The following is a 56,512-nucleotide window of genomic DNA, read 5'->3' as shown; positions in this document are numbered from 1 at the left end:
AGTTTCGGGTGAAGTACGGCCTCTCGATCAGTTCCGCATGCGAGATCTTCGGCCTGCAGCGAGCCAAATGGACGGCACTTCAGAAAAACCCGTCCGCGGTGCTGGCTGACAATACCGTTTGCATTTTGTTGGATTTCTACGATCGCAATCCGTCCACAATACCCATCCGGCGCGTCATCAACATCCGGCAGCACATGGTCGATCTGGGATACGACCCGGACAATCCGACGGACAAGGCATTGTTCGCCACCACGCATGGGCGCGAGAAGGCGGCCTCGTATCGCTGGGATGGCGGGCAAGGCGGGATCAGCAAACCTGTCGAGCGGCTCATCGAAGCCACCGATCGCTTGCCGACCGAATCCGGTAAGAAAAAGCGCCAGGTGCTCGAGACGATCGCACGCGACGTAGCGGCGAGGCAGGGTATTCGTGACCCGCTAGCGCGGGGTTCGTGGCGTAAGGACGACTGACGGGGAGCGAATGATAAAGGCTAAGCGTCCAGGCATCGACGTGAGTGTCGTGGTGTTCCATAAGCCGGGAAATCTGCCGGCGGCGCTGAACGTCTCCGAAATTACCGTTCCGCTTGCTCGGCGCGTGCCCGGCTATGTCACGGGGCTCTCCGGGCACCAGCGGATGGAAAGCATGATGTACGCGCGGCAATATGCCGATGCGAAGCGGCTCGAGATGATCGTCGTCGATCTGCTCGTCGGCTTCGAGTTGCCGCTCTATCCGAAGGTGCTGCCCCCCGAGCTCGTGAAGGACCACGACGTGCTCAACCTCTTTCGCGCGTCGAAAGAGCTGATTGCATGGATTGCCGAATATTGGCAGCAATGGGTCGTCGACGACGAAGGGCAACGGGCCAAGACACGCTACGAGTGGAGCCGCCCGGCCGATTTCGTGGCGCGGCGGCCCGATTTGCTGCCGCGCTTGCTCGAGCTCGAGCCGTTCCAGCACATTCATCTCGTCACGCATCCCGTCATCACCGGCTATCACGACAAGCCGCTGACAGCGACGTCCTTCCGCGCCGGGTATCCCTTGATCGAGCGCGCTTCCGCGCGTTTTCATCCCGACATCGAAATCATCATCTAAAGGCCGCATCGGTGCGGCAATCGCCCCGGCATCGTCTCGATGCACGGGGCTGCTCGCCCTCATGGCGCCGATGCGCCAGCGATCGTGTCCCTTGCAGGTGCAAACGCCCCCTTGCCTTCGCTTTGTGAATTGCGTATGATACGTGTGATACGTAATTAAATGCGGCATGCCGTGAGCGGCTTTCCGGCGGCATAAGACAGGTCGAGGCGCGTATGGAAAACACATTGCAAGCTGCAGGCGCGGTACAGAACGAGCGGCGCGAGACGAACGGGGTCGAGTTGACCGCAGCCGGGCGATTGCTCTTCGCCGCGGTGATCGCCGCAACGATATTCGGCGGCTGGGCGGCCTATCAACGTTACGACAGTGCCAAGGCGCCTGTCGTGCCGATGCGGCAAAGCGTCGCGCATCCGGCGCCTGTTTTCGCAGCGGATGCGGCGAGCGGTGCGGGTGGGGCCGGCACATCGCGTGTGGCCGGCACGGCAGGCGAATCCGTCGAATCGAAGCTCACGCATTTGATCGAGACACTGCAGCAAGAGCGTGCAGTGCATGGCGCACAAGCGGCCGCTTGGCGATCGGTAGCCGATACGAGCCGGCTGCAAATTGCCGCACTCGCGTCCCAACTGCAAGCGGTGGAATCGAAGATCACTGCCATGGAAAAGGTCGCGCCTGCTGCGGCTGCGGCACACGTGCCGCACGAAGCCGTTGCCGACGTGGCATCGAGCGCGCGAGCCGTGCATTCGGCGCTCGACGTGGCAAAGAGCACGGCGCAGGTCGACGTGGGGTCGTTGCCGGTCGAGGCCGTATCGGCGCAATCGTTGAATCTGACCGGCCTCGGCAACGGTGTCATTCAGCTCGGCACGCAAAAGCTCGCGGTCGGCCAGGCGCTGACCCCTGGCGAAACCATCGTCGCCGTCGATCCGGTCAGCCGTTCGATCGTCACGAATCGGCGCATTCTCAATGTCGCGAACTGAGGTCCCGATGAACGAACCCGGCTTTCTCGTGCGCGTAGCGCTCGGTATCGGTTTGGCGAAACGTACCGTGCCAGCAGCCCGAATGCAGTCCGTGAACGATGCGGCGGTGGATACGGCGATGTCGGCGCAAGCCAAACGAGCCCAACCCGTCTCGGCACCTCCGGCGCAACAGGTGCCTCCAACGCAGCAATCAGCGCCGGTGCCGCCAGCCCCGCGTTCGCAACCGACGATACCGGCTCGCAACGAGCACAGCGCTGCGCCGCGGCCCGTGCACGCGGGGGCCAATGCCGCGCCGAAGCCCTCCCAGTCGTTGCCCGACGGATTGCCGACGCGCGCGAAAGCGACCGATATCGGCACTGTCATGCCTGCGGCAGCGCAATTGACGGGCGATTTACTGATCGAAGAGAGCATCGTCTTGCAATGCGTGGTGCGGGGCAACGTGACGCAAACGGGCGATCACCAGGTGGTGCTCAGCGCGACGGGCGGCATACACGGCACGCTTCGGGCGCGCACGGCGGTCATTGGCGGCACCGTTGAAGGCGACGTCTACGCCGATCGCGTCGTGTTGCTCGAAACCGGCGCTGTTCACGGCAACATCGAGTATTCGACGATCGCAATCAAGGAAGGGGCGACGATCAATGGTGTGTTGGTGCGCGTCGTGCCGAACGTGGTCGGCGGCGATGACGACGCCAACGGACAGGCGGCGCGCGGTGAGATGCCGGGCTTGCGCGCAGTCGGGGCGCCCCTTGATCCGCACGAGCGTGCAGCTTGACGATGGACGCTCGCCGCACGTTGCGATATTGGAGCGCGTTGGCGGTGTGGAGCGGGCTGTGTGCGCTCGCGTCGCAATGGCATTTTGCGCACGTGCTGTTCATTTGCGAGCACGTCGAGGCGTTCTATCACGGCATGGCCGATGACGCTACCGTTGTGCGTGTCATGCATACGCTCGTGGCCGTCGTCTGGACCGCAGGCGCCGCGGCCCTGACGGTTTGTCGGCAGGTATTCGGTCCTGCGCGCTGCGTTGCTCGGAGATGAAACGTTTGCGTCTCGGGTGCCGAGAGATTTTTTTCATCGTTTTGATCGCATTGACCATTGCCGCGCGCCTGGTCGACGCGTGGCCGGCTTCCTCACGCGATATCGCGGGCGTGAGAGCGCTGGCCGCGTCCAACGGAGCGGCGCGATCGTTCGTAGCGGAGAGCCTGTCGGCGGACGACAGTCCCAGCAGGAAAGCGGTCAGGCGATGGCGAGCCTGGGTCGCCGCGATCGAAGCGGCCGATGCGCGCGCGGGATCGAATGCGTCGGGCGTGACGGCCCGCGGCGCGGCGCAGGGCACGGAGATCGGCGCGGAACACAGATAGAGGCTTACACATGGCATTGGACGACAACATCGACGCGGTCCGGGATCTGCACGATTCGGGCAGCCACGCGGCTCGCTTGTTGGGGTACTTGAGCATCGGAGTGCTGCCGAGCCGGGAAAACATTACGCAAGCGCAGCAGTGGCTCACTCGGGCCGCGGACAGAGTGGCGCCCGTGCTGAATGACGCGCAGGCCGATCGCGCAACGCAGCGCTTCCAACCGGGGCCGAAGGGCTAGCCGGTATTTCGCGCGAGAGTCAATTTATGGAGGGATGCTTCATGAGCATGCGCACGTTCGGCAGTCTGATGTCGATCGCGGCGGTCATCGCGACAACGGCCGAGCCGGTGATGGCTCAATGCGCGATGCAAAGCCAAATGCAGGCCGCGCAGCAGGCCGAGCAGGCACGGCGTTTGGCCGCCATCGACGCGAACATGCAGACGCTTGCGCTGCTGAACCAGCTCGAAACGGCGTGCATGCAAGGCTTTCAGATGATCCCGACAGAACATCTTCCGGATGGCGAGGTCGTGTTCGGCCTGCTCACCAGCATCGAGCAGAAGGCCTGCCAGGGGCTGGCGAATCAAGCTCGCTCGACGGCGCAATCGGCGATGGCTGCGGCGCAGGCGAAGGTTCAACAGCAGATCGACAGCATTACCGCGAGCGTCGGCAAAGCGGCGGGGGGCAGCGGCATGCTGGCCCAACAGGCCGCGGCTGTGTCGACCAGCAGCGGTTGGGGCTCAGCGGTCGTGAACGCCATGTCGAGGATATTCAAATGAGACGGAGATTCGCAGCGCCGGCTGCATTGTGTCTTGCGTTTGGGCTTTCCGCGAGCACGAACGCGTATGCGATATGTGACGGATGCGTGGTGGCCGCGGTGACGACGGCGCAGATCGCGCTCGTCGCTGCCATCGGGTCGCTCGGCTCAGCGTTGGAATACGAGCTAAATTCCATCGACAGCGATATAGAGGCGATCGGGGGGAAGAATTCTGCAACGAGCACGATGGCGTCGAACACCCAGCGTGAAATGACGGCGCAAACGCAGCAGCAGGGCGAAATCGATTCGACGCTTCAGGAGACGGAGTTGCCGCTCGATCCCTGCGCGACTTCGACGAGCAACTATGCGATGCAGGCTGTGCACAGCGTCAATACGACGGCGTCGAGCTATCGGCCGGGAGGCGGGGCGCCGGTATCGAGCACGCCGTTGCAAAAGGCGCTGAACAGCTACACGCCATCGGTGGAGGCATCGCGCCGTGCGTCCACGGCGATTCACGAAGCATCGTATTGCAATGCGAACGAGGTTGCGCTCGGATATCCGGGATGCTCGCCGTCGTCGATGCCTGACGGCGATGCGAGTGCCGATTCGCTCTATAGCGGCGCGGGAATGCCGGGCAAGGATGTCGACTTGACGTTTACGCCGCAAGAGATCGAGGCGGCGCGCGCATACGAGCGCATGTCGATCGATCCCGAGCCGCCGCAATACATTACGCGTGCCGAAGCCGGAACGGAGGTTGGCAAGCTTTACATCGCAATGCAAAAGGCCTACATGGCGAACGTGACATCGGCGCAAAACACGCTGAACACGATGATCGCGTCGCGCGCGCCGTTCCCCGGCAGTGCGCAGTTGATCAGCGACATCAACGCCTCTTCGGATTCTGCGCAGCGGTACTTCAATGCGAATGCGTCGCCCGTCGCGAAGAGCACGGGGACGATGAGCCTCGCTGAGCTCGAGGATTTCGAAGCTGGGCGCCGTTGGCGCAATCCGTATTGGCAGATTGAGATGGGTGCGGTCGCTGATCCCACGAAGCTGGCCCGCGAGCAGCTTTACACCACTGCGTTCATGGCCGATATGGCGTACCAGAGTTTTCAGCGATCGCAGCACATGGAAGTGTTGCTCAGTCAGATCCTTGCTGTGATGGAACGCACGGGCGAGCGGCCGATGCTCGAGGCGCAGCTTCAGCGCGTGCATGCGACGAATGCTCGGTGAGGGCGAAGACGTGCGGAAACGGAGATGTCTCCCGTGCGGCACGCAGCGGTGGGGGTGCCTCGAGTAGGCCAGGCTGGAGGGTAGCGGATGGACGCCATTGTTGGGTACATGATCGCGCTGACGCTATCGATGATGGCGGTGGCGGGCTTCACGACGTGGGCACGGCAAGGGATTGCGAACGTGCAGACGGCCGCCACGGCCAGCCAAATGTTGGTATTCGATCGCGCCGCGCAGCAGTATGTGCAAGACAATGCCGGCCAGTTGTTGCCGGGCTTGTCCACCAATAACGCGTACACGGTTCCGAGCGGTCAATTAACGCCTTATCTGCCTAAGGGCTTTGCGCTCAAGAACCCGTTCGGGCAAACCTGGCAATTGCAAGTGCTCAAGACCGCCGGCGGGCAACTGCAAGCGCTCGTCACATCGCAAATGGGCAAGCCCATCTCCGACACGAAGCAGCTCGTGCAGATCGCCGCGCAAGCCGGTGCGCAGGGTGGTTTTGTTCCCTTCGCCAATCAAGGCGGCGATGCGGCGATGAATTCGACCAGTGCGATGGGTGCTTACGGTGGCTGGACGGTGCCGCTTGCAAGCTACGGTAACCCCGGCAGCGGTCACCTGGCCTCGCTGATCGCTTTCACCAACTCGCAAGCGAACAATGACTATTTGTATCGCGTGGCAGTGGCGAATCAGCCCCAGTTGAACCAGATGCAGACTGCGCTCGACATGGGGGCGAACAACGTCAATAACGCCGATAACGTTACTGCCACGGGCGTGAGCATTCAAAACCCGAACGGCAACTCGACGCTCGTGCTTGGTCAGCAGGCATCGATCGCTGCCAATGATGCGGCCCAACAGATTTACCTGCACGCGAACAACGGCGCTGTCGTAGCGAACGCGGCAGGCGATGCCTACGAGGGACTCACATCGGGGTGGGTAAACGTGCAAAACGGGAATCACTTTCCGACCATTACGCTCGGCAATTCGTCGATTGCCAACGATGACGCGCATCAGCAGCTAACCCTGCACGCGGGCGGTCAGACCGTCGTGACGAACAACGCAGGGACCGCTTATGCGCCGTTCGTCGCAGGCAGTGTCGCCAGTGCCGGCGACATGAGAAGCGGCGGGAACGTGTATGTCACCGGAAACATCTACGACTCCGGCACGGTGAGCGGGGGATATTTGCAACCGAATGCGATCGCCGCCGCGGGGGCGGCCTGCGGCACCAACGGTCAAATTGCCAATTCGGGGAGTGGTCCGCTGTTTTGCGACTCGGGGGTGTGGACCACAATCGGCGGCAGCACGACTTTCTATGAAGCTGGAACGTTCAATGGCGAACTGGCGGGCCAGTGCATCGGACCCAATCCGATCACGGGAGGGTGCTCATGTCCCGCTGGAACGAAGTGGTCTCAGTTATCAGGGCAGACATTTCACTATCAGCCGTGGGACGGCACAGTGATCGCGTGCATCCCGTAGGGCCGATGCGAACGGATATCCGTCGCAGGCTCGGCTGCAATATAGGAATGCTTAGGCTTTCAAGCCGACTTTTGTTATAGGTTGTGCATGCGGGAGGGGCGATGATCCAGCGGTCGCTGATGATACCCTGAGCCGTCCTAAGAACTTCTCCAGAACTGGACGTTGCGAAGTCGAAGCATAATCAGCCGTGTCCTTCGGACTCCGAAAAGGCTGTCAGGCGATGTGCTAACATCATTCGCGGGCGAGTTGGCTCGTCAGGTTTGGCTGTACGAAAAGGTAAAATACGGCTAGTAATTCGTTTGGTTTTAAAATACGGGGGCAAGTTGGAGACCATAAATTTTTGTGCTAGGAGGGTGTACCGATTTCGGAATCCTCCTTCCGGCGAGCAACAGCTGGTGAGGCAGTTCTTTAATAAGAAAAACGGTTTCTTTGTTGACGTTGGGGCGAATCACCCGACTCAAGAATCGCAGACCTGGCACCTTGAGCAGCTAGGATGGAACGGTCTTTTGATCGAGCCTCTCGACGAATATTGCGAGCTGCTGAGGAAGGAGCGCCGCGCGCGCACAATTCAAGTAGCCTGCTCTAACCCGCAAAATCATGGTCAACAACTGAGAATGACCGTCGCTGCCGGGCATTCGACGCTTAACGCTAACCCTATTGCTCTGGGCACTCATAGCAAACAGTTCGAGACAGTCGAGTGCCGTACGCTCGACTCCGTTCTGCAGGACAACGATGTGCAAACGATTGACATGATGTCAATTGACATCGAAGGGCACGAGATGGAGATGTTCGCCGGCTTTTCGCTGATGCGCTGGAAGCCCCGCCTCGTGTTGTTGGAGGACCACGTTACGACTCATGAGAAGCACCGGTATATGGTATCGAGCGGCTATCAGCTTATCTTCAGGACTGGGCTGAATAGTTGGTATGTGCCGATCGAAGAAAGGTTTTCTTTGAGCAGTATTGCACGCTTCCAGAAATTCAGAAAATATTGGCTTGGATTGCCGGGGCGAAAAATAAAATATCGCCGGTAAGCTGAAGCGGTCTCGTGCTGGAAGCATGGTTGGTCCAGCACGTAATTCACCGCGGTATTGCTACGCCAAGCCGATATGTGGCGGATGATCGACTCCTCGTATCCGGGCGCAATTACTCCGGGCGAGCGCCGCAAGCTCGGCGACGGTCACTGGCTTTAACACCTATCGTTGTATTCGAAGGCTTCGAGGGCGGTACGCGATGCCATGACGCGGTGCGCACCGATTGACTAGATTTGTTAGTTTCCGTATCATATATATGACACGGAAGTTTGCCGTGCTCTTGGCATTCTGGAATGCGCGCGCGCGCGCGCGCTCGCTCGCTCGCTCGCTTGCTTGCGAATTGTCCGCCCGGCTACAAAGTGACGGGCGTTGGCTATATTCAAGGCAGCTACTGCCCAGCCGTCGGCAACAACTACGGAGTAGCTGGCGCGGTTCCCTACGACACTAGCGTTGCCGTGTGGCCCACGGACTACTACAGCTACACGTTCATAGCCCAAGCGAAGTGCTCGCAGGCGAGCTAGTGCGCCGCCTCGTCAATCCTGGGTATGGCCGACGATGGTCTCCTCCTATCAAGTTGTGATCGCCCTGTCGGTCTTGCTGCTGCGATGATGAGAATGGGCGCCTCAGCAACTGTGCCTCATCCGCGGCTTGTTGCGCGGTGCTTGGGGTGCACGCGGTTTGCATTGAGGCTAGCCTGCTAGAGTAGCGCGCGGCGAGGACCGCCAACTGCGAGGTCAATTGACATTGTTTTATGAACACGTTTCATATTGACGATACGAAATTTTTGACCGAAGATCCTGCTGTCGTATCGGGCAGTGGCTGCGGTCGTCGGCCACACTAACACCGGCTGTGGCCGGTATTCACCCTCGTTTCGCCGAACGGCGACGCAATCGGCGGTTTGCCGTTCGGCATCCTCCGGGATGCGGTACGAGGGTTAGGTTGCTCTGCAGACAGTAACCCGTGTTCATGGGAACGAGATGGACGACAGACAATCAGGCAGATGCAGGGACGGGCATCGCTCCGTGGAGCTCATCGACAAACTGACTCTTGAAGATCAAGGGCAGGCACTGAAGACGCTGTATGTCGTCAACGGCGTAATCGTCTACAGCGGGCTGGTCCAGCGCCTGTTTTGGGAGCAGCGCTCGCTCGTTGCCGAATCGTTTGTCGAAGGCGTGACGATAACGGTCAATGGAATGAATGATCAGCGCTACTCATTTCGAGTCGAGACGGTTACGCGCATCACGCGTGCGCTGCGATACGCCGCGTGGCTCGAGCAGGTGGATCAACTGGCGCTAGTTCAGTGGAACGAGCGCGACTATACGAAGCGGTCCGGTGCTCATACGCCCGGCGATTCGTGGATCGAGCCATACCTCGAAGGGCTGTCGCCGCTGGAGGCTTGGGAAATCGAAAAGCAGGCTGCGTCGGTATGGAGCGATGCAGTTCCTTTGGCCTCGAACACCGTGAATGGAATTCACCGCGCGCGAATTTCCCCGAACCGTGTTATGCGATAAACTCGCGCGATTTCCACCTATTGCAGATTACAAGACCGGGGGCCGAAGTGAAGTTGCGCGAAATGGGCGTTTTGCTTGCGATGACAGGGGTATTGTGGATGACGAATGCGAATGCGGCGGATGCGGGAAAGCCACCAGTGCCGAAGCTGGAGCGGACCATTTCGCTGGGCCATGCGCCGTTGCTGGGACTGGAAGTGTTGGCGGGGAAGTTCGCGCCGATCGTCAAGAAGATGAGCTTCAGTCCTGACGGGCGTTATCTGGGGCTGGTTGAAACGACGAGCGAGAGTGCAACCGATATCGTCGTTTGGGACATTGAGGCCAATAAAGAACAAGCGCGGATTCACTGCGATTCAGACTACGCGGATTTTGAGTGGGAGAAATTGCTGTGGCTGCAAGGCGGGAAAGTCGTGACGTTCGGCGCGGGGCCGCAATGGGATGCGATGTCGGGGAAAGCACTTCCCGATAATCCTGCAGTAGGCGGCCTGGAGCGGTTGAATAAGGACGGCACGAAGATGCTGACGGTCTCGGGAACGATCGGCAACCCTTCCACTATCCACGTCTATGACACGAAAACATGGGCCGAGCAGAAAATCGACCTTGAAGGCCTTCAAGTGGGTTCGGCGGTATGGACTGCCGATGACAAGATCATGGCGACGGTCAGTGAGACGGCCGATTCACGCGGAAAGGTGGCGAACGGACACGACGTAAAGCCTTACGATGCAGCCATCCGATTGATCGATCCGTCGGGAAAGACGCCAACGCGCGACGTATGGTTTACTGGGAAGCGGACGGGCGACCCGCAATTTCCGTTGCAGATTGCAATTCCTGTTGACTCCGACATGGAGCCGAACTTCGTTAAAAACCAGGTCGTTCTTGGCTCAGGGCTTGCAATTGACGGCGCGACACTCACTATTCGCCCGTTTTTTGGTGAGGAGTCTGGGGGAATTGCTGTCAGTTCCGACGGACGATGGTTGTTCTCGAAGGGGATGACATCTGTCGATCCATCGCTAAAACCCGTGCTGAATATGGTGGTAGACGCTGCATCAGGCAAACCGGTATCGCAGTTTAGCGGCGGCATGAACCATTTAGGCGGTATTGCCGCTAGTCCTGATGGAGAGTGGTTGGCGATCGGCGATGAGAGTTCCGTTTTGTTATATAGCCTCAAATAATAGACCAATGTGCGGTAACCAGAACGGGGAACTTAACCTATGGGGCAGTCAACGCCTTCGGCGACAGTTGAAGACCTGATCACTGCTGATGTCGCAGCCTACGGGGACGTCGGGGCCCCCAGATTAGGTGGTCATTGGCGACAGATACCACTCGGGAAGTTTGTGGACCCGGGATTTGCAAAGACAATGATTCGCTTTGGATACTCGGCGCAGGTCTATGTCGATGCAAACACTGGTGAAGTGATCATCGCGAACCGCGGCACGCAAAACTTGGCCAATGTTAAGACCGATGTTGGGGTTGCCCTTGGTCAGGTGGCGAACGCCCAGCCTATTGCGGATGAGTTTGCGAAGCGAGCGCTGGTAGTAGCGAAGCGGGTCTTGTCGGATGCCGGTGTCAAAATGACTGCGCTGTACACCACCGGGCATTCACTCGGTGGTGCGGAAGCCGAGGGGCAAGCTCAGATGTTCAGCGTGCAGAAGGGACCTGAAGCGATTCCAGTTGACGTGCACATCACCAACTTCTCGATCGACGCACCGGGCATCGGTGAGCGGGCACACAAGGGCGATCAGAGCCGTTACACGAGCTACAACCTCTCGGCGCGTGGCGATGTCGTTCACAAAGCGGGCGGTGACCAGTTGGAGGGCACGGTTCAGGTCGCGCTGCCGATCGGTCCTCGAATCGCGCAGACCGAAGGGATGATGATCGCCGGTGCCGCTACGGCAGTGGAGTTGCCTTTTGTCGGTTTGCCGATGCTGGCGTACGGTGCCGACCAAGCTTTGGAGGCCCACCGCAGCACCTTGATTCTCGATCAGGTGAGGGGCACGGCACTCGGGGATACGAAGGTGATGGAGCTAGGAACCTCGGGCAGCGAGATTCTCGCAGCGTTCAAAACCAAGTCTGCGAGGGTAGAGCCTGTCACTGCGCAAATACAACCCAATACGAACGCTGCGAACGATGCACACGCGGCGACGACCGGCGACGATCACTACGACATCTGGGGCCTAGGCGAGAAGGGGAATATCGATCCGGCTGCATTGAAAGTCGACGCAAACGTCATCTATGCCGAGAAGTGGCTCGATGCGAACGGGTATCAATCGAAGGCGCGCCTGCAGTATAGGAACGGCTAGTGTCAGACCAATTTCGATATGAATGTGCGAGTGATCGTCGCGCATTCGGCCGAGCGAAACCTAATTAATCAGCGAGGGTGTAGTGCAGCGAATTAAGGTGATTGTTGGGTTGAGATGCGTAGTTCTAGCAGCAACGATGCTATTGGGCGCATGCGGGATAGGGCCGAAGGCGCCTTTCTACTCGTTCGAATTTGATGCGCGCGAGGATAGCCCGGAGGTCGAGGTGCTTGACTACCAGTACGGTGATTCCGCCATACCTGGAACTCGCCCATCTGCGGAAGCAATACGTCTTCATCAGGTTGGCCAAGGTACTAAGACATATGCTCCGATGCCACCTGCTGATTTCCTGTACGTCAAGTGGCGCATGCGCCAAACGGGACAAGAGTTTGAGGACCGGGTGGATCTTCGCAGACGCCTGCCACAGGCTCTCGAGGGTAGCCGGGTTCACTTCGTCATCGACGGTAAGCAACTCTTCGTTTACGTGATTTCCCGCGAGAGGACGACGGGGCGATGCCCGGCAGATCCGCAAGCCGTGCTTAAAAAGATCCGACCCCAGCAACGGATATTCCTTGATTACTGCTCTCATATGGTGACGCAGATCTATCCGAGCGAAGGGACGCAACGGTCAGTGCGGAGTGACGAATGAGTGAGGTTAAGGTGTTGTCGCTGCAGGAAATCGCACAAGTGCGAGAACAGGCTTCGGCGATAGCGGCGAGCGCAGAAGGAGCTGAAGGTGCGAAAACGCGATTTGTGTTTTTTGCTGCGTTCGATGGCACGAGGAACGACCGATTCAATGTTCCTCTCTCGGGAAATCCGCAAGATACCAACGTTGCGGAGCTGTATGACCCAGTCGAGCGTGCGACGCACGACGATTCGAATCTGAGCACGGTGTATTACGCGGGGCCCGGAACTACGGGCAGTTTGCCTGAGTCCGCCTGGCTTGGTGCGCAGGTCACCCGTCAGGTCGTAGCGACCGCTGAGCGCGCGTACGCTGAGTTTTGCCAAGAGGCGACCACATGGCTCAACGTTCACCCCGGCGGCTCCGTCACCGCGATGATGACAAGCTTCAGCCGCGGCGGGGCGTCGGCCGCAATCTTTTCTCAACTACTGTGGGAGCGCGGCCTAATCGATCCGAACAACGGCAAGATATTGATTGCTCCAGGAAAGGTCGGCGTTACGGCCGGCTTGATCTATGACCCCGTCGACACCGGTGTCGACGGCAATCTCGCTTTTGCCCCGAACGTGCGGAACATTACGGTCGTGCGTTCGCTCGATGAACGCCGCACGCAATTCAGAGGCGCGGAATATACGGGGCAGCCGGGTGTGACGGTTTTTCCTTTCACCGGAAACCATTGCGATGTCGGTGGCGGCTACGACAACGGCCTGGGTGCGCTATCACTAGAAGCCGGGACGGCATTCTTTCGGAAATCGGGTTTGCCCATCGCGGACGTTGCCGAGGCACGTCGGTTCGATCCGACGCAGCCGGTAGTCATTCACACGGAAGGTGTCGACGATTATGGTCACCGGAAGTGGTCGGAAGACAACCTATTCGGCTATGGCATCGCACGGTCGAGCGAGCACGTGGTCACCGCAAGCATGAAGCGTGAGCGAAACGCCGACGGTGAGACGACGCACTTCACGGATTTCAACGGGACACGCGTCGATTTGACTACTCGCCCGGACGGCGGATACACGGAACGCATGACCATGCGCGGTGGTCAGGTGACAGAAACGTCTAGTGAGAGGGCAACTGCGTCGCCATCCAGCGATAATGCTGCCGTCAAGCACTCGTCCTCACCTGAGGCAGTCAGCGAATTCGATATTTACGGAATCGACGCGCAGGGCAACATCCATCCGTCGCTGTTCAACGATGCGCAAGGCAAGAGCGAGCGGTACATCGAGCAGTGGTGCGACGAACGAGGTTATTGCGCGCCGACTGCCGCTACATTCAAGCATGGGGGGTGACGTCTGCGCACGGCGCACGGCGCACGGCGAGCGTCGTGCTAGCGCGGCACTTGTTCGCAGATTCCGTGTCGAGCGTTGGTTCATCATGGCTGCCACACTCCCAAGTCCATTGACTTTGCATCGTTAAGAACGTATCGTATGTTCGATACGGAATTAAAGCGTGTCAAACGCTGATGCCGTATCAGGTGACGGCCGCAGTCATCGACCCCATCGATGCTGGTTGCCGTTCGTAGTGATCCTCGTCGTGCCGAATGGCATGCAAGGGGTCGATGTACGCATAGATGCAGGGGCAGCACAGGCAGAGTTCGCCTGGGCAGTGTGCATCGGCGGAGTTGGCTAGAGCACGCAGGTCGAGAGGGCGGTAGCGGATGGACGCCATTGTTGGATATGCGATAGCGCTGGTGCTATCGATGATGGGGGTAGCTGGATTTGCCGCGTGGGCAAAGATCGGCGTTTCGAACGTGAAGACGGCGGCCACGGCCAGTCAGTTGGTCATCTTCGATCAAGCGGCGCAGCAGTACGTGCGAGCCCATGCTGCGCCGCTCGCATTGCAGGCCACGCAAAACGTGCCGGTGACCCTCCATGCGTCGGATCTGATCGACTACCTTCCAGCGGGTTTTTCCGGCATCAATCCGTTTGGCCAGACGTGGCAGGTTCAGGTGCTGTTGCTCCCAGGCCAGCAATTGCAACCGCTAGTCACATCGCAAAACGGTGCGCCGATTTCCGATGCGAAGCAACTGGTGCAGATTGCGGCTCAGGCCGGTGCCGAAGGCGGGTTCGTGCCGTATGCGAACCAGGCAGGCGATGCCGCGATGAACCCAGGCGATGCGATGGGCGCGTACGGCGGGTGGAAGTTGCCGCTAATGAATTATACGAATCCCGGAAGCGGGCACCTTGCTTCGCTGCTGACCGTCGTGAATGCGCCGTCCTTGAACAACGAATACCTCTATCGAGTCGCGATACCGGGCCAGCCCGGTGTGAATCAGATGGAGACGGCGATCGATATGAACGGCAACGACATCGACAACGCCGGCAATGTGGGTGCCCAGGGTGTGAGCGTTCAAAGCGCTAGCGGCACGTCGACGGTCAAGATCGGCGCGGGATCGGCTTCTTACGCGAATGCCACGCAACAGCTGACGCTGGCGGCGAATGGGGGGGCGAAAATCGCGGATGCAACGGGAGCACCGGCGCCGCTCACGGCGGGGGACATTTCAGCAGGCAATATCAACGGAAGCTATCTGCTGGCCAGCGGTGCAGCAATTGCCGGGGCCCCGTGTAACACCGCCGGGCAGATTGCGAATTCCGGAAGCGGCCCTCTGTTTTGCCAAGCTGGTGTGTGGTCGATAGAGGGAAGCGCTGTGGGTTTCGGTGGCGACTTCACCTACTATTCTGCTTACGGCGAATGCGCTACAGCAAATATTGCGACAGGGTATTGCTCTTGCCCCTCGGGATACACCGCATTCGCCCAGGTTGCGTTCGGGGTAAGTAGCGAGAGCCCCGGAGGTGCTGTTTTATACGCCTGCGAACGCTATCCGAACTAGACTGCAAATCCGATGTGTCGATAGCGCCACCGGACGCGGGCGACTCGAGTTCGTTACGACACTAGTGTTGCCCTTCGCCGGCAGCCCTTCCATTCAAGAGCGCGGAATGACGCAGGCCGGCTGAGAATGTTGCAGTGGCCCCGTGCTCGTTCGCCGATATTACATCAGGCATTTCTAAGTCATTGCGCACAAATTGCGTGCGCGATGCAGGTTCCACCGTTGCCCTCATTGCAGTAGTATCCATTCCCCGATGGCGAGCACATGCGAGGCGCGATTTCGCGCCCGTCTCCCCCACGATTCAGGTCGCAACTGCCGCCAGTCAGCGCATAGCCCGCTGGACATAAGACTTTGGCGATGTGCTGTAGCAGCGTGTCCATGGCACTTCCTCAAGGGTTGACCTGGACCCATTCCAGCATGTCGCCGGCAGGAATCGTCGCGGGAACGACCGCCGCTTGACCCGTGGCGATCATGACAGCTTGCCCGGCCGCGGGCACCCGATACCACGCAAGGCTCCCATAGGTGTCGTTCATCAGTTGCGCAGCTTCGCCGGGCTTCGATGCGGCATAGGCATAGACGTTTCGTGCGCCCGATGGCCCGGGCGTCGTCATGCAAGAAGCGCCTTGAGGCGCTACGGCTCCGGCAGGCAAGATCACGGCTATGTTTTGGCTGATCACGGGCGATGCCGTCGCCGCATCGAGGCACGCTGCAGCGTACGTCTGCATACGCTGGGAAGTCACCGTTGCCACGTTCATCATTTGCCCCGGTCTTCCCGCGCCGGTGACGGCTTGTGCGAGCTGGTCCATCTGCATGCCAAGGCCGATGAAGAACAGGACGACCATGATTGGAAGCACGAGAAAACCCATCTAAATCCTTCCTGCCTCGACGGTGGCACTGACGATCCTGCGCTGGCGGTCGATTTCTGAAGACAGCTGAGAAAAATCGCCTTTGCGCAGCGTCGCGCGAATGGCAGTCTCGTTGGTTGCGCCCGCAATGACGAGCGGGGTCACGGTCAGTATGCGGCGCTCGGTGCCACCATAGCTGGCCATCCGCATGCTTTGATGAATGACGGCGCACAGCGCGTCGGCCAAGAAGCTCACATCGAGGCCCGACTCGCGCACCATGTTTTTCATACGCTCGAGCGCCGTTTGCACGTCGTTCGCGTGCAGCGTCGAAGATACGAGGTGTCCACTCGTGCCCGCCAGTACCGCCTGTGCGGCCGCTTCGCGCGTGCGAATCTCGCCTAGCATGATGAGGTTGGGGGCTGCGCGCAGCAGGCGATGGATCGTCGTGCCGAACTCTGCGTCGCTATGCACTTCGGTTTGATAGCAGGTGCCGACGATCGGCCCGGCTCCATGGCGCCCTTGAAGCACGATTTCGACCGGGTTCTCGACCGTGCAGGCCGTGCCGCCGAACTTGCGCAGCCGTTCGATCATCCACGAGGCCTGGCTCATCGATTTGCCGTCACCCGTCGCGCCGGTCCATAGAACGAGCCCGCCCTTGCCGAAGTGCTCGGAGAGCATCGCGTCCAGTAGGCGCGGTGGGTAGCCGAGCTTGTCGTAGTCGATCGGTCGATCAAGCAGGCGACGGCAGATATAGACGTCGCCCTCGAGCGTTTCGATGCGCTGCACGCGCAAGCCGATGCCGTCCCACTCCGCGCGAAAATCGAGGCCGGTTCGATGTTCCTGCAGCCGGCGCCGAAGCTCGAGCGTTTCCTCGAGCGTGCGTTCGCCGAGCGTGCGCCGTTCCCGATCGCTTGGGCTCGTCTTGAACCAAGCCCCGTCCGGCTCCAAGTACAGATCGGAAAAGGGCAGCGCTTTCAGCGACAGGCCTCGCATCGACTGCACGTCAGCCATGACGCACTCTCCAATGGCGACGATGTGCGAAACCGAGTATCGGCCGCCGGCTGCGCGTACGTGCGGAAGCCATCATTGGAACGTCAGCACGATGCTCAAGCCATTCGTGCAAGCCTGCGCGGCGGACACGGCGTCCGGCTGCACCGCCTGAGTGAACGGCGCGCCACCGCCGACTTGCAGCGAGACATAGTCCTTCAGGCTCGTCACGACGCTCGCGCATTGCTCCACTGTCTCCGATCCGCCGCCGCCGAAGGTGATCGTGCCTTCGGTGCTACTGGCTGCATTGCCGAGCTGAACGGCGTTGCCCCATGCGTCGGTGACGCCTGCCGCGCGCACCATGTCCGAGGGAATGACGCCGGCGCTGACGAGTGCGTTGGCGTTGCCCGTGATGAAGTTCGTATAGCCGTTGCTGTTCTGCGAGAACTGCGAACGTGCATTCGTCACGATCTGCGTGACGTCGGTCGTGATCGTACTGCTCTTATTGGCGGCGAAGGCTTTGTAACCGGCCAAACCCACGCCGGCCAGCGCCAGCAGACCCAGCACGATTGCGACGACACGACCTAAAATCCCATCCATCAGTAGCTCCTATTAGTCAAGAAATGCACGCGCCGATCACATCGTTCCCATCGATGAAGCGAGGATCGAAGAAATGGCGTTGGTGCCGAGTTGCAACACGAAAAATGCGGCGAACATGAGCGCTGAGAACAAGGCCGAAATCACGACGCCCTGAAACATCAAGCGCCGCTCGAGGGTCTCGGCATACTGTCGCGCGACGACTTCTATTTTTTCCGGGAAATCGGGGAAGCCGACATAAGCGCCGATTTCGTCGATGAGATCGAGCGAGGGAAACTCGTAGCCGGAGCGCCGCATTGCCGCGTCCATCTTCAAGCCGTTCTTCAGGCCGCCGTGAATCGGCCGCAGACGCGACGCTTGCCAGGCCGACGATGTGAAGATCTGCCCGGCCAGCGCCTCCGTATCGGGCACGCCCGCGCGCAGCAGCGCCGCGAACGAAAGCAGCCAAGCGAAGCCCACGATCTCGCGGTAGACCGAAAACGCAATGACGTATTTGTCGAAGAAGGCACGCCCGGGAAGCGTTTGCTGCCCCGTCCAGCGGGGTAGGGCCCACCAGGTGAGCGCACCAGCGATCACGATCAGCGCCAGCACGACAGGACCCGTCCAACCCGTTGCTGCCTGTCCCATGACGTATAGTGCGTAAGCCCAGCCGGTCCATTTCGACACGGGCACGGCCGCCGAGAACTGCGGCACGATATAGGCACCGATGACGAACAGCACCGCATACAGCGAGAACAAGTACATGGTCGGAGCGAAGAAGCTCGCCTGCAGCTTGCGCCGCATTCGAGCCGTTCGTTCACGGACGTCGAGCACGAGCCGCATCGCATTGGGGAGTTGGCCGGTCTTCTCGCCGGACGCGAGCACGCTGCGCTCGAGGTCCGTGAGGTTGTGCTGCATCGCGCGCATCAGGGTCTCGCCGTCGATCACTTTGCGCCATACGCGATGCGCGGCTTCAGCGGCCTGTTTGCGGCCGCGCCGGCGCAGGCGATCACGGAAATCCTCGAGAATCTCCGTGAGCGTCCGGCCATTGTCCATCTGACTGGCCGCCTGTTCGTAAAGCCTTTTACGCAGACTCCACGACAACCCCGTGCTCATAGTGCCTCCATCTTCGATTCGAGTTTGTGGACGTTGCGATGAACGTCGAGCGGATCGACCCGCCCAGCAAATACGAGGTCGATCGCGTTGGCGAGCATCGACTTGTCGGATCCTTCTTTGCGGCGATGATTGCGCCGAGCGACGAGCAGGCCGTGCGTCAGGAAATCCGTCATGAATGCCTCGTCGGTGACGACGATTTCAGCGACGGCCTGCCGGCCGCGAATCTTGTCGCCGCCGCAGGTTTTGCACCCCGCGCCGCGCACGCGAACCTGCGATAGATCTCCCCACGTACGCAGCGCGTCGACCATGTAGGCCGGCAACGCATCAGGCGCATCAGCGAGCGGGACGCTGCAGTCGGAGCACAGAACCGGCACGACGCGCTGCGCCACCATGCCGACGATCAACTCGTGATCGCATATCTGCGCGCGCGACAAGCGTTCGCGATCGAGCATCTCGAGCCGCGGGATCGACTTGTAGGCGTCGGTCACATGCAGTGTCGTCCAGACGAAGTGGCCGGTCATCGCAGCTTGCAGTGCGGCCACCGCTTCGTCGGCCGCACGAATTTCACCGAGCAAGATGATGTCCGGATCCATCCGCAGCGTCATGCGAACCATGTCGCGGAAGTCCTCTCCGTTCGCGGCCAGCGAGATGGCCCACGGCTGCGGATATTCGGGCGGATCTTCGATCGTGATTTGGCGCGCCTCCGGGAAGATTTGCGCTTGATACTTCATGAGCTTGAAGAGCGTCGTCGTCTTGCCGCTGCCGGTCGGGCCCGTCACGATGACGATACCCATCGGCAGGCGCACGAGTCGTTCGCACAATTCGAGTTGTAGTGGTGTCAGCCCTTCGACTTCAAACACGCCCTCGGGCCGTGACGGCACGCGCACATCGATGGGCCGCGCAGCGGCCGGCATGACAGATCTGTCGCGGCCGTACTGCAAGCGTGCGACCATGAAGCTGCATCCGGCTTCGAGCGGATACATCGGGCCGCGAATGATCCGAACGCTGGACAGGCCCGTATCCGGCAGCGCATCGCCGTGGATCTGCGCGTCTTGGAACGTGCGCGGGTTGTAAGTGGACTGCTTGACCGTCGCAAGCCCCGTGTAGATCGCTCGCACAAGCGCTTCGCCTTCTTCACGGCGCATCGTGAAGTTCTTCGCGACCTTGTAGTCGCCTTTGAGGCGAAGCTGCACCTCGGCGTACTTCTCGCGCACGAGCACACACATGTCGCTCGCGCCCATCGCGGCGCTGTCGACGAAAATGCGGCGGGCGAGGCTCAGCGTCATCAGATCCGCTTCGTCTTGCGCGCCCCGGCCCGATTGCGCTTGGCGCAGCGCTTCGAGGTCCTGCGCCGATACCTTATGCACCTTCGGTACCACGCCCTTGCGCGATAAGTCGCCGAGCCAGGTCAAGAACGGTGGTGTGCCGGAATGGCGCGCATCGACGTGGATCTCGAGCGATTGCGCATCGAGAATTTGCTGGACCTGCTCCGGCGTCAGTAGCCCCGCACGGATCGCCAGATCGCCGAGCCGGCCGCCGGCTTTTTCCTGCACGTTGAGCAGGCGTGTAAGCTGACTTTGCGAGAGCAGGCCGAGATCGATTGCGACGCGGCCGAATCGGCGCCCCATCGTCGCGCGATAGACGACGTGCGGCTGCAGGCCGATCGGCGGCAACGGCAACGGGGCCGGCTCATCGAAGGTCTGCAACGTCAGTGCCGCGCGAGCGTCCGCGGACGAGTCCGCGACGAACGTGGGCTTACGGAAGCGTTCGGAGATACGCATCAAGATCGTCCTCCTTGCGAGGGCAGGGCGCCCGTTCCGGGCGCGGGATCCAGAACCGTCTGCGGGGGCAAACGGTCGAGCACGTAAAGCGCCATCGATAGCGCCCAGCGGTGCGAGGCCGCGGTCCAGGCGAGCGCCTCGACACGTAGGCCGGGCACCCCATCGAATGCGGGTGCAAGGCCCATCCATGGAGGCATGCGTCCTGAGATTGAAGCGGAGATGCGTTGCCAAGGGTCGGGCGGCGGCTGCGACCCGTTCTCGCCCGGTAGTTTCGGCTTCGGAGCCATGGCCGGATCGATGGTCAGATCGAGGCCGTATCGCTGCGCGAGCGTCCACAGTGCACTGCGCGCGGTGGGTTGCAGTGCGGCGCTCGGGGACGGTGCGCTGAATTGGACCACCCGTTGCAGGTCTTCGGCGGCGCTACGTGCATCCGGTGAGAGCTTGCCCGGCGCGTTTGCGGCGAGCCCGCCGACGCGTGCCCATCCACGATGAATGTCGATACCGCGCGGTTGGACCCGGCACTCCCAAGTCGCAAGCATCCACCCGTCGCGTGCTAGCGGCTCTTCGTTCCATGCATCGCGGCAAGCATCGAATACGGACGACGGCATCGCCGTTTGCGTCCAAGGCAAGATGTGGGCTTGCGCGGTATCGCGCGCGTGCAGTGCGGCAGCGATCGCGCGTTGCCTTTTCAGTTCGGCTTCACGTTCCTTCTCGACCTGTTTCTCGTGATAGAGCCAAGCCCCGGCTGCCGAGGCGCCCACGACGAGCAGGATGGACGAAGCGACTGCGATGTTGACCCAAGGACGACGCTGAAGATCGCGCAGCACGAGATGCTTGGGCGTCGATAGCGCCATCTCGGCGAGATCGTCGAGCGTGCCCTCGGCTTCTTCCCAATCGCCGAGCGTCAAATGCTGCTCGCGCACGCGCAACAGCTCGTCGAGCTTGCCGATCTGATCGCCTTCTGGGATGACTTCCTGCCCATCGCGAACGGCGATGTACCAATAACGGTCCTCGCCGAGCTTGTACAGACCCATCCAAGGCTGCGGACGCTGATCGGCAACGATGGTTGCGAGCGCCTTCACCTTCGAGGGCGAGCTTACGCCCACGATCGGTTCGCAGAAGCCGACTTGGACGGAGCCGGCGATCGTCTTGCGGACGAGGCCCCAGCGGCCCTTTTCCATCGATAAGGCCCGCAGCTCGGCCGCCCTCGGGATTTTGTCTTCGTGCCGCCACGAAAGGCCGGCCGCGAACGTGCCCTTGACGCCGGGAAGCGTGATCAGTTCGGCCACCTCAGACCCTCAGAACGACGACGTGCTTGCCGTGTGCGAGCGTCACGCTCGATTCGGTGATGCTTGTGACTTTCCAGCCGCCTTCGATCGTGTCCCCGGGGCGAACCGAAACGGTGTGCCCGTCGATCGTCAGCACGGCCCGATACCGTCCATCGAAACCGCTGATCGACACGGCCTCCATTCCCGGTTTGGCCGTGGGCGAGCCCGTCGCGCCCGCCGAGTTGCCCTGTGCTGCGGGTCCTTGCGTCGGGGTGCCGCCCCATGGCGTCATCGGCGACGGCATGCCTTGCGCAAGTCCCGAAGGCGCCGTGCCCCCGTTCTCGATCTGCGCTTTGAGTTTCGCGATTTCGGCTTTCGCCTCGAGGATCGGAATTTGCGCCTGCAAATTCGCGAGCTCTTCCGCCGGTGAAGCGTCGCTCGCAGCAGTTTGGGCTTGGCTGGCGCTCGGCGCCTGCATCTGGGTTTGTGCTCGTCTCACCGCTTGCGCGTGCGCGGTCAGTGGTGCGAGCGGGGCGGCGACCGATGCAAAGGCGATCGCCAGTGAAGTCAGGGAGGATTTTGTCGACATGGAATTCTCCGTTACAGCAGTCGGGCGGAGATGACGACGGCAATGATGCTGTCAGCCTTTTGTGCATCGACACCGCCGCCCAGAAGCGGCATATACGGACTGCCGACGCCGTTGTTCGTAGAGGCGGTTTGCTGCTGGCGCATGCCGGTCAGCACGAGCGTTTCGCCCGGTTTCAGGCTGACGCTCTGCTCGAAGCGGGTCACCTGCATGGTCGGCAGTTGCACGCTCGATTGCCCGGAGCCCGAGCCCGACGTAAAGGTTTGCAAGCTGAGCAAATCGGACAGCGTCATGTCGAAATCGATGAGGATGCGCCCGTTGATCACCTTCGGCAGGAAGCTACTCGTGAAGCCCGGCACGAGCGTGGCGGTTTGCATTGTCGTCGACGAGCCGACGCTGGCCGTTTGCGTGCTCTGCGTCGATGAGACGTAGCTTTGCTGTTTGGCCGCTTGCAGCGCGAGCAGCTTGCCGTTTTGCGTGATGCCTGAGCGCGAGATCAACTGCGAGACGTTGCCGAGCGTCGAGAGCGCCTGCACTGCCGCTGTCGTGCCGCTCAACGTGCCGCTCAGGATGTTGGCGCCAAACGTCATCGGCGAGGAACTGCTCATGACGGTGGGCGGCGTTGCCCCGGTGACCTTGACGCCTGTGTGGCCGCCGACCGATTGATAAGCGAGCGTGAGATTCAAACCGTAGTTTTCTTCGCGCGACAGTTGAACTTGGTAGACGTGAACGTCGATGGCCACTTGCTTGCCGAACATCGCATCGAGGCTCTTGACCCACGACTCCACTCGATCGCACTGCGGCGGGGTGCCCGTCACGGTCAGCACGCCGAGATTCTTGTCTGCGACGACTTGCGCACCTGGCCCAGCCACGGCCTCGGCGGTTTTCTCCATTTGCTCCCACGGGCTGACGTGCACGCCGAGCGTGATCGTTTGCCCGCCCGTGCCCGACGAACTGCCGCCCGCGGCGCCTGTTTGCGCCGCGCTCGAGGGAGGTGTGCCCGCGCCTTGCGATCCTTGCGACGACGGACCGTTGGAATCCCCTGTCGAAATGGAGCCGTTCATGCTCGCCACGTCCGCGATGCTCGGCAGCGTGAAGCTGCGGGTCTCGGTCTTGAAGAACGTGACCATGCCGTCGCGGTAGCGCGACCATACTGCGTAGCGCGCATCGACGACGTCGAGAAAGCCTCGGAACGTGCCCGTGTAGCGCGGCGCCGGACGCGCGACGTCGGCCGCGCTTAGCCCTTCCCGCGCGCTGGCGCCGCCAGGGGGTGGCAACTCAGGAAGCCTGGGGCCGCCGGGCAGGCTCGCGGCGGGCGAGGGCAGTGTGCGCAGCGGGGAGGCCGGCAGCATCGATGAGCTGCCGGATGTGCTGCCGGACGAGAGATTCGAGGCCGACTCGACCGACGGATCCACGACGGCCTGCACGCCGACGTTATCGGCGATCCATGCCGCGATATCGCGCAGTGTCGTCGAATCGTTGCTCTTGAAGACGACCTGTTTGTCGTACACCTCGGGCTGCGGCTTGCTCGCCCGTATTTTCTCCCCCAGCAGCCATGCTCCCTCGTGCACCTGCACGACGGGCCGAGTGGGCACGACCGTGTCGAACTGGCTGTGCGCTTCGCGATCCAGCGCAACCTGTGTATCGTGAACTTCTTGGAGGCCGCACCCGGCGAGGGTAATGAACATCATGACCGCCGCGGCCGTGCGCGTGAGTGGACGGGTCAATTGCATCATTCGTGTGCTCCTGCCTTATCGACGACGACCGCATTGTTGCCTTTCCAGATATCGGCGCGCACGTCAGCGCCGTCGTCGGCCAGTTGAGTGAAAACCTGCTGGACGGCGTCTTGAAAGTTGCCTGAGAACGCGTAGTCGTGCGGCACGACCCAGTCGTCCGGGGTGTTCCATGTGATCGACCAACCCGCGCGCTTGGCCCAGTCCTGCAACTGCGTTTCGAGCGATTGGCCGCCGACTAGCGCGAACGTCGAACCGGCTGCCTGCACGGTCGCGGCCGCAGGTGCTGCCGCGACCTGCGGGGGCGGCGTCGCGGAGGGGGGCGGCAAGACCAAGTGGCGCAACGAGACGACATGGCGGTCCCAATCGATCGTGACGCCGACGCCCGGCACCGGTGCGATCGCATCGGCGAGCACGGTGTCCCATGGCAAGCCGCCGCTCCAAGTGGCGAGTTGGTTACGATCGACATCGCCGAAATCGATCGTGAACGTATGCGGCACGATGACGGGCAACATGTCGGCCAAGGCGACGTCACGTCCGCCACCGCGCGGGGTTTCGATGCCGGAGGGGCGAAAACCGACTTGCGCGAGCTTGTGCATCGCGCTGATCGGCGCAGGCTCGGTGAGCGGCCGAGCGACAACCGAGGCGGAAACGGCGGCTGCCGCGGCCACGGATGCTGTGGCGGGTGCGCTCGGCGAAGGCGACTCGTTGACGAATCCGGCTTGCGCTGAGACTGCCCATGTCAGAGCGCCCGTGAGCATCGTCAGGGCGGCGACGCGGTTGATGCGAGGCATCGTGCACTTCCTCATTCGTGAAATCTCCGGTGATGCCACCACGCGCGTCCGTGAATCACCGAGCCGCGCAGCGCGTGGCGAATCGCGCGCAACAGGACGGGCAGCGTGTACCCCTTGCGTTCCATCAAATAGAAGCCGACGATCGCGAGACCCGCGACGCCGAAGGTCCACGCGCGCGGGTAGTACAGAGCGATCAGGATCGGGAAATAGCCGCGGGCGTCGATGCCCATGATGCGCGGCGTGAGAGACGCATCGCGCCAGATCGAGCGACGTACCTTCAATCGTTGGACTCCCCGGCATAGCGGCGGTACGATTTTGCGTCGATCAACTTTCGATCGAGCAAATCGCGCAGCCCCGTGTTCATGTCCTGCTTTTTCTCCGCAACGATCTTGCGCAAAAACGCGCCCCATTGCGTATAGGGCATGTCGCTCATCTCACGCTTGATGCCGCTGTCGAAGTAAAGGTATTCGCGCACGGCCACGCGATTGCCATCGAGCGTCGGCACGAGGATCTGCACGACGATCAAACGCAGTGCGCCGAGAATCTTCGAGGCGATCGCCGAATGCTGGTCGCCGGGAAATACCTGAATCGCGCGGCTGATCGTCTCCGGAACGCTTTCGGTGTGCATCGTCCCGTACGCGCCATGGCCCGTGAGCGCGGCTTCCACCATGGCGCCGATCGTTTCGGCGTCGCGCGCTTCGCCGATGCCGATCAGCGTCGGCTTGCAGCGCATGGCGTTTCGCAGGCCCCGCGCGAAGGTCGGAATGTGCCTACCGATCTGCATCTGTCGGATCTTCGGGCCTTTGTTCCTCACCTTGGTGAAGAGGAATTCGATCGGGTCTTCGTACAGCAGAATTTTCACGTCCCCGTTCGTTTCCGATACGTCGGCGTAGAACGACGACATCAACGTCGTTTTGCCCGAGCCGGTCGGTCCGCAAATGAGCACCAGGCCGCGCGGCTGAAAGAGGTTTTCCCGGATGCCGGACGGCAGCCCCAGCGCATCGAGCGCCGGCGGCGTTTCCGGGATCGTCCGCATCGTGATCGACAACCCGTCTTCCGCGTCGCCGATCTGTGCTCCGGCGATGTTGACGCGGTAGCGGGCGGTATCGCGCTCGATGACGAATCGATAGGGACGGTCGGCATCGCTCCCCCCCTTGATGACGCCGATCAACTCACTGCCGAACGAGACGGCGAGTAGCGTCTTGATTTCACCGTCCTTGATGGTGCGCTCGGTAAGCGCGACTTGGCGGCCTTTGATTTCGCCCCAGACGACATCTCCAGTCTGGAAGACGATGTCCGACGAGCCGACCTCGCCGCAATAGGCCAGAAACGCCTGCAGATCGCTTACGCCGAAGTTGGCTTCGAGCTTGAACGGCTCCGGCATGGTCATCATTGCCAACCCTCCCGCGCCGCGAAACCGGGCCAGCCGGCGGATAGAGCCGCGGCCCTAACGACGCCGCTGACATACCCGTTCTTGAAGCCTTGGCTGTAGTTGCCGGTGTTGTAGGCGGATAGTGCGGCCAATAAAGCCGCTTGCGCGCTCGGCTGCGTCTTGGTCGCCTGCAAGTAATTGCGCGTCAATACCGTGCCGCCGGCGTAGACGTTCGTGCACGGGTCGAACACTCGCTCGACCGTCAGCCCCAGGCTTTCCATCGTCTTCGAATTGATTTGCATCAAGCCCATGTCAATGTTCGCGCCGGTCGCGATCAATCGCTTGGATTCCGCGACGGCTTCTTCATATGAGTTTGCTTTCCGGTAACGCTGGCTGCCGTTCACATTGATCGCCCACGGGTGGCCTTGCGATTCCTGGTGGATGACCGCCAGCATCGTGTTGGCCGACACGAACGGAGCGCACGCCATGACCAGCGTCATCAGATCCATCAAAGGCTCCGTTGGCTCGCCGAAAAGCGATCCCGTGCCATGTCCGTGAGCCGGCAGAAATCCGTGAGATCTTGTGCGGGCAAAGCGCCTGACAGCAGGTATCCCTGCCACGCGTCGCATCCCAGCTCGTTCAGTTTGGCGAGTTGCTCGTTCGTTTCGACGCCTTCCGCAAGCGTCGTCAAATTGAATTCGCGAGCGATCGCGATGATTGCGCGCACGATGCGCGTATCGAACTCGCTGACCGTCGAGCCGATGAACGAGCGGTCGATCTTGAGCGTATCCACGGGAAAGTTCTTCAGATAATTCAGCGATGACCAGCCGGTGCCGAAATCGTCGAGTGCCACGCGCACGCCGAGTTCGCGTAGCGAGCACAAGATCCGAACGGCTTTTTCGGTGTCGGTCACAAGGAAGCTCTCGGTCAGTTCCAGCTCGAGTAACTCGGGCGGAAAGCCGCTTTCGTCGAGAACCGCTTTTACGCGCTCGGCCAATGCGTCACCGAACTGCCGGCCCGACAGATTCACTGCAATGCGAAGATCGAGGCCCGTCTCCCGCCAGCGGCGGCCTTGCCGAACGGCTTCGCAAAGCACCCAATCGCCGATGGGCGCAATGAGGTTGGTTTCCTCCGCGACATGGATGAAGGACGAAGGCGGGATGATGCCGCGTGTCGGATGAAACCAGCGAATGAGCGCTTCGGCGCCTACGATGCGGCCCGAATGAACGCAGAATTGCGGCTGATAGTGCAAAACGAAGTGCCCATTGCGCAGCGCATCTCGCAGTTCGGCCTCGACCGTTGCTCGCGCTCTCGCTTTTTCGTTCATCCGTGCGTCATAGAAGCGCAGCGTGTTGCGGCCCTCGCCCTTGCCCGCGTACATCGCCGTGTCGGCGTTATGCAGCAACTCGTCGACGCTTTGGCCGTCGTTGGGCCATACGGCCACGCCGACGCTCGCGCTGATCTGAAACACGTTTTCCCCGACTTCGATTGGCCGTGCGCAGGCATCGAGAATGCGTTCGGCAACGATCGACGTGTCCTCCGTGCTACGCAAATTCGGCAGTAGCACGACGAACTCGTCGCCACCCAGCCTTGCCACGGTGTCGCTATCTCGCAGGCATCCGCGCAAGCGCTTCGCCGCTTCGACGAGCACCGCATCGCCGGCTGCGTGGCCGTAGGTATCGTTGATCTTCTTGAATCGATCGAGATCGACGAACAGGACCCCAAGAAACGCTTGATCCAGGCGGCTGGCCAACCGAATGGCCTGGTCTATGCGATCGCGCAGCAACTCGCGGTTCGGTAAGCCGGTCAGGGGATCGAATTGCGCGACCTGCCATTGGCCTGCTGCCGCCTTTGCATCATGGTCGAGCGGGCGAATCACGAATGCGGCGCCTTCGGCGACCGGCGAGCGCATCACCACCGCTGTCGTGCCGCCCTCTGGCCGCTGTGGGTCTCGCAACTGCTCTTTCAGCGTGCTACCCCATGAGAGCGTGCCCCCGAATGCGAATTGAGCCTGCGCGTCGTCGGTGGCTAGAAACGTGTCGAATCTTTTGCGCTCTTCATCATCCGACAGCAGATCGTGCATGCGGCATTCGCCGAGATGCATGGGAGAAAAGAGGCGCACCGCGGCATCGTTCGCATAGGAGATCGCCTGTTGGCCGGAGCGGACGAACAACACGGGCGAAGGAAGTTTTGAAAGGATTTCGCGGTACATACGTGGCCCCCTAATACAGCACGTCAATCATGACGACGCCGTCTCGGCCGGACGACGGCATCACACAGGTTCCGATTTGAGTCGGCGTCACATAGCAACCGTAGACGGAGATCCCTCCACCGGATCCGTAGCCGAATGGAGTCAGCGCGCCCTGATATGCACCGCTTGCGAGTGGAGTGGAAGGATTTGCCGAAAAGCTCTGATTGCCGAAGTTGCCCAATCCGTAATCGCTGAGTCCGCAAGCGCCGGGACCACCGGCCCGAACATAGGGTCCCGCCGCAATCCGGTTGGGAGTGGGATACGTATAAATTCCGGAAAACTCCCATGCGCCCCCTTGCGGCCCAGGAACCGGAACGCCTCCCGAAAGATTGTCAGCGCCCCAACTAGTCGCTCCGCTTCCGCCATCGCATTCGAGCAGAACGCCGACGCTTGGGGAGATCAGTTGGCTTGGCGTGCCCGGATACCCGCCGAGACCGTCATCCCCGAATGGCGCCGCGTAGACGAAGTAGGGCGTGCCCGGCACAGGGGTAGTCGTCAAAAATGGTTGATAGGCAGTCCCGCCTTTGCCGACCACGACCGTTAGCGTTTCACCGGCGGTCAGGTTGACTGGCGCGGAAAACACGAATCCGCCACTTGCTCCAGTCATGTACTGACTGGCGAAGCGCCAGCCGAGACCTGATCCCCCGCCTCCGGCCATGGTGACCAGAGCGCTCTTCACGCCCTGCGGCACGGTCCAAGTCCCCGAACTGGTGAAGACGTAGCGGTAGGCACTGGGCATGTCCGTGGCTTTGCCCCAAACGGTTCCGTTGCAGCCCAGCAATTTGCCTTGGGAGTTGGAGGCGATGAGCCCGACCGTTTGGCACGGCTGACCTTCTGCCGCGGTGCCGGTGACCTGAAGCGTTGCCGTGATGTCGGCGTCCGAGTGGATCGTCCCCGCATTGTTGATGTTGTGCTTCATGCCGGCGGTGTCTTGCATGTTGATGTCTCCGGTCCTCGGCAGGCTGCCGTCCCGGCGATCGAACACGAAAAGACCCGATGCGTCGTAGCCGTTCCTGATCGAAATGAGGCCGGCCACGCCACCGGGATTCGTTCCGGTTTGCGTGCCGTTTTGCGTGACGAAAATGCTCGGATTGCCGCCGAACGACGCTGGCATGGACACGCCGGCGTTGCCTGGGCTCGCGGTGGTGGCGGCGATCGTTGCGCGGCGAACGTCGACGGCGTTGGTGCTCGGATCGATCAGCGGGCCGGTGCTCGTGACCTGAAACGGTAGATTGCACGTTGGAATCGTGCATCCGCTGGAGGTGTCGACGGTAATTTGAATATTGAAGCCGATCGCTTGCCCGTTGTACACGACAGGGCTCACGTTCCTGCTCGCCAGAAAACCGAGTCCATTCAAGTCGGCCGTCGTTGGCGTCAACACGCGTGCTGCAGGAAGCGTATAGCCGTTGCGCGTGATGTTCTGGCCTTCCTGGATCTCGGCGAAGAACGTCGTCGTGTACGTCTTCGCGGCGTCGTTGATTGCCCCGAGCGTTGCTCCGACCAGCCGTGCTCTGTCGTCACGGCTTTGGTTCACCGTCGTCCGCCAGTACTGCTGTCCCACATAGGCCAACACGACGCTGAGCAGCGTTACGAAGATCGCCATTTGCGACAGCAAAAACCCGCTTTGCTTTCGCTTGATCGAAGATTGCACGGCTCGGTGTTCTCTTTTCATGGTCCTCGTCGCCTACAGGTTCTTCAACTGCATGCTTTCCACTTCCTGCATGAGCGAAGAGAACTCGCCCTGCTTGATGTGCGCGACCACCTTGTTCTCGCGCGCAAGCGCCGACGCAACGAGCTTTCCTTCGAGATCGAAGCGTTGATGCACGGCAAGCTGAAAGCTCGCGGCGATGAGGTCGTTCGCGTTTTCCTCTCCAGCGGCACGCGCCAAGGCGGACAGGCGTTGCAGGCCGGCTGGGATCGTCTTGGAGTGCATCGTTACGAGCACCAGATGCCCGTCGACGGCCACGCGAAGCAGTTGTGCGGCCGTCGCGCTGTCGCGCACCTCACCGTAGCCGAGCATCGACGAATCCTTCGCCGGAAAGCAGCGCAGCGCGGCATGAATCGCGTTTTCGTAGCCGCCGACTTCGTCGGCGTCGATTTGCTCGCAGTAGCCGTGGCCGTGCTCGCCTTCCAGCAGATCTTCCGGCGGGTCTTCGATGGTCAAACAGTACCCGCCGTGCAAGCGAAGCCGGGCCGCGATGGTGGCGGAAAAGGTCGTCGTTTTCCCCGCACCCGTCAGTCCGCAGATGACGACCAGTCCGCCGGCCTCGCGCATCTTCGAACCGAGCAACAGTGCCTTGATCCAATGCGGCAACCCGAGGACGTCGATGTCCGGACAGGCGTCACGCATGCGGCGCAGCGCGTAGCGGCCTTCCCGCATGCGCTGAATGCGCCAGCGGCTCGCATCGTCCAATTTCACTTTTTTTCGGCCGGGATTGGCGGTGATCGCATCGACGAGCTGCGCCATCAACGGTTGATGCTCCGGCCCAGCAGGCTTTTGGCCGGGGAAGACGATTGGCCTACTCAGGCCATCGATCGACAGGTGGACGTCGGTAATGAGCGGCATTGTCATCGGTGATTACGCTCGTCCGAAGGTGAACACGATCACATTGGTCGAAGTCGAGCTGCACTGCGTGCCCACAGCCGTCAAATCGACGTTGTTGGGCCCCGCCTTGACTTGGGTGCCGTTGATCGAGGCCGTCAAGAAAAGATCGTTCATGAAGCTGCTTCCGATCTTTACGCACTCCTTCGTGGGGATGTTGTTCAGCGTAGCTTGCCCCTGTGTGTTGCCCGCCGCCGGAGCGAATGCGATCGTCCCCCACTGCGTCACCAAATTCCCATCGGGCACACCGCCGGCCATTTCGACGAAGCTGTCGTTGAGCCAGCCGTTTTGCGCAACCTGCGCGGTGGTCAAATTGGCGAACGAGGTTTGGTTTTGGTAGGCCGTTTGGATCGAAGGGATGGCCTCGTTGAAAGCGTCGATGATCTTGCTTGCCCGAATGCTGGCGAGAACACGAGGCACGACCACCATGGCAGCGGCGGCGATCAATGCAATGATGCCAAGCACGATCGCGAGCTCGGTCAGCGAGAAACCGCGTTGTCGGGCGCTTCCCGTGCGCTTCGGCCTCGCGGCCGTCTTGCGTGTATCGAGCTCGGCGTCGCTCGCGTCTATCGGTTGAAACTTCGTCGTCATCGAATGTTCTCCTAAGTTAGCGAATGGACTGGATATAGGTTTCCATCGCATCGTTGAATTCAAAGCTTGCGAGCACGATCACGCCTAACACCATTGCGACGATGCCCATTGCAAGAAAGCCGCCGAGAATGGCGCGTCGCTCCGCCGCTTCGACGGCTTTGTCGCCGTGATCGAATGCAATCATGCGTAGCGCCTTGAAGAAATCGGTTCGCTCGGAGTAGTCCTCGATTCGATCCATGATTCGGTATGAGAACAACCCCGTGTCCAATGCGCGTGCCGGACTGTCGGGCGTCAGCGCGAGGCGCTTGAGCATCAACGTGATGTGCCATGAAAGCCATGGGCTTGCGAACTGCCGCATGCGTTCGAGCGCTTCCTTCATGCCGTGATTGTTCGATTGCAGAAGAATGGCCAGCGAGACGAGGAAGTTGTTTGCCTCGTTTTCTCGGTATGAATTCCATGGTAGGAGCGGAACCTGGTCGAACTTGGTTCGTACGCGGCCACGCCAGTTCGGCCGGCTCCAAAGTACCAACCAGATCGAAAAAATCAGGCCGAACCCAAATAGCACCCCGTGTTGGACGATTGCGTTCGAGAGGTCGTACATCTGTCGACTCACGACCGGCCACCGTTCCAGCGGAAGCGATTGCAGGTTCTGCGGCGCGATGACGAGCGCATACGCGAGAAAAAAGCCGATGATGGCAATCACCGCCATCCCCGGTGAGATCAGCGACATGAAGTAGGTGGCTTTGATCTTGCCGGTCAGCCGGATGGCCCGCCCGAGGTAGACCATCGCTTCATCCAAGCGGCCATCTTCCTCGGCCGCCGTCAATACCATGACTTCGTAGGCGGGCACGGTGTGCTGAAGCGCATGCCCGAACGACATCCGCCGCATCTTCCTGAGCCAATGCTCATACAGCGGAGCCCAGCCGGTCTTGCGCCGGCGCGAGCGCGCGGCCATCTTGCGCAGGCGTTCGTTCGTCGCTGCCCCGTCGCGCAGGGCCGATGCGAAGTCCTCGTAGAATTCTTGACGACTCGAATCGAACGTATTGAACAGGAGCCGGCTCAGCTTGAACGCTAGATTCATAGCGAAACCTCCACGAGTTCATAGGTCTCGAACGGCTCGAACTCGTGCTCGACATCGCGCGGATCGATGCGCCCGCAGGCGATCTTGTACAAGGCATGCTCAAAGGCCGTTTTCCCCGTCATGTCCGGATCATCGAACGCCGTGCGCCGGCTCCCGCGCCAGTAAAGCTCGGCCTTTTCATCGAAGCCGTCGGCAATGTGTTGACGAATCACCTTGTCAGGAACCACGATTTCCGCCACCACCGTGGAGCCGACGATGCCGCGCCCGTTGCAGTGCGGGCAGCCCGTTTCGTTGACGCAGTAGATCGTGCCGAGATTCAAGCCGAATTTGCGTTCGAGAAGATGCTGCTTGTCCTTGGGTAGAACGTCACGGGACGGCTGTTTGCAGTGGTCGCAAAGCACGGGTAGCAGGCGCTGAAAGATGAGCGCTGCAATGAATTGCCGATCGGCAAGCACATGCCGGTCGAGACCCAGGCGATATAGGCGCAGTGCCGCGCCGATCGCCGACGCCGTGTGCAGCGTCGTATAGATCTTGTGGCCGGTCAGCACGAAGTCGGCCAGCATTTGCGCGGTGGTTTTATCTCTTGTTTCGCCCACCATCACGTCATTGGGATCGCCCCGCAGAATGTCCCGTAGCACGCCGATGGCATCGGTGTCGCTGCCGTCGTCCTCGTCATGGTCGCTGCGCTGGCGTGAAATTTGGCTGACACCGAAAATCTTGTACTCGACGGGGTCCTCGACCGAATAGCGCTTTTTCAGCAACCGCTTCGGGTCGAATTCCATCATGGTTTTCAGCGTCGTCGATTTTCCGGATCCCGTCGGGCCCGTGATCGCGATCAAACCGATCGAACGGCCAACGGCCAACTCGAGCTGCTTGACTTGCGATGCCTCGTATCCTCGCTCGGCGAACGTCGGAGTCTGCTGCCCAGGCGTTTCCACCTGCAGCACCCGAATGACGACGTCCCATCCGTCGGCGACGCGAATGAACTTGTAGCGAAGCTTATAGCTGGTCGCGTTGTGCGTGATGCGGATCATGCAGCTCAGCGATTTCGCTTCCAATGCGAAGGAGCCTTGGCTTCGCGAACGGCCTTCGGCCATTTCCGTGAACATGAAGCCGGCGATTTGCTCGCAGGTTACGACGTCGAAGCCGCGATACTGATAAAGGCGGCTGTGAATGCGGAACAGCACCATCCCGCTGCGCTCGCGGCAGCAGATGTGAATGTCGGTGGTTTTCTCCGCGATGGCGTCGCGAATCATTTCGTCCACGAGCGGCCGAACGTCGCTCGCTTTATTGTCGGCGCCGTCCTTGGTGATGGCGTTGTTGACCTGCGCGATCAATGCCACATCCGCCAAGCGCTCTTGCGCGAGCTTGTAGCCGGCGCTCAGCACTCGACGACGCAACTCCAGGTGGAGCCGCTGGCCGACTGCGCTTTCGGAGACCAAGATGATGGCCTCCCGGCCCCCGAGATCCACGGCCGCCACTGCCGACAGATCATTGCCGGTGATGCCGTGTGTCTTCGTCATCGGCGCGCGGAAGGCCGGTAGGTCCTCACGTGTTTTGACACGTCCGGATTGGCGCAATTGTCCAACCAGCTTCGCAATCTGTCGCCTCGCGTCTCCGGCCGGCGCAGGCGTTCCTTCATGGCCGTTCAGAAAGCCAAAGCCTTTGGTGAACATGCTTGGCTCCCTGAGTCAGCGCATGGCTGCCGGTACGGCGATCGGCGGCGGCACCATCGGCGCGGACGGTATCGTCACGGGGGACGTCGCGGTCTGACTGCTTCCGCTGCCTTGCCAATCGAGCGTCACGGTCTTTCGCTGCGTGACCCGGTTGCCGCTCATGCGGACCAAGACGATTTCATACGGTTGGATGCTCTCGAGCTTCCAGCCGTCGATCTTGGAGATATACGGCTCCTGCATCGATACGGGGACGCTGCGGCCCTTGTAGTTGACTTCCGCCACTTCCTTGCCCACCAACCCCCAGATGGCTTCGACGACCGGTTCCTTGTCGTTCACGTCCTGCTTCACGCCCGGCAGGGGCGTTGCGATCGTAGGAGCGGCAGGGCCGGCCGCTTGAGCTTGGTTTGCGCGAATCTTGGCATCCATTTCGGATTCGAGGAGTTCTTGCTGCTTCGCCAGCAGCTTGCCGAACGTATCCACGGACGTATCGGCCGGCATTGCATCGCCAGCACGCGCTAGCACTGGGACCAGCAGCAACGAGACAACGACATCACGGATTCGCATACGCTTCCCCTTTCAACTCAAACGTGATTTTTTCGCCCAGCTTGAAGGACACGCTGCGCACGCCTGCATCGGCCGGCAGGCGCATTGCCAGGTCTTTGAGCAGCACGGCGGTGCCGCTGGCACTGAAGCCGGTTTTCACGGGCACCCATTGATCGTCGATGCCTGCCGCTTTTGCGGCTACCCTTTCCCAGCCGCCTTGAAGCGTGACCGTCAAGCCAAGAGGTCGCGAAATCTGGGCGAGATTGCCCAACTCCAGTTGAACCTTTTCCCGAGGCGTAAGCGTCTTCGCGACGCGCGGCGCGATCGGCGGCAGATGCACCGATATGCTTTGAACGACTTTTTGAACGTCTCCGTCGAGCGAGGGCGCCGGCCACGCGGCAGGCTTGACCTTCAGATAGCCGCCCCATGTTGCGAACGCTTGTGCCTTGTATGTCAACGTGCAACGGCTCCCCTCGCACTCGAGCTCCGACAGCCGCCATCCCGAAACCAACGTAGGGACGTCACGCAACGCGTCGACGTACGCTGGCACTGCGTCGCGTGCGGGCGCGGCGGCATTGATGGCTGTGCCGACCTGGTTCGCCAATTGAGCTTTTCGCTTCGCGATCTCGCGCCGATGCGCTTGTGCCTCGCGTCGCCGCGCATCGTCGTCGGATTTATCCTGGTAGTACACGTAGCCGCCGGCTAACGAGGCGAATAACGCAATCGCCAAGATTCCGGCGACCGGAATGGACGAATGCCGCTCGAACGACGCCTTCGAGAAGTCTCGCTTTTTGATCGAGTGACCGAGAATCTCCAGCGAGAACGGTCTGACGTCGAGGCCATACGGCAGCGGGTCGAACAGTTCCGGTTTGTCGGTATAGATCGGAGCCTTGCTCGGATCGGGCAACGACGTCAAAAAGTCGCGCACGTGACCCATCAAGTCGATCGCATCCGCGACGCGATCCATTCTGTTCACGGGCATGCCGTCCGCCACCGCGAACACCCACAACTGTCCTTTCCCCAGTTCGATGAGAGTCAAGTACGTGTCTTCCGAGACCGCCGCGCGAACCAACACCGCAGCAGCGACGGGCCGCCTTTTGACTTCTCCCTTGGAGACGAAGGCGACGTACTCGCCGTCTTTCCCCTTCGCGCTCCAGATGAATTGCCACGCTGCGTTGACACCGCGGCCGAGCTGTTTCACTTCCGTGCTCTTGCCGTCCAGGCCCGGCAACTCCAGCCAGTCGAGGCCGGCCACCGCTTCGCCGAATCCGGGAATCGGAACGGGGATCGCCGCAGACATCAGTTCACTCCTTCGACGATCTGCGGCGTAAGCAACACCAGCACCGCACGGCGCGTCGTGGCCGTGGAAATGCCACCGCCCAGCAGCGGTGTCAGCGTTGCATCGAAGGACTTGTCCGTCGCCTGCTGCTGAGAGTCGTCGAGGCCAGCGAGCACGGCGGTCTCGCCATTTACGATGCTTGCGTAGATCTGATACTGATTGGCCGTCGATTGCGGGTATTGCAGCTTGACGCCGTTCGATTCGATCGTGACCGTATTGCCTCGCATCGAGGCATCCATCGAAAATTGAACGATCACCGAGCCGTTCGGCTGAATCGACGCGCGCATGTTCAAGAACGTGCCCGTCGTGAGCTGGCCGGGCTCGACGCCGGGGACGGCCGTCGTGGAGTTCAACGTGCTCGCAGCGGGCGACGATCGCGCCGGGTAGATGAAATTTTCGGTGTTTGCGATCGACAGCGGGCGATTGTTCAACATGGTGTAGGTCTCGTCCTTGCGGATGTTGACCTTGCCCACTGTCGACAGGGCTTGCAGGAAGGTTTGCGTGGTGGAGTTGCCGCCGTTGCGAATAATGCCTAGTTGCCCGAATCCCGTGGACCCGCCGGGCAAGCCCGCCGGCGCGAAGAAATTCACGTTCCATTTCGCCGCGGCTTGATTGATCACCCAGGACCAATCGACGCCCATGTCGTTGTTCGTCGTCGCGGTGACGTCCACGATCTGCATGCGCATGCGCACCTGGCGCCCAACCGATTTATTCTCGGCTTCGACCAATTCCCGAATCTGCTCTTGGACCTCGCGCGTGTCGGTCACGGTGATGACGCCCGACGACGAAATCGAATATTTGCCGATCCCGTTCGGCGTCAGGGCGGCTTCGATCGCGGTCTTTAGACCTTTTACGACATCGATGGAAGCGCTCAACTTCGCCGAAACGTCCGACGACGACGACTCGCTGCCGGGCTGCGACATGGAGCCCGTCGTGCCGCCGCCGCTGTTGCCGCCTGACGTGTCGCCCGTCGACGCGGTTTTTGCGATCGTTGCGGTCACATCGTTGGTGTCCGTGATGGAGGCGATTTGGTACGTGCGTGTCACCAAACGCGAGATCAGGATCGCACCGTCCTTGTAGTCCCAGCCTACGCCGAACTTACCTGAAACTTGGTCCAGCAGTTCGGTCAAGGTGCCGCCGAACGGCGTGGTCTGGTCGATGATGAAAGACCTCGCCGGCGGTACAGAGGGGTAGCCGCCGCTCATCATCGACATGCTCGGCGCATAGGACCCGATGGGCCCCGATTGCGGAGGCATGGCCACGCCAGACGGCAGCCGCACGCCGTTCGCCGCGGCCATCCCACCGGCCGCAGCTTGCGTCATGCCGGCGCCTCCCATGCCCCCCATCATCATGCCCATGCGCTGAGCAGAGAAAACCTCTATCGGAATCAAGGCATCGGCGCTGACCCGCACCGGCATGCCGACGATCTTGCTGATGCGGTCGGCGATGACCGTCAGCGTTGGCTGATCAGGAAACGCGAAGCGAATCGGCTCGCTGAATACGGCAGGTAGTTCGGCGTCGCGCGACACCTTGACCGTTTTTTTACCCAGCCAAACGCCATTGACCTCTCTTACGACGGCTGCCTTTTGCTGATCGTCGTGACGCAGCAACGACATGCGATCGCTAACGGCTTGATTGCCCTGTGCGACCGCGCTCCGGATTTCGTTGCGCTCCATGACGGTACCGCAGCCCGCGAGCGACGCGATCATCACGAGTACGAGGCTTCGCTGTAGATTCGAGATCATTCTTCGTATTCCTTGGGTTATTGCGCGCGCTGGCCGGTCTCGGTGACTCGAAGGACGCGATTGCCCGTGTACATGATTCCGCTCAGGTTGACGTCGGCTGCGGATAAAGACGAAAAGAGGGCTTTGACGGCATGGCGAAAGTCGCCGTCGAACGACGCGCTTACCGTCACCGGGACATCGACGGAGGCATCCCAGACCAATTGCCAACCCGCTTGAGCGGCCCATTTCGACAAGGCATGCCTCAGCGTGCCGTCGGAGGGCGACACGATCCAGCTCGGATCGGCGCGCGGGACGCTCACCGGGGGCGAGGCAGGGTCGAGGGGTGGTTTCGCCGCGGGCGCTGCGTCGCGTGCGGCGGCGCGAGACAGCGCAACCGTGCGAGCATTCCAATCGAACGTCAGGTGCACGTCCGGCAATGGCGCGAGCGCATTGGTCAGGACCGTGTCCCACGGCAAACCGCCGTTCCATGAGACAGGCAACGCCGGATCGACATTGCCTGTGTCCACACGAAAATCGTGCGGCACGACCACTGGCAGCATGTCGGACAGGGCGACGTTGCGGCCTTGGCCTCGCGGGATATAGAGGTCGTTCGGGCTGAAGCCGATCTCGGAGACTTTCTTTCCTTTGGACACGGGGGGCGTTGCCGCCAAGGGCTTGACTTCGACGTCGGGCGTGGAGACGGTGGCCGCGGCGGGGGCCGGTGGTGCCTCATTGATGAAGCCAGCCTGCGCCGTGGAGGCGCAGGCGAGGCAGATGATCGCCACCGCGAGTGTCGCGACGCCCCGAGTCTTGTACATCTCGCACCCTTTCATACGTGGAGTTTCCTCATCATTTCTTGATGCCCGTCGCATCTGACGCTTCCGAAGCCGCCGCCGCCACGCTCGCCTGCCACTTGGAAGGATCGGTGACGAAACCGCCGTGATCGGTGACGCGATAAAGCGTGTCGCCCACGTCGATATGGTTGCGATCGCCAGAAACAACGCGCGGGGCAACAGCGACTTCCGGCTCGGACACCATGCCGCGGTTGAGTAGTTCCGAGTAACGCAACATGCCCGTGTAGTCGCGGTTCAAGCGGGCCATGTTCGTTTCGAGGATTTGGTCCGCGAGCGCGCGCCCTTGCTGATAGCCAAGCTCGACTTGTTGCTTCCAATAGGCGCGTTCGGCCGCGGTTTTAGGCAACATCGAAGAAAACGGCAGCGCGTCGACCTGGGCTTTGATGCGCAGGCCCACATAGAGATAGTCACGCCATGACGGCGCGATCGAGGCGAAGCGTGCGGGCACGACGATTTTGTACATGGCGTCGGCACGGCGCACTTGATCGCTCGATGCTTCCACCGCATCACGTGCCTCGGTGATGACGGGCGGCAGCACGCCGTTACGCGTGATCAGCGCACCGAAGCGGTACATCGTGTCGAGCCGCGCCGCGCGTGTATCGAGCGCGGTGATGATTTCGGCCGAGCGATCCGCGAGGCCCTTGTGACTTCCGAGCGGCAATGCGGCTTCCCGCAGCACGTTGGCACGGGCCGGCGTGATGGCGGCTGCCGCGGGCGCACTGTCGGCCGACAAGTTCGCGATGTCATGGACGGACATATGCGACGTGTCGGGAGCAATGTCGTCCGCCATTGCCGATGCGCAGGCGATACCGAGTACGCACAAAGCGAACGCGCAGGAGAGGACGGACGAGCGCAGCTTATATCGCACGGTAGCGCAACTCGAGGGAATCGCTTTTCAGGACGACGTCGGCGCGAGCGCCCAGTTGGGTCCCGATGTTTTCGAGCACCGATACGAAATCGGTGTTCGTCGCGTCGATGGCGATTGGGGCGGCGATCGGTTTGCCCGAGACACTGAATTTCAAGCCTTTCGCCTCGGCGATTTTGCGTAGCACTTCCGGCGCATCCCCGTACCAACGAACCGTGATGAAGTCGCCCGAGACGAGCACGACGCCGCTGCGCGGCGCGACCGCGGAGATGCCGCCTGCGCGCGAGATATCGCCAAGCAACGTGTCGATCCGATGCGCCGACTCGTTCAATTGTGTGTCGAGCATGCGCCCTGTCGGATCGACCGGCTCGGCCTGGGTCGCACAGCCCGCGAGAACGCAGGCCAGCACTGAAACCGCAACGCGTACCAATTGCATTTGGGTGCTCTGTCTGTCAAAAAATGCACGAGTGACCGGGTGTGCCCATAATTCCGTATAGAGGCTATCATACGGAAACAATGCCGCGCAAGTATAGTTCGTATAGATACATTTATACGAAATGCTGACACCCACTCGGAAGGTGGTCGGCAATCCTTTCATTCCTTTCATGATGCCAAGGCGGAACACACGCGTGGCGTAACAAAGTGCAACGCTCCTTGACTGTCCGAAATTGCTTGACAGGCAAAAAATTTGCACAGCATAATTGCGTACCGTTATAACGATATAGAAATGGTGACCGGGGAAATGAGCGTAGAATCGAGACCGCTTACGCTGCTGAAGGCGTATCGAATCGTCCACAATCTGGACACGAACAAGATCTGCGAGCAGGCGAAAATATCGCGCTCGTATTTGACGAGGGTGGAACAAGGCGCGACTCCAAGCGCCGAGATCGCCGCGAGGCTCGTCGAAGTCTTGACCAACGTGGATTGCGTGCGCGCGTCGCAGCCGTCGAATACGCGCAATCAACTCGAGACGTTCGAGAGCGCGCGCCGCCTCCTCGATCGCGTGAAGGCCCTGCATGTCGAGTTCGCTCGAGAAGGCTTGCGGGAAATCCATCTGCTGTATCCGAAGCGCTTTCAGTTGGGGGAGGACGAGCATGCCGTCGCCTAAAGCCAACGCCGCAGCGCCCGCGCGCCATGCATTCGAAGTTCATCCGGCCGTCCGCCTGGTTTCCGAGACCTTCCTCTATAAGTTCAGTTGGCCCAAGCTGCTCGGCACGACGCTGATACTCGGCGTTGCATTGCTCGTCTCGATATCCGCGAACGTCGTGCTCATGACCCGGAACGTGGCCCCGGTCTATTTCGCCATTACGCCGGATGGGCGAATGACGCGGCTCTCGCCGCTGTCCGAGCCGCTGGTTTCGCCCGAGGAAGTGACGCAGTTCGCGCAGAACTGCGTAACACGATCGTTCTCGCTCGATTTCGTCGCCGATCAATTACGCAGCAAGCTCGAATCGTTGCACGACTGCTATACCGATGAGGGATTTCATGCGCTGATGATGGCATTCGACAAGAGCAATCTGCTCGCGAAGATTCGCGATGGCCGGCTCGTTTCGTCGGCCGTGGCGACGGGGGCGGGTGTGATCACCGCGATCGATGCTCACGATCCAAAAGGGTACAAGTGGACGGTGCAGCAACCGATCGCCATCACACTCGTGAACCAGACCGAGCGCCGCTCATATACCTATATCGTCGAAATGCACATTCAGCGCGTGCCGACTGTCGACAATCCTAAAGGGATCTCCGCGACGGCGCTGCAATTCCTTGGCAACGGTCAAAACAATTAGGTGACGGCATGACTGACGACTTCAAACCCTTTCCCACGGCGATAGAGATAGCCGAGGAATCGAAGGACAAGGACGGCACTCACCCCCTGGCCAGCGTCGAGGGCACCGATTGGCATCACGAGTTCGAATTGATCGATCCGTTCATCGCATCACGCAGGGAACTCGAGGAGCTGTGGTTGACCGCTCCGAACCGGCGTGCGCAAGACTGGATCACCGGGATCATGGATACGCGTCGCATGTATGCGATCGTGACCGGCAACCCGTTCTGAGGTGGCATCGATGAGCCGTCCGCTCTGGAAGTTCGCTTGCGTCGCCGCACTGATGCCTCTGGTTGGCCTAGCGCATGACGCCCATGCTCAGTTGGCGCGCGCGAGAGCAACGCCCGCGACTGGTGCTCGGAGCGGCGTCTACGCCAACCCTGATGCTCCGCGTCCGCTGCCGCCGCTTACGCAATCGAATACGAACTTCGATGCCGCGGTCGATCTCGTCACGCCGTTGACGCCAGAGCAGATCCGCGCGTTGCGCAAACGCATCGACGAGGCGAAACGCGCCGCATCGGCAAGTCCCACGCGGCCGCCCAAGCCCGTGTACTCGGTGCAAACGGTCGATTTGTCGCCGGGCGCGCCGCCGCCGATCGTGCGCGTGAGCGACCTCGGTTCGGCCGTCACGTTCATCGACAATGACGGCGCACCGTGGGACATCACGGAAGTCGACAATATGGCGAAGGGGCGCTTCGAGGTGCTGCGCCCGGTCCCTGGCGTGCCGACGATCACCATCACGGCGGAAGGCACTTATGTCGAGGGCGACGTCGCGGTGTTTCTGAAAGGGTTGCCGTTCCCGGTCGTCGTCAAAATGATTGCGGGGCAGCGCGAGACCGATTATCGCCAAGACATCCGCATCCCGCGACGAGGCCCCAACGCGCAAGCGCCGGTGGCGGCGGCGCCCGCGATTTCCCTGCCTGGCGACAGCATGCAAGCGATTCTCGACGGCACCGGCTCCCCCGATGCGAAGCCCGTCAAGATCGAGAATCCGCCGGTGGGCATGAGCGCATGGCAGATTGGCGAGCACCTCATGGTGCGCACGAGCCTGTTTCTGAGCGACCCCGCATATTACGGTGCGCTGACGGGGGCGGACGGTACCCATGTTTACGACATTCCGCGCACGCCGGTCATCACCGTCAGCGAAAACGGCATGAGCCGCAACATCGTATTGGATTTGGAGTGACGCATGGCCGACCAGCAGCGCCGTAAGATGCATCCGGGTTTTTTGCGCAATGCCAAGATCATCGCGGTCATTGCGGTGCTCGCCGCGGTCTGCGTGGCCGTCGCGTTCTTTGCGATGAGACGCCGTTCAGACAAGGCACCGGAAATCGACGTTCCGGCGGTGAGTGCGCAAGGGGGCACCCCGCAGGCGGAAACGCAGCGGTACTCTCAGACGCTCAATCAAGCAAACAAGGAAGGGCTCGCGCAAGCGCAAAAGACCGGGGCGACGTTCATACCCGCATTTTCCGATCGCAATGCGCAAATCGAGAAGGTGTTGGCGGACAGAGCGTCGGAAGCCGCGGCGCAACCCGAAAAGATCGATTATCAGCATCCGAACGGCTTGCCGCCGGGGCAGTCTGCGCCAGCGTCGCAACAGCCCTTGCCGAGCCTGCCTTCGCCGACACAAGGCGTCGGCTTGCAGGTGCAGCAACTCGTCAATCAATGGGACAACCCGCCGCAATCTCAAGAGGTGCTTGGCCTGCAGAAGGAAGCGCAGGGTGCCGCATCGAGCAGGGGCGCGCTTTCGTCGGCGGATGGCGCAGGCGCCGCGCAGGCGGTTGCCGCGACGCAAACCAAGCCCGCAACGATTCATTCGAGCGATCGCTTTTACGCGCATCTCGAGAATGCCATCGATACCGATACGCCGTCGGATATCCTGGCGGTGCTCGATCAAGGGCCCTGCAAGGGAGGCGAACTGATGGGCAACGGCAAACTGAGCGCCGAGGCCGTGACCGCGACCTTCACTTCATTGCACTGCGGCGGCAAGACGGTGGCGGTCACGGCGGTCGCATTGAACGATCAAACGCTGAGCAACGCGTTGCCTGCCGACATGGATCATCACTTGATGGCGCGCGTCGCGATCCCCGCATTGCTCGGGGCGCTCGGCACGGCCGGCAGCGTGTACAGCAACGCGGGCTCGACGATTTCCAACAACCCGCTTGGCGGCACGACCACGATTCAAAACCCCAATCCAAGCGCTAAGCAACTCGAAGGCGCGATGGTATCGGGCGGGGTGACCGGTGTGCAGGGCGTCATCCAGCGAGAAGTAGCGGGCATACCACCGGTGACAGGGCACGTGGAAGCCAATACGCCGCTCATCATTCTGTTCAAGGCCGATGTCGTCCTCTAAACAGAGTCTCGTCATGCGCGAATGTTTACGTATAATACATGCGATACGAACTGTAATCGAGCGACTACCATGAACGAACACGATCACTTTTCAAGCGTGCTGGACGTAGAGGCCGTCGAGGAGTCGCTCGAGCACCACTTCGGCGACAACGAAGGCGGCATCGCGGCCGACGCTGACGAGGCGCAAGCACATGAACAGCAAGCCCCGCGTAAGAGGCCGATTCCAAAGGCATTGTTGCTGATTGGCGGCATGGTGGGATTCGTCGTCGTGGGGGCCGGGTATCAGCATTTCTTCGGAGCACACCCGCAAAGCGCGCCGCCGGCGGCGATGATGGGAAGTAGCGGCCTCGAGGGCGGAGATACGCCGCTGCCGGCCGGCACTGCGATCACGCAGCAGGCGCAAAATGGAATGCTCGCGCACGGCACGGTGGCGCCGCCGCTGCCGAATCCCATGCCGGGACAGGTATCCGAGCCTATCGGGCCGATCCCTTCGCAGCAGAGCAGCCGCGCGACATGGGCCGACGCCGCCATGGCGGCGTCGGCCGGATCGCTTGGCGGCGAAGCCCAGCGAAACAGCGCGATGTCGGCGGTGGTGATGGCATCCGGATCAACGGCAGCCGCGCCGCAGGCCGCTGCCTCGATGGAGCCGTCGCCGTCGCCCGCGGCGGCGTTCAGCCATACGAACGCATCCAGTGCCGCGACGATGATTCCGACATCGGCGGAGGGCGGTACTGCATCGGGCGGCCTGGCCACAGGTGCGGCAGCGCCCGCGGCCCCGGATGCCTCGACGTCGATGAATGCCGTCTCGGCGCCCGACCCGAAAGATGTGGAGATCGCGAAGTTGCAGGCCGAGGTCGACGCGCTGAAAAGTCGCGATCGCGGTTCCAACTCCACGTCCGCAACGGGTCACGCCGCAGCACACCGCACCGCGAAGCATGCGAGCCGCGATGCGCGACCCGCCAAGACGCATCCGCATGGGACGGATTCGGCGACTCACGCCGTTCGCTCCGCGCAGCACCGCAAGCGCACGGGCACGGAGGTGCTCGCCGGCTATGCGATCAAGCAAGTGATTCCGGGGCAGGGCTGGGTTCAGGACGAGCAGAGCGGCAAGCAGCAGGTCGTGGCCGTCGGCGATTTCATCGGCACGGCGAAGGTCGTGCGCATCGACCCCGACCAGTATCGAATCGTAACGACGGCCGGGGTCATTCAATAATGGACTTGACGACGATCGCGACCAGCATCGCCTCCGACATCCTCGCATTCCGCGATCTCGCGCAGATGTTGGCAATCGGTATCGGCATCCTCTATTGCGGCAATTCGCTTCGCCAAGCGATTCGCAAATCGGCATCGCCCGGCATCGACATCAGCGGTCAAAGCATTTTCGCGTCGTTCTTCATCGGTGCGTTGATCGTCAATTTTGCTAGCACGATGGACAGCACGCTCGGCTCGCTAGGCGAATCCGACACGACCTACGGCAGCCTGATCTCGTACGTGAACCTTTCCTCGGCGGGGCAATTCGCCCCCGTCATCGCTGCGATCCTCACGATCGTCTCGACCTTCGGCTGGTGGTATGCCCTCAAGGGCTGGACGATGTTGCGCAAGGCATCGAGCGGCGGTGGCGGGGGCGGATACGAAGACTACGCGTGGAAAGGATTCATTCACATCCTAGGCGGGGCGGCGCTCGTGAACATCAACGAAACGCTCGCCGCGTTCCAGGGAACACTCGGCATTAGCTCTTTCAATTAACGGAGAAACCACACCATGCCACAAGCTATCCTCATCCATCCGCTGGCTCGCCTGCACTTGTACGCATCGGAGCACGCGCGAACGTTCGTCGTCGGTGCGATGGTGCTGGCGGGAATCGGTCGTCTCATGATGACCGACATGCCGCTTGCGGTAGCAGCGGTGCTGTTCATTGCCACTGCGCTTTGGCACGCCTCGCTGCCGCGCGCGACGCGCCTGTCGAACAAGCAGGTTGCCCTGACGGGGTTGATGCTGTTCATCGTGACGAGTCTCGTGTTCGCGGGTGTCGCCGACGCGCAATCGAGCGGCAGCACGCTCGGCGGCATGGCGACGAGCCTGAAGAACGACATGGCATCCGTCTACAACATGATCATCTACGCGTTCTATGGCGGCGGCATCGTGAGCACGGGGATCGGCGTGAACAACGGGATCAAGAAGTCGAAGGGCGACCAGCAAGTCACGACGGGCTCGATCTTCGGTTACGGCCTGGGAGGCCCTGCACTCGGCATGGTCGGTTACATCATGAACTCGGCCGCCGGTTCGATGGGCGCAAGCTCGAGCAACCTCAACGCGCTCCCCGCGGCCGCGCACTGAGGCCCTCGGTACTCGGCATATGAACGAGACCGGCGAAGACGGCTTCGGCATGCTGGCGCTGCCTTTGTTCGCGGCGGCACGGCATCTCGGCGAAGTAGGGCAGGCCAAGCACGGCGTGCTCGTTCATGCCGATGGCCTGCCGCAAGCCGAAATCAATCATCTGCAGCGCACGATCGCTGTCGTGCTCGAGATCGGCGACGACGCGCAACGCGCCGAGGCGAATGCGGTGCTGCAGCATCTCGCGAGCCGCAGCGAGATCGTTGCTGGAACGTGGGGCAGCGCCAATCCGAGCGAATTCGCTCGCGCGTTGCGATCATCGGCGGTGGACGATCGCGGCGTCGCCGCGACGGCTCGATTGGTGCTGCTCTACCGGCCCTCCCGCTTTGGCAGGGTCGTCAAGCAATGGATCGAAACACGTTACGGAGCGCTACCCCTCGAAGCGTGGAAGGACGTCCATGCGCGCGTGATGGCGCGCATGGGGCGTGCCTAATCAGCCGAGCCAGATGCCTTCGCCACATGATCCACATGAGCCGCATACGCCGAGCCATAACGGTATCGGCTGCAGGAGAACAGTTTCATGACCGTGATGAGTGCGCTGCTCGAGAACGTCGAGGCCTTGATCGCCTGGATCTCGAGCCATGCGCTAGGGGCAGACTTGCCCTCCTATTGCCAACTCGAGACGGCCATCGGCCTTGATTTCGACGATCCGCGTGCCCGGCAAATGGCTGCGATCGATCCGAAAGGGGCACGCCCGTACATCTTGATCACCCGTCAATGCGCGATGTTGACGCTGTTCGAGCTGACGGGCTCGATGGATGTCGTGGGCGACGTCGAATTCGAGCAGATCACGGACGACTTGCGGCGCGCGATGACGTCGTATTTCCAGAAAGCAGGCCACTCGATCGAACTGTCGTTCGAGCGCGATCCCGAGATGATCCGGCACAAGGTCAAGACGCTCATGCAGCCGTCCTACGATACGTGCGAGCGGGTGGGACTCGATCTGAAGGACATGCTGGACGACCGCTGCGAGCGTGTCGCTTCCCTGTGCTCGCACGAGTCGTGCTACGTCCTGCTCTACACGCATCTATCGTCGCTCACGCCCGACGAACTGAAGCGCGAGATGGAAACGCACCGCCTGCGCATGAAAGAGCACAAGGTGCAGCCGATGCTCGAAGCGCAGTCGGTCACGGCGATCCTCAAAGGTTTGTTGAGCCGTCACGAGACGTTCGTCGATGCGATGGAACGCGACTTCGTCCACGCGAAGCTGCACGTCGAGCGTTTGTCCACGCACGAAGCCGTGCGTGCGATTCGGCAGTCGTACGATCGGCGCAGAACCGATCACAAATGGAAACCCGTGTTGCCCGGCGATCGCTATACGCCGCGTGACACGCGCAACAAGTCGGTGTCGGGGCTTTATCTGCCGAAGCTTTCCGAGCAAATGTGCTCGGGCAAGGTCCATACCGAGAGTGATTTCGTCTGCATCAACGGCGAATATCACGGCTCCGCCTACATGGAGGTCGGGCCGCAGGAAATCCACGACTTCATGATGCTGTTCAACCGTGTGGGCAAAGAGATTCCGTGGCGCGTGAAGTTCTCGATCGAACCCGGCGGCCTCGAAGCGGCGAAGCTGAAGAACTTGGCGGTCAGCATCATCGGCTTCATGGGCAGCACGAACAAAGCCATCAAGCGATCGTTCGATGCGCTCGAGCAAGCGCAGCGCGACGGGGAATGCAACGTGTCGCTGCGCTTGACGGCGGCAACCTGGGGCCCCGACAAGAAGACCTGCGAAGACAGGCTCTCGGCGCTCGTGGCCGCCTTGCAAGGGTGGGGCGTGTCGCAAGTCAGCACCGACACTGGCGATCCGGTGCAAGGCCTCGCCTCTACGGTGCCGGGCTTTACCGACAAATCGGTCGCGCCGCGAATGATCCCGCCGCTCAGCGATCTCGTGCGTCTGCTGCCGATTCAACGCGCCGCGTCGCCCTGGTTCGCCGGTGGGTCGATTCTGCTGCGCACGCTGGACGGCAAGGTGTATCCGTTCCAGCCCAACTCGTCGCTGCAAACGGCATGGATCGATTTGATCTGGGCCGTCATGGGCTCGGGCAAATCGGTTTGGCTCAACACGCTCAACCTGGGCGCGATTCTTTCGCCGGGCCTCAAGCGTTTGCCGCTGATCACGATCATCGACGTCGGCGTGAGTTCGAGCGGTTTGATCGAATTGATCCAAAACGCGCTGCCCGAAGACCGGAAGCATGAGGCGATCTATGTGCGCTTGCGCAACACGGGCGAATTCTCGATCAATCCGTTTGATACGTTGCCGGGCTGCCGCAAGCCCACGGCATTCGATCGAGAGTTCTTGATCTCGCTGTTGACTGCGCTCGCGACGCCCGTGGGTCAAAAGCAACCGTACGCGAATTCATCGGAACTGGCGGGCATGGTCGTCGATGAAGTCTACGAGCGCTACTCGACACGCGGGTCCGAGAAGCGCTATGAGCCGACCATCGATGCGCTCGTCGATGCGGCGCTGGCCGAGACGGGCTTCGTGCACGACGAATACACGTCCTGGTGGGACGTGACCGATCATTTGACGGCGACGGGGCATACGCGCGCGGCGCGGCTCGCGCAGCGGTTCGCCGTGCCGGTGCTGGCCGATCTCATCGAATCGCTGGGCGCCGAGCGCATCCGCAGCGTGTTCGAGCCGAAGGAAGATTCGAAGGCGCGCGTCGACAACGGCATGACGTTGCTCGACGCGATGCGAATGGTCATCACCTCCGCATTGCGCGATTTTCCGATCATCGCATCGCATACGCGCTTCGAGCTGAACGAGCAATCGCGAGTCGTTGCGCTCGACCTCGAGGAAGTCACGCGCGGCGCGGGCGAAGACGGGGAGAAGCGCGCCGAAATCATGTACGTGTTCGCGCGGCAGATCGCCGCGCGCCAATACTATCTTCCCGAAAGCATCGCCGATCTCGCGCCAGCGATGTATCACGATGCGCATCGTCAACGCTACGAAGACATCAAGGACGAGATGAAAGCGATCTGCGTCGATGAAGTGCACCGGACGGCGGGCAAGAAATCGTTTCGGCGGCTCCTGTCGCTCGATCGTCGCGAAGGGCGGAAGCACGGCATCCGGGTGTCGTTGGCGAGCCAGTTCATGGCCGATTTCGAAACCGACGGCGAGTCGATCACCGAGTCGGCGTTCTCGGCTTACATCATGAATGCGGGCAGTCCGAATTCGCGTGCCGAGGCGCAGCGGATGTTCGGCTTGTCGAATTCAGCGATGGCGGCACTTCAGCGCGACGTGCGCGGCGCGGGGAAATTCCTCGTCTGGCATCAGACGAAAAGCGGCGTGGTCACGCAAGTGCTGCACAACGCGCCGGGGGCGATCGAGTTGTGGGCGTTTTCGACGACGGCAAAAGACGTGGGATTACGGCGGCGCCTATATCGGCGCACCTCGCCCGCCGTTGCACGGCGCATTCTCGCTAAAGAGTTTCCGAGCGGGACAGCAGCGCAATACTTGGAAAGCCGGCAAGCCGAGCAGGGCGCACGCGACGACGACAACATCATCGACACCGTCGTGCACGAGCTCGTCGTCAAATACGGCCTCGAGCGCGCAGGAATGCCCGTATGAGCGGGCGCGAGCGGACGACAGACAAGCCGCGAGCGCTCCGTCGCGCCTCGCGGGCCGGGCTGTATCTCGTGCCCGGCTATCCGGTGATCAAGGCGGTGGCATCGGTGAGGGACGCCGCGGCGGGCGGTATCAGGACGATCGCCGATCGGCATCAAGAGCTCGCCGCCCAGCGCGCCGATCCGCGTTCTCGCACGTTCAACGAAGCGATGGCGCTGCGCTCGCAGGACGCGTTGTCGCTCGAGGCGATCGAGCGTTCGTGCATGCGTAGGAAACAAGTCTCCATGGCGTTCGCGTTCGTGGCGGTGAGTTTCGTCATCGGCAGCCTCGGGGGGCACAACGTATTCGGCGCCTTTCTCGGCGTCCTGTTCGTCGCGCTTTGCGGCTTGTTCGCGCTGAAATACGAACATCGCGTCTGGCAGATCGAAACGGGTCGCGCGGCGCCCAACGAGCCGCTCGGCGGTTACCGGCAATTCTTCGCGCGCAAGGGGGCAATCAAGCGGTTGCTCGATCCGCATCTGTTCGATTGATGTGGACCAATGTGCGCCGCCTTCCACCGCCAATCAATCGGAGCTACGAAATGACGGGAATCGCTCGGCGAGTACGTGGCGCTGCCGCTTTTGCCTCGCTGTGGGCACTGTCGGGTGCGGCACTGGCCCAAGTTGCGTCGGCGCAATCGATCGGCTCGATCACGAGTGCCGCGTCGAACGGCACCGACAAGTCGATGTCCGCGCTGCAGCTCATCTACGGGGCAATCGCATCGAATCCGTTATCGGGTGGCTCGGCCACGACCGGAACGGCTTCGAGCGGGTTGATCTCGCAAGTCTTCCTCGTGCTGAATTCGTGCATTCTGGCCGTCGGGGTCCTTTGGGCCATGTACCACTTCGGCTCGGCGATGATCGCCACGGCGCAGGACGGCGAGTTTCTCGGGCAAAAGAAGTCGTCGCCTTGGTTCATCATTCGCATGGGCGTGGGCTTCACAGGGCTCGTGCCGATGTTCGGCGGTTATTGCGGCGCCCAGGTCATCATGCTGTGGGCGACGATGATGGGCGTGGGCATCGCGAACCTCTCGATGACTTCCGCGGTGAGCGTGTTGACGAACGGCGGAACGCTCATTGCGACGCCGGTCGTGCCGCAGGTAACGGCGCTCGCGCGGAGCTTGTTCGAGTCGAACCTGTGCGCGGCGGCTGCAAATCAGGCTGTCGCGAACCTGGACGGCGACGCTGGCGTCGCCGCAGACGCCGGTGAACTATTCAGCGCGAACACGACGGACATGAAAGTCGTGCTGATGAATCGAAACGGGCTGTCGTGCGGCGGCGCACAGGTAATGGGGAATGTGCAGACATCGTCGAATGCGTCCCCCGCTTCCGGCTTGTCGGCTTATTCGACCGATATGGCCTCGGCGCAACAACAGCTTTTGTCCGCGCAGGGGCAAGCGCTCGTTTCGCTGCAGGCGACGCTGGCGAGCGCCGCTCAGGCGTATGTTTCCGCCGTCAACAACCAAACACAGCCGGTGGACCCGCAAGCCACGATCGACGAAGCGGCGAAAGCGTATCAAAGCGAAGTGCAGGCCACGGTGACGAGCGTATCGAGCTCGCTCACCGGGGTCGCCGGCGACATCGGGGCGGAGCTCGCGCGCGACGGCTGGATCATGCTCGGCTCCTGGTATCAAACCTTTGCGCAGACGAGCTCGCAGCTCGAGGAGTTGGCCGACGCCGTTCCGGTTGCCGTACCTCCGACGGATCTGTCGAATTTGCCCTACCCGCAGCTCTATCAGAGCGTGATGGCGAGCTACGCGCTGCAGCTGCAGCAGGATACGTCGGTCTCGGCGAGCACGTCGACCATGGCGACGTCGAACAACTTGTACGCGGGGAACGTGACGCAAGATTTCGATATCGATATCCTCGCGCAGTTGTTCCCGGGCGCCGATCTCGTCGACCAGATCAAGGATCTAATGGTGAGCGCGACTCAACCCAGCAACGGCTTGCCCCTCAATCCGCTGATCGTGATGAAGAGCGTGGGTGACAAGATCGTCCACGAGACGGTGGAGTTCCTCAAACAATTCCTTCATTTCGATAAAGGCACGGACGATGCAGCCGCTAAAGCCGGCTCGGGCTCGACGGACGGCAGGGGCGCGATGAAGCCTGCCGGAGCGAACGGAGCGGCAGCCGGTTCGATCGAACCGTTCGTGATCGGAATGGCCGTCACCCTGCTGTTCTTCGGCGTGATGCTCTCCGTCTATATGCCAATGCTGCCGTTCATCGTCTGGTTCGGCGGAGTCGTGTCATGGTTCATGGTGGTGGCCGAGGCGATGGTGGCGTCTCCGCTATGGGCGATGACCCACCTCGACGGCGACGGAGATGGGCTCGGTCATCGGACGCAGCATGGCTATGTCTTCTTGCTCAACGTCATGCTGCGCCCCGTCGTCATGGTGTTCGGTTTCCTGCTGGCGGGCGCGAGCGTCATCGTGCTCGGCAGCCTGCTCAATACGATGTTCGGCATCGCGGTGAAAAACGCTCAGTATGGCTCGATGGCCGGGATGGCGGGGCTCATTGGTTTCGTCGTGCTGTACGTGGGGATGTGCCAGACGCTTTGCAATTCGGCATTCAGCCTCGTGCATACGCTGCCCGACAACCTGTTCTCGTGGATCGGCGGGCAATTGGCGTCCGCGCGCACAGGCTTCGGCGAACACGTCAAGCAAGGCTTCGAATCGGATATGCATCAAGGTAACGCGGAAGGGCATTCGCTGAGGCGATCCGCTAAACCCGGCCAAAATCCGCCGGGCTCGGGCCGGTCGGCCGCAGCCGGCGGCGTGTCGAGCGAGTGAGGAGCGAGTGAGGAGCGAGTGAGGAGCGACGGCCGGCCAACCGCGGCGGCACTGGCGCCGGCCTACTACCGCCGCGCCCGCATCGCCAAATGATCGACGAGCCTTTGCGCCGCCGGCTGCAATGCTTCGTAGCCCTTGAAACAAATGGCGAAGCGTCGCGCCGCCCATTCATCCGTCAGCGGCACGACCTTCATATCGAAGATCCGCGCATAGGCCCGGCCCACTTCGGCAGGCACCACGCTGATTCCGAGATTGGCCACCACCACGCGAAACGTCGCGTCGAACGTCGATACGATCATGCGGTACGACACGCTGCGCCCGATCGCGCCCGCCGCCCGTCGCAACATCGTATGAACGGCGGTCGAGGGCGGCATGCCTACGTGCTCGAAGTCGAGCGTTTGCTCGAGCGAGACCGACGCATGCCGCGCCAGCGGGTGGTCGGGGTGCACGACCAGCGCGAGATGATCCTGCCGATAGGGCCGATGCGAGAGTCCTTGCAGATCGACGGTATCCCAGCACACGCCGATCGACGTTTCGCCGTCGCGCACCCGCCGCACGATTTCGAGTGAGATCAGCTCTTCGACGCTGACCTTGACGTTCTCGTGCTCGGGCTGCCGCATGAACGCGGCGATGTCGTCGAGCAGGGTCTCGGCGATCGCCGATGCCGACGCGCAAACGGAGACGCTACCGACGAGCCCGCGCTTGAAACCGGAGACGTCGGTGGCGATGCGCTCCATCGTAAATAGCGCGTTGCGCGCGTGCTCGAGCAGGACGATGCCGGCCGGCGTCGGTTGAACGCCGCGGCGCGCCCGTACCAGCAGGGGGACGCCGAGATCGCTTTCGAGCTGCGCGATGCGTTTGCTGATCGCCGACGGCTCGATGTGCATCTCTTGCGCGGCGCGCGCCATGTTACGGTGTTCGCAAACGGCGACGAACAGCCGCAGCGTCTTCAAATCGATATCGCGCATGGCTTGGGGGCGCCGAACGGCGGCCGGATGGGTGGGAGGTCGAGAGCTTCCAATTCGGAACGATTCCGGTTCCAAAATATCGCTTGATGGTTCGTCGGGAATGGCTAAAGTTATCAACCATCGAGCAGGCGCGCAAGCCGTCGGCCCTCCCCGGAGAGATTACCCATGACGCCCTTCCCATCGCATGCCGTCATCCGAGAAGTCGGGTTGCGCGACGGCTTGCAAAGCATTCAGACGATTTTGCCTATCGGGCTCAAGTGCGAGTGGATTCGCCGCGCTTACGAGGCCGGTCAACGCGAAATCGAGGTCGGCTCGTTCGTTCCCCCGCGCCTGCTGCCGCAATTGGCCGATACGGCCGACGTGGTCGAATTCGCGAAGACGCTGCCGGGGCTCGTCGTTTCGGTGCTGGTGCCGAACCTGAAAGGCGCGCAGCGGGCGCTGGAAACCGGCGCTCACGGCATGCTCGTTCCATTGTCGGCGAGCCACGCGCATAGCCTGGCGAATCTCCGTAAGACGCCCGATGAGGTCGTGGCCGAAATCGCTTCGATGCGGGCGGCGCGCGATGCGGCGGGATCGAAGACGCGAATCGAGGTGGGTATCAGCACGGCATTCGGATGCACGATCCAAGGCGAGGTGCCGCATCGAGACGTGTTGCGTTGTCTGCAGGCCGTGCTCGATGCCGGTGCCGATCAGGTGGGTCTGGCGGATACGGTCGGCTATGCGGGGCCGCGCGCGGTGCGCGAGTTGTTCGAGAAGGCGAAGCGGATCGCCGGAGACCGGCTGGCCTGTGCGCACTTTCACGACACGCGCGGGCTCGCGCTGGCCAATGTCCACGCTGCCCTCGACGTTGGCATCGAGCGGTTCGATGCCTCGCTCGGCGGCATCGGCGGATGTCCTCATGCACCGGGGGCGAGCGGCAACGCATCGACGGAGGATCTCGCGTTCATGCTCGGCGAAATGGGCATCGAGACTGGGTTGAACATCGAGGGATTGCTGGCGCTGCGCGCCGACCTCGCTCGTTGGCTGCCTAAAGAGACGCTCCACGGCAACCTCGCGCGAGCCGGCTTGCCGAAAACGTTCGCCGTTCATTCCGTTCATTCTTCCAACGATCCGACTGCGGAAATCCGATGAACACCGCTGCCTCGCTTCCGCTCGACGGCATTCGCGTCGTCGAATTCACGCATATGGTCATGGGACCGACGTGCGGCATGATTCTCGCCGACCTCGGGGCCGAAGTCATCAAGATCGAGCCGCCCGGCGGCGACAAGACGCGCCGGCTCCCGGGTCTCGGGATCGGTTTTTTCCGCACGTTCAACCGGAACAAGAAGAGCGTCGTGATCGATATCTCCACGCCTGCCGGTCAGGCTGCGGCCGTCGATCTGATCGGCGAATGCGATGTGGTGATCGAGAATTTCCGGCCCGGTCTCATGCGCGAGTTCGGGCTCGATTACGAGGCGTTGGCCAAGCGCTATCCGCGGCTCGTCTATGCCTCGCACAAGGGCTTTCTGCCGGGACCTTACGACAAAAGGCTCGCACTCGACGAAGTCGTGCAGATGATGGGCGGCTTGGCGTACATGACGGGGCCGGTCGGCCGTCCGCTGCGCGCCGGCGCATCGGTCAACGACATCATGGGCGGAATGTTCGGTGCGATCGGCATCTTGGCCGCATTGCGCGAGCGCGATCGCACGGGGTGCGGGCAGGAAGTGCAGAGTGCGTTGTTCGAAAACTGCGTGTTCCTATGCGCGCAGCACATGATGCAGTACGCGATGACGCGACAGCCGTTGCCGCCGATGCCGGCGCGCGTCTCGGCCTGGAGCGTCTATGACGTCTTTGCGCTCGCAGGCGGCGAGCAGTTGTTCATCGGCGCGGTCAGCGACAAGCAGTTCGTCGCACTGTGCGGCGTGCTCGAGCGTGCCGATCTTGCCGCCGATCCCCGCTTCGCGACGAATTCGTCGCGCGTCGCGGCACGGGCCGATTTGATTCCGATGCTGGCCGGCATCGTGCGGGACCATCGCGTGGACGAACTCGTGCCGAAGCTCGAAGCGGCTGGGATTCCCTATGCACCGATCGTCCGGCCGGAGCAACTGCTCGACGATCCGCACTTGAAAGCGAGCGGCGGCCTCGCGCCGATGACGACCGAAGATGGCGGAACGACCGATACGGTATTGCTACCGCTCACGATGGGTGGACGGCGCCCGGGCGTGCGGCACGCGCTCGCCAAGGTCGGCGAGCACACGCAGGAGGTTTTGGGGCGGTTGATCGAGCGGGCGCACGAAAACGGCAACGAATGACACGACTTTCATGATGGCCCTGAGTTCGCGTTCAGCGCCCTCTGATCTCCGCACTCACGGCGGCATCGGCTTCGCTATGCGGCTTCAGATAGCGCGGTAGCAAGGCGATCTCGCGCTTCGGCAACGGCCTGCTGTAAAGGAATCCCTGCGCGATCTCGCAACCATACACGTTCAGAAACGCAGCTTGCTCCATCGTTTCGACGCCTTCCGCTACGACGCGGTGCCCGAGGCAGCGGGAGATCGACAGGATCGCTTTGACGAGCTCGGCATGGCGACGATCGGTCGTGACTTTCTGCACGAAGCTCCGATCGATCTTGAGCGTGTCGATCGGAAAGCGCGTCAGATAACTGAGCGCCGAATAACCGGTGCCGAAGTCGTCGATCGCAATCGATAGCCCAATGCGCTTGAAGGCGGACAACGCATAGGCCACCGAATCGTCTTCGTCGAGCAGCAAGCTTTCGGTGATTTCCAACTCGAGCCATTCGGGGCGGCAGCCCGTA

Annotated in this window: 56 protein-coding genes (1 of these 56 cut by a window edge); 30 read left to right on the top strand and 26 right to left on the bottom strand. The window is 61.6% G+C overall.

Annotated features, from left to right (window positions below):
- The 16 genes from ACTHNZ_RS14860 to pilV (ACTHNZ_RS14785) form a co-directional block, all read left to right on the top strand.
- Positions 1-467, top strand: partial view of a hypothetical protein gene (locus ACTHNZ_RS14860; protein WP_440543270.1) — the 3' portion only. It extends 52 nt beyond the left edge of the window; only the last 467 of its 519 coding nucleotides appear in the window; its start codon lies off the left edge, out of view; its stop codon occupies positions 465-467.
- Between the two features lie 10 nt (positions 468-477).
- Positions 478-1,086 carry a hypothetical protein gene (locus ACTHNZ_RS14855; protein WP_440543269.1) on the top strand — a complete coding sequence of 203 codons (609 nt, stop codon included), beginning with the start codon at positions 478-480 and terminating at the stop codon, positions 1,084-1,086.
- 212 nt (positions 1,087-1,298) lie between these two features.
- Complete coding sequence (locus ACTHNZ_RS14850; protein ID WP_440543268.1) at positions 1,299-2,057, top strand: hypothetical protein; 759 nt, start codon at positions 1,299-1,301, stop codon at positions 2,055-2,057.
- A gap of 7 nt (positions 2,058-2,064) precedes the next feature.
- A complete protein-coding gene (locus ACTHNZ_RS14845) occupies positions 2,065-2,829 on the top strand; it encodes a polymer-forming cytoskeletal protein (RefSeq protein ID WP_440543267.1) in 765 nt (254 codons plus the stop codon).
- Positions 2,826-3,092 (top strand): hypothetical protein, encoded by a 267-nt coding sequence (locus ACTHNZ_RS14840; RefSeq protein WP_440543266.1) that lies wholly within the window; start codon positions 2,826-2,828, stop codon positions 3,090-3,092. Before ACTHNZ_RS14845 ends, ACTHNZ_RS14840 begins: the two co-directional genes overlap by 4 nt.
- A gap of 333 nt (positions 3,093-3,425) precedes the next feature.
- Complete coding sequence (locus tag ACTHNZ_RS14835; protein WP_440543265.1) at positions 3,426-3,650, top strand: hypothetical protein; 225 nt, start codon at positions 3,426-3,428, stop codon at positions 3,648-3,650.
- Positions 3,651-3,691: 41 nt separating this feature from the next.
- Positions 3,692-4,186 (top strand): hypothetical protein, encoded by a 495-nt coding sequence (locus ACTHNZ_RS14830; protein ID WP_440543264.1) that lies wholly within the window; start codon positions 3,692-3,694, stop codon positions 4,184-4,186.
- Positions 4,183-5,394, top strand: a complete 1,212-nt coding sequence (gene traW, locus ACTHNZ_RS14825; protein WP_440543263.1) for a conjugal transfer protein TraW — start codon at positions 4,183-4,185, stop codon at positions 5,392-5,394. Before ACTHNZ_RS14830 ends, traW begins: the two co-directional genes overlap by 4 nt.
- A gap of 87 nt (positions 5,395-5,481) precedes the next feature.
- Positions 5,482-6,864 (top strand): shufflon system plasmid conjugative transfer pilus tip adhesin PilV, encoded by a 1,383-nt coding sequence (gene pilV, locus ACTHNZ_RS14820; RefSeq protein ID WP_440543262.1) that lies wholly within the window; start codon positions 5,482-5,484, stop codon positions 6,862-6,864.
- 395 nt (positions 6,865-7,259) lie between these two features.
- Entirely contained in the window at positions 7,260-7,895 is a 636-nt protein-coding gene (locus ACTHNZ_RS14815; protein ID WP_440543261.1) for an FkbM family methyltransferase, read from the top strand.
- 293 nt (positions 7,896-8,188) lie between these two features.
- Positions 8,189-8,416, top strand: coding sequence for a hypothetical protein (locus ACTHNZ_RS14810; protein WP_440543260.1), 228 nt, complete (start codon positions 8,189-8,191; stop codon positions 8,414-8,416).
- Between the two features lie 501 nt (positions 8,417-8,917).
- Positions 8,918-9,406, top strand: a complete 489-nt coding sequence (locus ACTHNZ_RS14805) for a hypothetical protein (RefSeq protein WP_440543259.1) — start codon at positions 8,918-8,920, stop codon at positions 9,404-9,406.
- Positions 9,407-9,453: 47 nt separating this feature from the next.
- Entirely contained in the window at positions 9,454-10,575 is a 1,122-nt protein-coding gene (locus ACTHNZ_RS14800) for a WD40 repeat domain-containing protein (RefSeq protein ID WP_440543258.1), read from the top strand.
- Positions 10,576-10,761: 186 nt separating this feature from the next.
- A complete protein-coding gene (locus tag ACTHNZ_RS14795; protein ID WP_440543257.1) occupies positions 10,762-11,703 on the top strand; it encodes a hypothetical protein in 942 nt (313 codons plus the stop codon).
- A gap of 642 nt (positions 11,704-12,345) precedes the next feature.
- Complete coding sequence (locus tag ACTHNZ_RS14790) at positions 12,346-13,668, top strand: hypothetical protein (protein WP_440543256.1); 1,323 nt, start codon at positions 12,346-12,348, stop codon at positions 13,666-13,668.
- A gap of 368 nt (positions 13,669-14,036) precedes the next feature.
- Complete coding sequence (gene pilV / locus ACTHNZ_RS14785; protein WP_440543255.1) at positions 14,037-15,209, top strand: shufflon system plasmid conjugative transfer pilus tip adhesin PilV; 1,173 nt, start codon at positions 14,037-14,039, stop codon at positions 15,207-15,209.
- Between the two features lie 386 nt (positions 15,210-15,595).
- Here pilV (ACTHNZ_RS14785) and ACTHNZ_RS14780 read toward each other — a convergent pair whose 3' ends face one another.
- The 24 genes from ACTHNZ_RS14780 to ACTHNZ_RS14665 form a co-directional block, all read right to left on the bottom strand.
- A complete protein-coding gene (locus tag ACTHNZ_RS14780) occupies positions 15,596-16,072 on the bottom strand; it encodes a hypothetical protein (RefSeq protein ID WP_440543254.1) in 477 nt (158 codons plus the stop codon).
- Positions 16,073-17,062, bottom strand: coding sequence for an ATPase, T2SS/T4P/T4SS family (locus tag ACTHNZ_RS14775; protein WP_440543253.1), 990 nt, complete (start codon positions 17,060-17,062; stop codon positions 16,073-16,075).
- A 72-nt stretch (positions 17,063-17,134) separates the two neighbouring features.
- The gene (locus ACTHNZ_RS14770; RefSeq protein ID WP_440543252.1) at positions 17,135-17,638 is read right to left on the bottom strand and encodes a type 4 pilus major pilin; all 504 of its coding nucleotides are present in this window, start codon (positions 17,636-17,638) and stop codon (positions 17,135-17,137) included.
- 36 nt (positions 17,639-17,674) lie between these two features.
- A complete protein-coding gene (locus ACTHNZ_RS14765; protein WP_440543251.1) occupies positions 17,675-18,730 on the bottom strand; it encodes a type II secretion system F family protein in 1,056 nt (351 codons plus the stop codon).
- A complete protein-coding gene (locus ACTHNZ_RS14760; RefSeq protein WP_440543388.1) occupies positions 18,727-20,511 on the bottom strand; it encodes a GspE/PulE family protein in 1,785 nt (594 codons plus the stop codon). Before ACTHNZ_RS14760 ends, ACTHNZ_RS14765 begins: the two co-directional genes overlap by 4 nt.
- Entirely contained in the window at positions 20,511-21,800 is a 1,290-nt protein-coding gene (gene pilO2, locus ACTHNZ_RS14755; protein WP_440543250.1) for a type 4b pilus protein PilO2, read from the bottom strand. Before pilO2 (ACTHNZ_RS14755) ends, ACTHNZ_RS14760 begins: the two co-directional genes overlap by 1 nt.
- Position 21,801: 1 nt before the next feature.
- Positions 21,802-22,368 (bottom strand): type IV pilus biogenesis protein PilP, encoded by a 567-nt coding sequence (gene pilP / locus ACTHNZ_RS14750; RefSeq protein WP_440543249.1) that lies wholly within the window; start codon positions 22,366-22,368, stop codon positions 21,802-21,804.
- Between the two features lie 11 nt (positions 22,369-22,379).
- A complete protein-coding gene (locus ACTHNZ_RS14745) occupies positions 22,380-24,101 on the bottom strand; it encodes a pilus assembly protein PilN (RefSeq protein ID WP_440543248.1) in 1,722 nt (573 codons plus the stop codon).
- Positions 24,098-24,892, bottom strand: coding sequence for a toxin co-regulated pilus biosynthesis Q family protein (locus ACTHNZ_RS14740; RefSeq protein WP_440543247.1), 795 nt, complete (start codon positions 24,890-24,892; stop codon positions 24,098-24,100). The genes ACTHNZ_RS14745 and ACTHNZ_RS14740 overlap by 4 nt, the downstream gene beginning before the upstream one ends.
- 11 nt (positions 24,893-24,903) lie before the next feature.
- The gene (gene icmT / locus ACTHNZ_RS14735) at positions 24,904-25,173 is read right to left on the bottom strand and encodes an IcmT/TraK family protein (RefSeq protein ID WP_440543246.1); all 270 of its coding nucleotides are present in this window, start codon (positions 25,171-25,173) and stop codon (positions 24,904-24,906) included.
- Positions 25,170-26,285 (bottom strand): type IV pilus twitching motility protein PilT, encoded by a 1,116-nt coding sequence (locus ACTHNZ_RS14730; protein ID WP_440543245.1) that lies wholly within the window; start codon positions 26,283-26,285, stop codon positions 25,170-25,172. Before ACTHNZ_RS14730 ends, icmT begins: the two co-directional genes overlap by 4 nt.
- Positions 26,282-26,773, bottom strand: coding sequence for a lytic transglycosylase domain-containing protein (locus ACTHNZ_RS14725; protein ID WP_440543244.1), 492 nt, complete (start codon positions 26,771-26,773; stop codon positions 26,282-26,284). Before ACTHNZ_RS14725 ends, ACTHNZ_RS14730 begins: the two co-directional genes overlap by 4 nt.
- Complete coding sequence (locus ACTHNZ_RS14720) at positions 26,773-28,476, bottom strand: putative bifunctional diguanylate cyclase/phosphodiesterase (protein WP_440543243.1); 1,704 nt, start codon at positions 28,474-28,476, stop codon at positions 26,773-26,775. The genes ACTHNZ_RS14725 and ACTHNZ_RS14720 overlap by 1 nt, the downstream gene beginning before the upstream one ends.
- A gap of 10 nt (positions 28,477-28,486) precedes the next feature.
- On the bottom strand, positions 28,487-30,187 hold the full coding sequence (locus ACTHNZ_RS14715; RefSeq protein WP_440543242.1) for a hypothetical protein: 1,701 nt from the start codon (positions 30,185-30,187) through the stop codon (positions 28,487-28,489).
- A gap of 12 nt (positions 30,188-30,199) precedes the next feature.
- Positions 30,200-31,087: an ATPase, T2SS/T4P/T4SS family gene (locus ACTHNZ_RS14710; protein WP_440543241.1), complete on the bottom strand. Its 888-nt coding sequence runs from the start codon at positions 31,085-31,087 to the stop codon at positions 30,200-30,202.
- Between the two features lie 6 nt (positions 31,088-31,093).
- Positions 31,094-31,708 (bottom strand): type 4 pilus major pilin, encoded by a 615-nt coding sequence (locus ACTHNZ_RS14705; RefSeq protein ID WP_440543239.1) that lies wholly within the window; start codon positions 31,706-31,708, stop codon positions 31,094-31,096.
- 16 nt (positions 31,709-31,724) lie between these two features.
- Positions 31,725-32,789: a hypothetical protein gene (locus ACTHNZ_RS14700; RefSeq protein WP_440543238.1), complete on the bottom strand. Its 1,065-nt coding sequence runs from the start codon at positions 32,787-32,789 to the stop codon at positions 31,725-31,727.
- A complete protein-coding gene (locus tag ACTHNZ_RS14695; RefSeq protein ID WP_440543237.1) occupies positions 32,786-34,312 on the bottom strand; it encodes a GspE/PulE family protein in 1,527 nt (508 codons plus the stop codon). The genes ACTHNZ_RS14700 and ACTHNZ_RS14695 overlap by 4 nt, the downstream gene beginning before the upstream one ends.
- A 168-nt stretch (positions 34,313-34,480) precedes the next feature.
- Positions 34,481-35,029, bottom strand: a complete 549-nt coding sequence (locus ACTHNZ_RS14690) for a hypothetical protein (protein WP_440543236.1) — start codon at positions 35,027-35,029, stop codon at positions 34,481-34,483.
- The gene (gene pilO2, locus ACTHNZ_RS14685) at positions 35,016-36,308 is read right to left on the bottom strand and encodes a type 4b pilus protein PilO2 (protein WP_440543235.1); all 1,293 of its coding nucleotides are present in this window, start codon (positions 36,306-36,308) and stop codon (positions 35,016-35,018) included. Before pilO2 (ACTHNZ_RS14685) ends, ACTHNZ_RS14690 begins: the two co-directional genes overlap by 14 nt.
- On the bottom strand, positions 36,308-38,092 hold the full coding sequence (locus ACTHNZ_RS14680; protein WP_440543234.1) for a hypothetical protein: 1,785 nt from the start codon (positions 38,090-38,092) through the stop codon (positions 36,308-36,310). The genes pilO2 (ACTHNZ_RS14685) and ACTHNZ_RS14680 overlap by 1 nt, the downstream gene beginning before the upstream one ends.
- 17 nt (positions 38,093-38,109) lie before the next feature.
- Positions 38,110-38,889 (bottom strand): toxin co-regulated pilus biosynthesis Q family protein, encoded by a 780-nt coding sequence (locus ACTHNZ_RS14675; protein ID WP_440543233.1) that lies wholly within the window; start codon positions 38,887-38,889, stop codon positions 38,110-38,112.
- A 31-nt stretch (positions 38,890-38,920) separates the two neighbouring features.
- Complete coding sequence (locus ACTHNZ_RS14670; protein WP_440543231.1) at positions 38,921-39,715, bottom strand: type IV secretory system conjugative DNA transfer family protein; 795 nt, start codon at positions 39,713-39,715, stop codon at positions 38,921-38,923.
- 67 nt (positions 39,716-39,782) lie between these two features.
- Entirely contained in the window at positions 39,783-40,226 is a 444-nt protein-coding gene (locus tag ACTHNZ_RS14665; protein WP_440543230.1) for a DotD/TraH family lipoprotein, read from the bottom strand.
- A 306-nt stretch (positions 40,227-40,532) separates the two neighbouring features.
- Between ACTHNZ_RS14665 and ACTHNZ_RS14660 the strand changes: the two genes are divergently transcribed.
- The 12 genes from ACTHNZ_RS14660 to ACTHNZ_RS14605 all read left to right on the top strand — a co-directional run bounded on the left by ACTHNZ_RS14660 (position 40,533) and on the right by ACTHNZ_RS14605 (position 52,753).
- On the top strand, positions 40,533-40,898 hold the full coding sequence (locus ACTHNZ_RS14660) for a helix-turn-helix domain-containing protein (RefSeq protein WP_440543229.1): 366 nt from the start codon (positions 40,533-40,535) through the stop codon (positions 40,896-40,898).
- Positions 40,885-41,574, top strand: a complete 690-nt coding sequence (locus tag ACTHNZ_RS14655) for a DotI/IcmL family type IV secretion protein (RefSeq protein ID WP_440543228.1) — start codon at positions 40,885-40,887, stop codon at positions 41,572-41,574. Before ACTHNZ_RS14660 ends, ACTHNZ_RS14655 begins: the two co-directional genes overlap by 14 nt.
- 8 nt (positions 41,575-41,582) lie before the next feature.
- A complete protein-coding gene (locus ACTHNZ_RS14650; RefSeq protein WP_440543227.1) occupies positions 41,583-41,843 on the top strand; it encodes a hypothetical protein in 261 nt (86 codons plus the stop codon).
- 10 nt (positions 41,844-41,853) lie between these two features.
- On the top strand, positions 41,854-42,798 hold the full coding sequence (locus ACTHNZ_RS14645) for a DotH/IcmK family type IV secretion protein (RefSeq protein ID WP_440543226.1): 945 nt from the start codon (positions 41,854-41,856) through the stop codon (positions 42,796-42,798).
- Between the two features lie 3 nt (positions 42,799-42,801).
- The gene (locus tag ACTHNZ_RS14640) at positions 42,802-43,965 is read left to right on the top strand and encodes a DotG/IcmE/VirB10 family protein (RefSeq protein ID WP_440543225.1); all 1,164 of its coding nucleotides are present in this window, start codon (positions 42,802-42,804) and stop codon (positions 43,963-43,965) included.
- A 69-nt stretch (positions 43,966-44,034) separates the two neighbouring features.
- Positions 44,035-45,177, top strand: coding sequence for a hypothetical protein (locus ACTHNZ_RS14635; protein WP_440543224.1), 1,143 nt, complete (start codon positions 44,035-44,037; stop codon positions 45,175-45,177).
- On the top strand, positions 45,177-45,710 hold the full coding sequence (gene traQ / locus ACTHNZ_RS14630) for a conjugal transfer protein TraQ (RefSeq protein WP_440543223.1): 534 nt from the start codon (positions 45,177-45,179) through the stop codon (positions 45,708-45,710). The genes ACTHNZ_RS14635 and traQ overlap by 1 nt, the downstream gene beginning before the upstream one ends.
- 15 nt (positions 45,711-45,725) lie before the next feature.
- Positions 45,726-46,301, top strand: coding sequence for a hypothetical protein (locus ACTHNZ_RS14625; RefSeq protein ID WP_440543222.1), 576 nt, complete (start codon positions 45,726-45,728; stop codon positions 46,299-46,301).
- 19 nt (positions 46,302-46,320) lie between these two features.
- Positions 46,321-46,791, top strand: coding sequence for a hypothetical protein (locus tag ACTHNZ_RS14620; RefSeq protein ID WP_440543221.1), 471 nt, complete (start codon positions 46,321-46,323; stop codon positions 46,789-46,791).
- An 87-nt stretch (positions 46,792-46,878) separates the two neighbouring features.
- Entirely contained in the window at positions 46,879-49,929 is a 3,051-nt protein-coding gene (locus tag ACTHNZ_RS14615) for a hypothetical protein (RefSeq protein ID WP_440543220.1), read from the top strand.
- Entirely contained in the window at positions 49,926-50,456 is a 531-nt protein-coding gene (locus ACTHNZ_RS14610) for a hypothetical protein (protein ID WP_440543219.1), read from the top strand. The genes ACTHNZ_RS14615 and ACTHNZ_RS14610 overlap by 4 nt, the downstream gene beginning before the upstream one ends.
- Before the next feature lie 50 nt (positions 50,457-50,506).
- A complete protein-coding gene (locus ACTHNZ_RS14605) occupies positions 50,507-52,753 on the top strand; it encodes a DotA/TraY family protein (protein WP_440543217.1) in 2,247 nt (748 codons plus the stop codon).
- Between the two features lie 65 nt (positions 52,754-52,818).
- On the opposite strand, the gene ACTHNZ_RS14600 is transcribed toward ACTHNZ_RS14605, so the two are convergent.
- The gene (locus tag ACTHNZ_RS14600) at positions 52,819-53,721 is read right to left on the bottom strand and encodes a LysR family transcriptional regulator (RefSeq protein ID WP_440543216.1); all 903 of its coding nucleotides are present in this window, start codon (positions 53,719-53,721) and stop codon (positions 52,819-52,821) included.
- 165 nt (positions 53,722-53,886) lie between these two features.
- On the opposite strand from ACTHNZ_RS14600, the gene ACTHNZ_RS14595 reads away from it, so the two are divergent.
- Positions 53,887-54,852: a hydroxymethylglutaryl-CoA lyase gene (locus ACTHNZ_RS14595; protein ID WP_440543215.1), complete on the top strand. Its 966-nt coding sequence runs from the start codon at positions 53,887-53,889 to the stop codon at positions 54,850-54,852.
- Positions 54,849-56,012 (top strand): CaiB/BaiF CoA transferase family protein, encoded by a 1,164-nt coding sequence (locus ACTHNZ_RS14590; protein ID WP_440543214.1) that lies wholly within the window; start codon positions 54,849-54,851, stop codon positions 56,010-56,012. Before ACTHNZ_RS14595 ends, ACTHNZ_RS14590 begins: the two co-directional genes overlap by 4 nt.
- A gap of 31 nt (positions 56,013-56,043) precedes the next feature.
- Here the strand turns inward: ACTHNZ_RS14590 and ACTHNZ_RS14585 are convergent.
- The coding region (locus ACTHNZ_RS14585; RefSeq protein WP_440543213.1) for an EAL domain-containing protein at positions 56,044-56,512 on the bottom strand (469 nt) is incomplete at its 5' end.

It is taken from the genome of Trinickia sp., assembly GCF_051953955.1.
Taxonomy (GTDB): Bacteria; Pseudomonadota; Gammaproteobacteria; order Burkholderiales; family Burkholderiaceae; genus Trinickia.
The sequence above is the reverse complement of the archived record's forward strand: the minus strand, read 5'-3'. Positions and strand labels throughout refer to the sequence as shown.

Bases quoted from the DNA above. Each gene is read 5' to 3' on its own strand.
- ACTHNZ_RS14850 (WP_440543268.1), top strand. From the start codon at position 1,299: ATGGAAAACACATTGCAAGCTGCAGGCGCGGTACAGAACGAGCGGCGC.
- ACTHNZ_RS14720 (WP_440543243.1), bottom strand. From the start codon at position 28,476: ATGTACCGCGAAATCCTTTCAAAACTTCCTTCGCCCGTGTTGTTCGTC.
- ACTHNZ_RS14835 (WP_440543265.1), top strand. From the start codon at position 3,426: ATGGCATTGGACGACAACATCGACGCGGTCCGGGATCTGCACGATTCG.
- traQ (WP_440543223.1), top strand. From the start codon at position 45,177: ATGGACTTGACGACGATCGCGACCAGCATCGCCTCCGACATCCTCGCA.
- ACTHNZ_RS14730 (WP_440543245.1), bottom strand. From the start codon at position 26,285: ATGATGACCATGCCGGAGCCGTTCAAGCTCGAAGCCAACTTCGGCGTA.
- ACTHNZ_RS14830 (WP_440543264.1), top strand. From the start codon at position 3,692: ATGAGCATGCGCACGTTCGGCAGTCTGATGTCGATCGCGGCGGTCATC.
- pilV (WP_440543262.1), top strand. From the start codon at position 5,482: ATGGACGCCATTGTTGGGTACATGATCGCGCTGACGCTATCGATGATG.
- ACTHNZ_RS14590 (WP_440543214.1), top strand. From the start codon at position 54,849: ATGAACACCGCTGCCTCGCTTCCGCTCGACGGCATTCGCGTCGTCGAA.
- ACTHNZ_RS14595 (WP_440543215.1), top strand. From the start codon at position 53,887: ATGACGCCCTTCCCATCGCATGCCGTCATCCGAGAAGTCGGGTTGCGC.
- ACTHNZ_RS14600 (WP_440543216.1), bottom strand. From the start codon at position 53,721: ATGCGCGATATCGATTTGAAGACGCTGCGGCTGTTCGTCGCCGTTTGC.
- ACTHNZ_RS14845 (WP_440543267.1), top strand. From the start codon at position 2,065: ATGAACGAACCCGGCTTTCTCGTGCGCGTAGCGCTCGGTATCGGTTTG.
- ACTHNZ_RS14650 (WP_440543227.1), top strand. From the start codon at position 41,583: ATGACTGACGACTTCAAACCCTTTCCCACGGCGATAGAGATAGCCGAG.
- pilO2 (WP_440543235.1), bottom strand. From the start codon at position 36,308: ATGTCTGCGGCGATCCCCGTTCCGATTCCCGGATTCGGCGAAGCGGTG.
- ACTHNZ_RS14855 (WP_440543269.1), top strand. From the start codon at position 478: ATGATAAAGGCTAAGCGTCCAGGCATCGACGTGAGTGTCGTGGTGTTC.
- ACTHNZ_RS14675 (WP_440543233.1), bottom strand. From the start codon at position 38,889: ATGTACAAGACTCGGGGCGTCGCGACACTCGCGGTGGCGATCATCTGC.
- ACTHNZ_RS14780 (WP_440543254.1), bottom strand. From the start codon at position 16,072: ATGGGTTTTCTCGTGCTTCCAATCATGGTCGTCCTGTTCTTCATCGGC.
- ACTHNZ_RS14710 (WP_440543241.1), bottom strand. From the start codon at position 31,087: ATGACAATGCCGCTCATTACCGACGTCCACCTGTCGATCGATGGCCTG.
- ACTHNZ_RS14760 (WP_440543388.1), bottom strand. From the start codon at position 20,511: ATGCGTATCTCCGAACGCTTCCGTAAGCCCACGTTCGTCGCGGACTCG.
- ACTHNZ_RS14615 (WP_440543220.1), top strand. From the start codon at position 46,879: ATGACCGTGATGAGTGCGCTGCTCGAGAACGTCGAGGCCTTGATCGCC.
- ACTHNZ_RS14645 (WP_440543226.1), top strand. From the start codon at position 41,854: ATGAGCCGTCCGCTCTGGAAGTTCGCTTGCGTCGCCGCACTGATGCCT.
- ACTHNZ_RS14715 (WP_440543242.1), bottom strand. From the start codon at position 30,187: ATGAAAAGAGAACACCGAGCCGTGCAATCTTCGATCAAGCGAAAGCAA.
- ACTHNZ_RS14740 (WP_440543247.1), bottom strand. From the start codon at position 24,892: ATGCCTCGCATCAACCGCGTCGCCGCCCTGACGATGCTCACGGGCGCT.
- ACTHNZ_RS14635 (WP_440543224.1), top strand. From the start codon at position 44,035: ATGAACGAACACGATCACTTTTCAAGCGTGCTGGACGTAGAGGCCGTC.
- ACTHNZ_RS14655 (WP_440543228.1), top strand. From the start codon at position 40,885: ATGCCGTCGCCTAAAGCCAACGCCGCAGCGCCCGCGCGCCATGCATTC.
- ACTHNZ_RS14810 (WP_440543260.1), top strand. From the start codon at position 8,189: ATGCGCGCGCGCGCGCGCGCTCGCTCGCTCGCTCGCTTGCTTGCGAAT.
- ACTHNZ_RS14725 (WP_440543244.1), bottom strand. From the start codon at position 26,773: ATGGATCTGATGACGCTGGTCATGGCGTGCGCTCCGTTCGTGTCGGCC.
- ACTHNZ_RS14640 (WP_440543225.1), top strand. From the start codon at position 42,802: ATGGCCGACCAGCAGCGCCGTAAGATGCATCCGGGTTTTTTGCGCAAT.
- ACTHNZ_RS14610 (WP_440543219.1), top strand. From the start codon at position 49,926: ATGAGCGGGCGCGAGCGGACGACAGACAAGCCGCGAGCGCTCCGTCGC.
- ACTHNZ_RS14605 (WP_440543217.1), top strand. From the start codon at position 50,507: ATGACGGGAATCGCTCGGCGAGTACGTGGCGCTGCCGCTTTTGCCTCG.
- ACTHNZ_RS14705 (WP_440543239.1), bottom strand. From the start codon at position 31,708: ATGACGACGAAGTTTCAACCGATAGACGCGAGCGACGCCGAGCTCGAT.
- ACTHNZ_RS14775 (WP_440543253.1), bottom strand. From the start codon at position 17,062: ATGGCTGACGTGCAGTCGATGCGAGGCCTGTCGCTGAAAGCGCTGCCC.
- ACTHNZ_RS14790 (WP_440543256.1), top strand. From the start codon at position 12,346: ATGAGTGAGGTTAAGGTGTTGTCGCTGCAGGAAATCGCACAAGTGCGA.
- ACTHNZ_RS14770 (WP_440543252.1), bottom strand. From the start codon at position 17,638: ATGGATGGGATTTTAGGTCGTGTCGTCGCAATCGTGCTGGGTCTGCTG.
- ACTHNZ_RS14670 (WP_440543231.1), bottom strand. From the start codon at position 39,715: ATGGCGGACGACATTGCTCCCGACACGTCGCATATGTCCGTCCATGAC.
- ACTHNZ_RS14795 (WP_440543257.1), top strand. From the start codon at position 10,762: ATGATTCGCTTTGGATACTCGGCGCAGGTCTATGTCGATGCAAACACT.
- pilP (WP_440543249.1), bottom strand. From the start codon at position 22,368: ATGTCGACAAAATCCTCCCTGACTTCACTGGCGATCGCCTTTGCATCG.
- ACTHNZ_RS14690 (WP_440543236.1), bottom strand. From the start codon at position 35,029: ATGCGAATCCGTGATGTCGTTGTCTCGTTGCTGCTGGTCCCAGTGCTA.
- ACTHNZ_RS14700 (WP_440543238.1), bottom strand. From the start codon at position 32,789: ATGAATCTAGCGTTCAAGCTGAGCCGGCTCCTGTTCAATACGTTCGAT.
- ACTHNZ_RS14765 (WP_440543251.1), bottom strand. From the start codon at position 18,730: ATGAGCACGGGGTTGTCGTGGAGTCTGCGTAAAAGGCTTTACGAACAG.
- ACTHNZ_RS14695 (WP_440543237.1), bottom strand. From the start codon at position 34,312: ATGACGAAGACACACGGCATCACCGGCAATGATCTGTCGGCAGTGGCG.
- ACTHNZ_RS14745 (WP_440543248.1), bottom strand. From the start codon at position 24,101: ATGATGCAATTGACCCGTCCACTCACGCGCACGGCCGCGGCGGTCATG.
- ACTHNZ_RS14665 (WP_440543230.1), bottom strand. From the start codon at position 40,226: ATGCAATTGGTACGCGTTGCGGTTTCAGTGCTGGCCTGCGTTCTCGCG.
- pilV (WP_440543255.1), top strand. From the start codon at position 14,037: ATGGACGCCATTGTTGGATATGCGATAGCGCTGGTGCTATCGATGATG.
- ACTHNZ_RS14625 (WP_440543222.1), top strand. From the start codon at position 45,726: ATGCCACAAGCTATCCTCATCCATCCGCTGGCTCGCCTGCACTTGTAC.
- ACTHNZ_RS14660 (WP_440543229.1), top strand. From the start codon at position 40,533: ATGAGCGTAGAATCGAGACCGCTTACGCTGCTGAAGGCGTATCGAATC.
- traW (WP_440543263.1), top strand. From the start codon at position 4,183: ATGAGACGGAGATTCGCAGCGCCGGCTGCATTGTGTCTTGCGTTTGGG.
- ACTHNZ_RS14680 (WP_440543234.1), bottom strand. From the start codon at position 38,092: ATGATCTCGAATCTACAGCGAAGCCTCGTACTCGTGATGATCGCGTCG.
- ACTHNZ_RS14620 (WP_440543221.1), top strand. From the start codon at position 46,321: ATGAACGAGACCGGCGAAGACGGCTTCGGCATGCTGGCGCTGCCTTTG.